Source organism: Collinsella sp. LCP21S3_D3 (genome assembly GCF_052118305.1).
In the GTDB taxonomy this organism is placed as follows: Bacteria; Actinomycetota; Coriobacteriia; order Coriobacteriales; family Coriobacteriaceae; genus Collinsella.
The window spans coordinates 1-57,671 of the sequence record NZ_JBQKHK010000007.1; the positions used below are offsets into that span (position 1 = coordinate 1).

Below are 57,671 nucleotides of genomic sequence, written 5' to 3' on the forward strand. Positions count from 1 at the left end.
GTTTCCTCAGCTCCGCACCCTTGCGGGTTCGAATCCCTCTGCACTGGGCCCAAAAGGGAAAGGCCCCCATCGCTGGGAGCCTTTTCAATCAAGTGGTGGGCGATGAGGGATTCGAACCCCCAGCCTTGTGCGTGTAAAGCACCTGCGCTAACCGTTGCGCCAATCGCCCGCGGGAATTGAGTATAGCGGAAACCCTGCGGGGTTCACCGCTAATTCATAACGAAATCTAAGCGGAGACTTTGGTGCCCTTGTTCTCGTCGATAAAGAAGCGCTTGTACCAAATGAGGAACGTCAGCGTGGTATAGATCTTGCGCTGGTTGAGCGCGCGGCCCTCAAAGTGATCGTCGAGCAGCTTCATGAGCGCATCGGTGTCAAAGAAATCGGCAGCCCACGGTGCGGTGAAGTACTCCTTGACGTAGTCGTAGTATTTCTGCTCGCGCAGCCAGAACTTAACTGGTACCGGGAAGCCAACCTTCTTGCGTGTTGCCCACTCATCGGGCAGCGTGCGATTGGCGGCGTGGCGCAGGACAAGCTTGCAGCCCTCTTCGTTGACACGGTAGTTGGCGGGAATATGCTCGGCGAACTCCATGACCTTTTTGTCCAGGAACGGAACGCGGAGCTCCAGGGAGTGCGCCATGCACATCTTGTCTGCCTTGAGCAGAATGTCGCCCGGAAGCCACATGTTCATATCCAGATATTGCTTCTTAGAGAGCTCGCAGCAGTCGGGGACCTGCTTGTAGTACTCTGCGCACATTTCGGAGGCGTTCTTGCCGGTGTCGTAAGCTGGCTTGAGAACCTCGTCAACCTCGGACGGGTCGAACACCTTTGCCTGGCCCACGTACCAGCGCTCGGGGACCTCGGCGCACTTGGTCAGGAAGTTGTGACCCTTAAAGTAGGGGAGATGCTGAACGAGCGAGCCCAGGGCACGGCGCACGCCGAGCGGCACGCGCTTCTTGAAGGATCGCATCTCGGGGGTGTCCTCGTACCACTCGTAGCCGGCAAACAGCTCGTCGGCGCCCTCGCCCGAAAGGACGACGGTAACTTCCTCGGCGGCCATCTGTGCCAGATAGTACAGCGGTACGCTGGAGAGGTTCGATTGCGGCTCGTCCATGTGGTACTGGATATCGGGTAGCGCGTCGAAGAACTCGTCGGCGGTGATCATCTTGCGCACGTTCTTAATGCCAAGCTTGTCGGAAAGCTCGGCGGCGTAGTTGGTCTCGTTGAAGTTCTTGTAGTCAAAGCCGACGGAATACGTGGTGTCGGGCATGAGGCAGGCGGCAATGTAGCTGGAGTCGACGCCGCCGGAGAGGAATGAGCCAACTTTAACATCGGCGATGCGGTGCGCGGCAACGCTCTCGTGCACGACCTTGTCGCACTCGTCCACGTACTCCTCGAAGCTCTTGGAGTTGTCATCGGTAAAGTCGCAGCTCCAGTAGCGCTTGATGTCCATAGTCTTGGTCGTAAGGTCGTACGTAAAGCAATGCGCGGGGGCAAGCTTGAACACGCCCTTAAAGAACGTCTCCTCCGTGGCAGGGAACTGCAGCGTGAGGTAGGGACGCAGCGCGTCGCGGTTGACGGCCTTCTCAAACTTGGGGTGGTCCAGGAAGCTCTTGATCTCGGAGCCAAACAGCAGCGAGCCGTCGGAGGCCCGGTAGTAATAGAACGGCTTGATGCCAAAGATGTCACGGGCGCCGAAGAGCTTGTTCCTGTTCTGGTCGTGAATCACGAACGCATACATGCCGCGCAGGCGGTTGACCAGGTCCTCGCCCCACTCCTCGTAGCCGTGCACCAGGACCTCGGTGTCGGCGTTGCAGTGGAAGACGTAGCCGGCAGCCTCGAGCTCGGCGCGAAGCTCCTGGAAGTTGTAGATCTCGCCGTTGAAGACGATGGTGACCTTGCCGTCATCGCTCGACATGGGCTGAGCGCCAGCCTCGGAAAGGTCGAGAATCGAAAGACGGCGGAAGCCGAGGGCGACGTTATCGACGATGTGCTGGCCACCCATATCCGGCCCGCGATGGATGATGCGATTCATCATGGCCGTGAGAACCAGCTCACTCTGTTCATCTGTACCGGTAAAACCGACAAAACCGCACATGCAAGATCCTTTCTGCTGACGGCTTAGGTCCGCTGCCGCAAGGTTTGCAGCAGTCGATATCAATCAATCCTTACTATCATGCCAATCTTTTGCTTCGTGATGGGGCATAAGCGCCGAGGGGACCGAAAAACCACGGCCCGCGCGTTGGGTGAAGCGGCGGGCCGCGACTACGACGATTACTGTGTGCGAGAGCGCGAGAGGGGCTAGCACTTGCCGCGCTCGGCAAGGCGATGCTCTACCTTGGCGACGACGTGGATGAGCGGAATCGTCACAACCAGATAGTAGGGTGCGGTGCAAATGTAGGGTGTGATGTTGCCCGTGGTGGTCGTGAGGTTTTTGGAGAACAGCATGAGTTCCATGACGCCGACGCTCGAAAGCAGCGACGTGTCCTTGTAGAGCATGACAAACTCACTGGTCATCCCCGCATCGCGCGCATTTGTAGGGCGGGGGTTTGTTATTTCGAATTAACCGTGCGCTGGTCCTTGCAAGTTTTTAGGGTGCTGAGACACTCGCAAGGTCAGGTGGCATATTAGGATGGTTGATAATACAGGGGCGCGACCGGATTCATCTGGGACGGTTTTTGCTCTTTTAAGGTTAGGTTTAGCGAGAAAGGTCGTTATATGTCGGGCACGACGAAGGAGAAGCTGGTTTTGATGCGCTATGTGGAGCTGCTCGAGGCCGAGGCCCTTGTTGTTTCCAAGCCGGATACTCTTTGCGACCAGCGCATCGAGTTTGCGACCGACGACTCGCGCCAGGTGCGTCCGGGCACATTGTTTGTCTGCAAGGGCCGTGCGTTCAAGCCCGAGTATCTGGTCTCGGCGATTGCCGAAGGCGCCGTGGCGTACGTGTCCGAGGTCGATTACGACGTCGATATTCCCGCTGTGATCGTCAACGATATCCGCCGCACGCTCGCTGTGGTGGCGGACGCCTATTACGGTCATCCCTCGGGCAAGGTGAAGGTCTGCGCTTTTACGGGCACCAAGGGCAAGTCGACCTGCAGCTTTTATCTGCGTGGCATTCTTGCCAACGAGGCTAAGCTCACGGGCCGTCATCGACCAGCCCTCAACACGGGTATCGAGTTCGATGACGGTATCGAGGCCGGTCCTTCTAAGCTAACGACCCCCGAGTCCTTCCTTTTGCAGTCGCGTATCGCACATGCCGCCGAGGCGGGCGCTCCGTGGCTGGTCATGGAGGCGTCGAGCCAGGGCCTCAAATACGAACGTACGGGCAAGATTGACTTTGAAGTGGGCGCCTTTACCAATATCGGTGAGGACCATATCTCGCCGATCGAGCACCCCACGCTCGAGGATTACTTTGCCAGCAAGCTCAAGATTTTTTCGCAGAGCCGCTTTGCCGTGGTCAACCTCGATATGGACCACGTCGACCGCGTGCTCGAGGCGGCGTCCCGCTGCGAGCGCACGGTGACGTTCTCGCTGACCGATGGACGCGCCGACGTGCGTGCGTTGGCCATTCGCAACGGCGATTGCGGCGTGATCGCCACGGTCCGCACGCCGCGCTTTACGCGTGACATCGTGATCCCCACGCCCGTCAAGTTCAACGTGTCCAATGCGCTTGCCGCTATTGCCTGCGCCGAGGCCCTCGGCATTTCCGAAGAGGGCATCGTCCATGGCTTTGAGGGCGTCTTTGTTCCCGGTCGCATGGAGCTCTATCCGTCTGCATCGGGCAAGATTTTGGGCGTCGTTGACTATGCGCACAACGGCATGAGCCTCGAGACGCTTTTGCGCGACCTGCGCGAGAACTATCCCGAGCGCGAGCTGGCGGTTGTCTTTGGTGCAACGGGAGGCAAGGGTGTCGATCGCCGTACTACGATGGGTATCGCTGCCGGCAAGTACGCCGATCGCATCGTGATTACCGAGGATGACCCGGGCCCCGAGGACGTCGAGGACATCTGCGCCGAGATCGCGCGCAATGTCCAGGCGCAGGGAAACGATAACTGGCAGATCGTGTGCGACCGCGCCACCGCTATCGAGACGGCCGTGCGCGAGACCGACCGCCCCGCTGTGGTTATCGTGACCGGCAAGGGCGAGGAGGAGTGCATGCTGCGCAAGAACGGACCCGAGCCCTGCGAGCGTGATGGCTCGGTTCTCAAGCGCATCCTTGCGGCGTACGACGCCTAAGCGCCGCTGCCTTTAGGATGGCGTTTGCGAATCATCGACGCCCGATGATGCGGTGCCTCTCAAGCGTGTTCACCTTAGGGAAAACGCGGTACCAAGATTAAGTCTTTTCTACGTAATAAATGGAGTGACCATGTCCCACAACATCCTGCCGACCGTTGCCGAGCTTTCGGGCGAGATGCGCGAGCGCCTTGCCAAGGTCAAGTACGTCTTTACCGATCTGGACGCCACGATGCTCGCGCCCGGCTCGTGCGTGCTGCGCGACAACGACGGCAATCCCTCGACCAAGCTCGTCGAGGCCGTCGTGGCGCTTGCCCGCGCTGGCATCCAGGTAATTCCCACCTCGGGTCGCAACCGCACCATGATCCACGAAGATGCCCGCGTGCTCGGCCTCAACTCCTACATTGGCGAGATGGGTGGCCTGGTCATGTACGACCTCAAGGCCAACGACTGGGAGTATCTGACCGGCGACATGCCTTACGACCCCGCCTGCGGCCTTACGCCGCACCAGGTGATTGAGCAGACCGGCGTGTGCGAGAAGATTCTCGCTCGCTGGCCGCACAAGATCGAGTACCACAACGACATGTCGACTGGCTATAAGTACCGCGAGGTCACCGTCGGCATGCGCGGCGATATTCCCGATGACGAGGCGCAGGCCATCCTCGACGAGGCCGGCTGCGGTCTGGTCTGGGCCTGCAACGGCCACTTGACTCATCTGTCCAAGCCGACGACCCTCGAGCTCGATCGCGTCGAGGACGGTCGTGCCTTTAACATCAATCCGTCGGGTCTCGACAAGGGCGTGGCGGTCGCGCGTTTCTGCGAGCATCTGGGCATCGAGCGCGACGAGACGCTGGCACTCGGCGATTCCGAGTCTGATTTCTACATGGCCGACCACGTGGGCACGTTCTGCCTGGTCGAGAACGGTCTGACCAGCGCCGGCGCGTCCGAGTTTCTTGCGTCCTGCGATAACGCCTTTGTCACGCGCGGCAGGATCGTTGACGGCTGGGCGGCGACGGCGGAGCTGCTCGTCGCGGCCCGTTCATAGCGCAGTGCCGTTACGCTTGGCCATATCTTTTCGAGAGAGAATCTGGTGAGGTAATGTCCGATATCGAGAATCTGGCCGGTGATACGCGCCCCATCGGCGTGTTCGACTCGGGCCTGGGCGGCTTGACGGTTGCGCGCGCGATTGCGACGGCGCTTCCGCACGAGTCCGTCTACTACTTTGGCGATACCAAGCGCTGCCCTTACGGCACCCGCACCGAGGACGAGGTGCGCTCGTTTGCGCTACAGGCGGGGCGCTGGCTTTCGAGACACGACGTCAAGATCATGGTCATCGCCTGCAATACGGCGACGGCAGCGGCGCTTCGCCTGGCTCAGCAGGTGCTCGATGTCCCCGTGATTGGCGTAATCGCGCCGGGCGCGCGTGCCGCCATCAACAGCACCCGCACGCGCCGTGTGGGCGTGCTCGCCACCAACCTCACCATCCGCTCGGGCGCCTACACGCGCGCCATCCAGGACTTGGATGCCGGCGTGGACGTGTATGGCTGCCCTGCCTCGAGCTTTGTCGAGGTTGTCGAGCACGAGCTCGCCTCGGGCGCGCATCTGCAGGAGCAGTGGCTCGAGAACGAGGATATTTTTGATACGCCAGCCGTTCGCGCGCTGGTCAACGCCACAGTCGAGCCACTGCACGATCGTGGCATCGATACCGTGGTGCTCGGCTGTACGCACTTTCCGCTGCTGGTGGGCCCCATCCGTCATGCGTTGGGGCCCGGGGTGCGCGTGGTGAGCTCCGCCGAGGAGACCACCCGCGAGCTGACCGATATCCTCACGCGCCGTGAGCAGCTGGCGGGCAACACCGCCGAGCCGCAGCATCGCTTTGCCACCACGTCCGACAACATTGCCGAGTTTGCGGTGGCGGGCAGCTTTATCTTTGGCCAGCCACTCAAAAGCATCGAGCATGTCGATATCGACGAACTCGGTTAGGCACGCAATGTCGCCGGAGTCTTCGCCACTCTTTTGCCGAAAGGATAGTTCCATGGAATATATGCAGGTCAACCGCGCCAACGGCCGCGCCGCAAACGAGCTGCGTCCCGTTAAGCTCACCCGCGGCGTCATGAAGCACGCCCACGGCTCGTGCCTGGCAGAGTTTGGCGACACGCGCGTGCTGTGCGCCGCCACCATCGAGGAGGGCGTTCCGGGCTGGCGCAAGGGCGCCAAGGCCGGTTGGGTAACGGCGGAATATGCGATGCTGCCGGCGTCGACCGGCAAGCGCTGCAAGCGCGAACATGCCAACCGCAAGGGCCGTTCCATGGAGATCGAGCGCTTGATCGGCCGCAGCCTGCGCACCGTCGTCAACATGAAGGCGCTCGGCGAGTACACCGTTACCGTTGACTGCGATGTGATCCAGGCCGATGGCGGCACGCGTACGGCGAGCATCACCGGCGCCTGGGTGGCGCTGCACGACGCCCTTGCCATGTGGGTCGAGGCGGGCAAGCTCGAGCGCATTCCGCTTACCGGTCAGGTTGCCGCTATTTCCATGGGCGTCGTCGACGGCAACACCCTGCTCGACTTGGATTATTCCGAGGACAGCCACGCCGAGGTCGACATGAACCTCGTCGCCACCGACTCCGGCGAGATGATCGAGCTCCAGGGTACCGGCGAGCAGGCGCCCTTCGACCGCAAGCGTCTCAACGCCCTGCTCGATCTGGGCGACAAGGGCATCGCCGAGCTCATCGAGCTTCAGCGTCAAGCCCTCGCCTAACCTGCCAAAAGGGGATGTTGATTTTGGCAGGTTTAATCTGCGAAAACGCCGAAGTATAAGGCTGCCGTTGATTGAGAGGGGAGAGGCCGAGGCCCTCGTCGTCCTCTACACGGCATTGCTATAAGAGACAAGGAGGCCAGCTATGGCACTTGAGAAGATTGACATCGACACCCTCGACCCGGCGGCGACCATTGTTGTGGCCACGGGTAACGCCCATAAGCTCACCGAGATCGAGGCCATTTTGGGCAAGGTCATGCCCGAGGTGCGCTTTGTGGCGCTCGGCCAGCTGGGCGATTTTGAGGACCCCGAGGAAAACGGCACGACGTTTTTGGAGAACGCCATCATCAAGGCGCAGGCTGCGGTCGAGGAGACGGGCCTTATGGCCATCGCCGACGATTCCGGCTTGGTCGTCGACGCGCTGGACGGCGAGCCGGGTGTGTATAGCGCGCGTTATGCGGGCGTACACGGCGATGATGCCGCCAACAATGCCAAACTTCTCGTTAATCTTGAAGGCGTGGCAGACGAGGATCGCACCGCACGCTTTATGAGCGTCGTTGCGCTCATCGACCAAGACGGCCTGGTCACCTATGGCGAGGGTGCCTGCGAGGGCGTTATCGCACACGAGGGCCGCGGCGACCACGGCTTTGGCTACGACCCGCTGTTCCTGCCGGTCGATACGCCGGGCAAGACTATGGCCGAGCTCACAGCGGACGAGAAGAACGCCATCAGCCATCGTTTCCATGCACTCGAGCACCTGTCCGCCAAACTCACGGGCGAGGAGTAGGCCGTGCGTGCGGTGGTGCAGCGCGTGCTCAACGCCGGTGTGACGGTCGACGGCGAGTGCGTGGGCCGCATTGGGCGCGGCTATCTGGTATTGCTGGGTGTGGGCCATGGCGATACGCGTGCCGAGGCCGATAAACTATGGGGCAAGCTCCGCGGGCTGCGTATCAACGAGGACGAGAACGGCAAGACTAACTTGGCGCTTGCCGATGTCGACGGCGAGGTGCTCGTGGTGTCGCAGTTTACGCTGTTTGCCGATTGCCGCCACGGCCGTCGTCCGTCGTTTACGGATGCTGGCGCGCCCGATGTCGCCAACGAGCTTTACGAGTACTTTCTGACGCTCGTCGCCCAGGACGTCGACCACGTGGCGCACGGCATCTTTGGCGCCGACATGAAAGTCGACCTGGTCAACGACGGCCCGTTCACCATTGTCCTCGATACCGACAATCTGTAAGTAGCCTAATTAGCTACTTGCGTGGGGTTGTAACAGGGTGCTATAGTATTAGAGTTTTGTCTATCTTAGGGGTATTATCCCCTTTTTGAATTGCACCTTCTGGAGGCCCTGTTCATGGAAGAGATGGAAGTCAATTACGTCGACGACATCCACGAGAAGCTGACCGATATGGTGGGCGATCGCGTCAAGGTGAAGGCCAACATGGGCCGTACCCGCGTTGTCGAGCGCATGGGTACCATCAAGAGCGTCCACCCGGCTGTCTTTATCGTCGAGGTTGACGAGCGCCGCGGCCGCAAGTCGCGTCAGTCCTACCAGTACATCGACGTCCTTACCGGTCAGGTTGAACTGTTCGACCCCGAGAGCGGCGAGCACATCTTTACTCCGCTCGGCAACCAGCTCGAGGAGCATTAACGGTGACCGATCGGTCCCTCATCCTTACTGCGCCGGCAAAGATTAACCTCTACCTGGGGGTTCATACCGAGCGCGATACCCGCGGCTACCACAAAGTCGATTCCCTGATGGCAGCTGTCGGCCTAGCCGATACCGTGACGGTCACGCCGGCGCAGGCGTTGACCGTCCAGACGGTTCCGGCATCAGATTTTCCCATGCAAAAGAATACTGCCTACCGCGCCGCCGTCGCCATGGCTGATCATTTCGGGCGCGAGGCAAACGTGTGCGTGACGATTGAGAAGCGCGTCCCGCTGTGCGCCGGCCTGGGCGGCCCCTCGACGGATGCCGCGGCGGTTATCGTTGCCCTGGCTGAGCTGTGGGGCATCGACCGCACTGATCCTGCGCTGGACGAGATTGCGCGTGGCATCGGCGCCGACGTGCCGTTCTTTTTGCATACGAGCCCCGCATTCTACGTGGGTGGGGGAGACGTTCTGGCAACTGAGTACCCCGCGCTTCCTGTGACGCCCGTTGTGCTGGTCAAGCCGCGGGAGGCGAGCGTTTCGACAATTGAGGCCTATCGACGTTTTGACGAGGCCCCGGTGTCCGCGACTGCGCCCGGCGCCATTGCATCGGCTCTTCGCGTGAGTGATGCGAAGATGGCGTATTCGCTCATCCATAACAACTTGGGCGTCATTTCTGCTTTGATGGAACCGCAGATCCAGGCGGTTCTCGACTGGCTGAGTGAACAGGAGGGAACCGTTGCCGTGGACGTGTGCGGGTCGGGTGCCTGCTCGTTTGCCATTTGCAACACCGCCGCCACGGCCGAAAGGCTTGCCGGGGCTGCCCAGCAAAATGGCTGGTGGTCCTGCGCGACTGAGCTTATTCCCAACACGGTACAAATCGACGCGTCAAAGAAATAAAAATTTCTCTAGCACGCGGCGAAAAACTTTGTTACTATAGTCGAGCTAACGGGTTGTGGCTCAGTTTGGTAGAGCACTGCGTTCGGGACGCAGGGGTCGCTGGTTCAAATCCAGTCAACCCGACCAGAGCATGAGAAGGGACCGCTTCTTGCGGTCCCTTTTTTTAGCTATTGTTGTGATACCGCGATACCCGCGGTATACTCATTCGAGCTTGTCTCGCTGTTTTGTGGAGGTCTACATGTTTGGACTGAGGGCTCCTGAGCTCATCATTATTCTCGTCGTTGTCCTGATTATCTTCGGGCCCAAGAACCTGCCGAAGCTCGGCAAGTCCCTCGGCTCTACCGTCAAGAATATCCGCGAGGGTATGGAGGGCGACGATAAGGACGAGACCAAGCAGGCCGAGGACGTTGTGGTCGAGGAGTCCGAGGAGGACAAGAAGATCGCAGAGCTCGAGGCCCAGCTCGCCGCTGCCAAGAAAAAGAAGGCAGAGGACGGCGACGCGGACGCAGAGTAGTCCCATCCCTTTGGGGTGAGCACCTGACCGGCTTGCCCGCAGGCTAGCCGGTCTTTTTCGTTATGTTGACAGTTGATTGTTACATCATAGTTGGGGAGATATCCGTATGGACGCAAGCCAGATCGTACTGACCGCTGAGGGCCGCCAGAAGCTCGTCGAGGAGCTCGCTTGGCGTGAGGGCGATTACGCCAAGGAGATCGTCGAGGACATCAAGGAAGCCCGCGCGTTTGGCGACCTTTCGGAGAACTCCGAGTACGATGCCGCCAAGGACAAGCAGGCTCAGAATGCTGCTCGCATTGCCGAGATTCAGGCTATTCTCGCCAACGCTCAGGTTGCTGCCACCACGGGCGATCTGACCGTCTCCATCGGTTCCACCGTTTCGCTGATTGATCCCAACGGTGAGGTCATGGAAGTCACGCTCGTCGGTACCACCGAGACCAACTCGCTCGAGCACAAGATCTCCAACGAGTCCCCGGTCGGCCACGCCATCATCGGCCACGGCGAGGGCGACTCCGTCGAGGTCGTTACGCCTTCCGGCAAGACTCGCGTCTACACCATCGCCAAGATCGCACGCTAGACCACGGTCCCGCGTAAAGGTATGTTTTCGCTCCCTGGGACCGAATCCTGGGGAGCGTTTTAGTTTGAGGAGCTAACTTATGGCAGAGAACCAAAACGCCGCCGAACAGGCATCGACGCTCAACGACGAGCGTGCCACGCGCCTGGCCAAGCGCGCCGCCCTGTTCGAGGCGGGCCAGAACCCCTATCCCGAGCACTCCGAGATCGAGGACTACGTTGCCGACATCGAGGCTAAGTATGCCGATCTTGCCGATGGCGAAGACACCGAGGACGTCGTGAAGATCGGCGGCCGCGTGGTTGCCAAGCGTGGTCAGGGCAAGATCATGTTCATCGTCGTGCGCGACGCAACCGCCGAGATTCAGCTGTTCTGCCGCATCAACGACATGGACGAGGCAGCCTGGAATACGCTCAAGGCCCTCGACCTTGGCGATATCCTGGGTGTGACCGGTGTGGTTGTGCGTACTCAGCGCGGCCAGCTCTCCGTCGCCCCTAAGAGCGCGACCCTGCTCTCCAAGGCCGTTCGCCCGCTGCCCGAGAAGTTCCACGGTCTCTCCGACAAGGAGACCCGCTATCGTCAACGCTATGTCGACCTGATCGCCAACGACGATGTCCGCGAGACCTTCCGCAAGCGCTCGCAGATCCTCTCCACCTTCCGTCGCTTTATGGAGTCCGACGGCTACATGGAGGTCGAGACTCCCATTCTGCAGACCATTCAGGGTGGCGCTACGGCTAAGCCGTTCATCACGCACTTTAACGCTCTCGATCAGGAGTGCTACCTGCGCATTGCTACCGAGCTGCACCTCAAGCGCTGCATCGTCGGTGGCTTTGAGCGCGTCTTCGAGATCGGTCGTATCTTCCGTAACGAGGGCATGGACCTCACCCACAACCCCGAGTTCACCACGATGGAGGCCTACCGTGCCTTCTCCGATCTCGAGGGTATGAAGGCGCTCGCCCAGGGCGTCATCAAGGCTGCCAACAAGGCCATCGGCAACCCCGAGGTCATCGAGTACCAGGGCCAGACCATCGATCTTTCCGGTGAGTGGGCAAGCCGCCCCATGACTGATATTGTCTCTGACGTGCTCGGCAAGAAGGTCACCATCGACACGCCTGTCGAGGAGCTTGCTGCCGCCGCGCGCGAGAAGGGCCTGGAGATCAAGCCCGAGTGGACTGCCGGCAAGATCATCGCCGAGATTTACGATGAGCTGGGCGAGGACACCATCGTCAACCCGACCTTCGTGTGCGATTACCCCATCGAGGTCAGCCCGCTCGCCAAGCGTTTTGAGGACGACCCGCGTCTGACCCACCGCTTTGAGCTGGTCATCGCCGGCCACGAGTACGCCAACGCATTCTCCGAGCTCAACGACCCAGTCGACCAGGCTGAGCGCTTTGCCGCCCAGATGGCCGAGAAGGCCGGCGGCGACGATGAGGCCATGGAGTATGACGAGGACTACGTGCGCGCCCTCGAGTACGGTATGCCTCCTGCGGGTGGCATTGGCATCGGTATCGACCGCGTGGTCATGCTGCTCACCAACCAGGCTTCCATCCGCGATGTCCTGCTGTTCCCGCACATGAAGCCCGAGAAGGGTTTCCAGTCCGGTGCCGCTGCCGCCAAGGCTGCCGAGGCCGGCAACGCCGCGAGCCCGTTCGTTAAGTCGCTTAAGCCCACGCTCGATTACTCCAAGATCGCCGTTGAGCCGCTGTTTGAGGAGTTCGTCGACTTCGATACCTTCTCCAAGAGCGATTTCCGCGCTGTGAAGGTCAAGGCATGCGAGGCCGTCAAGAAGTCCAAGAAGCTGCTGAACTTTACGCTCGACGACGGTACCGGTGCCGACCGCACCATCCTCTCCGGCATCCACGAATACTATGAGCCCGAGGACCTGGTCGGTAAGACCCTGCTTGCCATCACCAACCTGCCTCCGCGCAAGATGATGGGCATCCCCAGCTGCGGCATGCTCATCAGCGCCATCCACGAGGAGGAGGGCGAGGAGCGCCTCAACCTGATCCAGCTCGACGCCTCCATTCCCGCCGGCGCAAAGATGTACTAATTGGTTCCGCCGTTCTACCGAACGGCGGACCAGCCGACGCTGCGCGCCGCCCAGGGCGACAATTTGTCATTCAAAAGGCAAGGCATGACCAGAAGGTCTATGCCTTGCCTTTTTCATGCCAACTTGTTCGCCCTGGACGTCGCTCGCTGTCGTTGCCAAAACATCGGCGTTGCCGGAGTAGTCGTTGGGGACGTTCTTAAACGACTACCCAATGGCTATTGCACGCATGGCTCGCATGACAGCCGTCTCTTTTATGTTTCCTTTAGCCGTCGCTGTCTAGGATGGGGGTTAGTCGATAGGAAGGGAGCACCGGGATGGACGATGCGAGCGAGCGCGCAATCGAAGAGGACATGCTCGATCAGTTCAATTACTTTGATGATGAGGACGAGGAGCTGATCGACCGTCGCGAGCCAGCGTCGCTTGATTCCTTTGATCTGGTCGATGAAGAGACTGATGAGGTTGAGGACGAATCAACGGAGTCCCCACAGTCTTCGCGCCTTAACTCGCTGCTTTCGAGAGCCCCCATGCACCACGGCGTTCGTGCCGGCGCGCTCCATATGAAAACTGACTGGCACCAGATCGTGACGGCAGGCGATGAATTTGCCGTCGATGCGCCGCTCACCGATAAATCATCCATCGTCTGCCGCACCGGTATGCTTATGCTCGCGAGTGGAACGGGTGCCTGGCGCGTACGCGATACCATGAATCGAGTCGCCGCCGTACTCGGTGTCACCATCCATGTTGACTTAAGTCTCCTGTCGTTTGAGTGTACTTGCATCGAAGATGGCCACTGCTTTAACGAGGTCGTCAGTCTGCCGACAACCGGCGTCAACACCCATCGCATTTGGATGATGGAGAGTTTCCTCAAGGAAATCGAGACCTATGGTCGTCGCTTCACGGTGCACGAGTATCACGAGATGCTCAAGACCGTTGAGAGTTCAAAACCTGATTACGCGCCCTGGCAACAGGGCCTTGCGGCAGCCTGCGCCTGTGGCGCCTTTGTCTTTTTACTTGGTGGCGGTCCCATTGAGATGGCATGCGCGTTCGTGGGCGCGGGTGTCGGCAACTTTGCCCGCTCCCATATTCTCAAGCAAGGCCTTGGTCAGTTCAGCGCTTTGACGCTCGGTGTCGCACTGGCCTGTATCTCATATTTGCTGGCATTGCTCGGCCTCGCCCAGGTTGTTCCGGGTGCAATGTCGCACCAAGAAGGCTATATCGGCGCCATGCTCTTTGTGATTCCTGGCTTTCCGCTCATTACGGCAGGTCTCGACATCGCTAAGCTCGACATGCGAAGCGGTATCGAGCGTCTTTCGTATGCTGTGTCGATTATTGTGATGGCGACCCTCGTAGGTTGGATGGTTGCCGAGTGTGTGGGACTGGCGCCGGACGACTTTGCCCCACTGGGCCTTTCGCCGCTTGCCCTTACGCTCCTGCGCGTGGTGATGAGCTTCGTTGGCGTATTCGGCTTCTCGGTGATGTTCAACAGCCCGGTAAAGATGGCCGCGGCAGCTGGGTTGATCGGCGCCGTGTCCAATACCCTGCGTCTGACCCTTGTCGATGTGCCGACGATGATTCCCTTCCTGGGCCTCAGCACGGGAATGCCTCCCGAGGCAGCAGCGTTTATCGGCGCGCTGGTATCGGGTCTGCTGGCAAGCTTGGCCGAAGTCAAGCTCGCCTACCCGCGCATCGCCCTCACGGTGCCTTCGATTGTCATTATGGTGCCCGGTCTGTATCTCTATCGCTCTATGTATTACATGTGCACCTTCGACACAGTCAATATGCTCGGCTGGTTTGTGCGCGCAGTGCTCATCGTAGCGTTTCTGCCCGTTGGGCTGGGTGTGGCGCGTACGCTCACCGACCCTCGCTGGCGCTACACCAGCTAATTGGTACAAGGGGGACAGGTTACTTTGCACCAAATGAGTTGCGGTGAAATAGGGACTGAATTGCTGCTTAAAGGGTCAAAACAGTCCGTATTCCACTGCAACTTATGGGGTCGGGGGATTATCGGTGCCCTGCATCTTCATAAACTCAACGCTTACGAAGCGTGTGCTGTTCGTGTTAGGGTAGTTCCACCACATAAGTAGTCGCAGACGCACGTACCACGGGCGGGCGAGATGAAGTCCCAGTAGCTCCATCTCGCCCGCCCGTTTTTGTTGTGCACCGCGGCGTAACACAGAAAGGATTTTGCTCTTTATGCCTATCAATAAACGAGAGAGCCTGCTGTTTACCTTTATCATGTGCTTTTGCATGGTGCTCTGGATGAGCATCTACAACGTTGTCCTGCAGCATGGGGCCATCAACGGCGAGGTCATTGCCGCCGCGTGGCTCGGCTTCCCCGTTGCCTACATTTTTGCCATGTGCTGCGACTGGTTTGTTGCCAGCCCCCTTGCCAAGGGTTTCGCTTTTAAATTCCTGGTCACGCCGGGGTTGCTCGCTTTATCTTCCGCCATGCCTTCCCCATGGGAACCGTCTTTGAAGAGCAGCATATGGAGCTCGTACGTATGCCGGGCGCTCCCGTTGCCGATGTCGTCGATGACGTTGCCGAGAGTATGGACGCCGAGCCCGCCTGCTAGGCAAGAGCCTCTAACCTAGAGCGCCCGCCGCACCCGGCGATTCCTTTTTTGTAGACGTTGTCGTATGGCTGCATGCGGAAAAGGCCACAGCGGTTAACATATACTCCATATGGGTAAAGAGACCAAAGCGCCGCCACGAGTGGCGCTTTGCGTTTGAAAAACTAGCTCGTCTAAGAGGAACTAGCATGTTGGACCGTTTTACCGATCGCGCGCGCAAGGTCATGTCCATGGCCAAGCAGGAGGCGCTCGATCTTCACTCAAATAAGGTGGGTACCGAGCATCTGCTGCTCGCGCTCGCCAAGGAGGACGAGGGCATTGCCGCCGAGGCACTGCGCTCACTCGATATCTCCTACGATGACATCATGGACACGCTCAAGGAGGTCCAGACCACCGTTCCCGAGCCCAGCGAGGAGACCGAGGCAGCTAAGCTCGCCTTTACGCCGCTCGTCATCAGCGTGATGGAGCGTTCCTTCCGCGTGGCGCGCGAGAACAACCAGACCTATGTGTCGACCGAGCACCTGCTCATCGGTATCGTCGAAGAGGGCAACGGCATGGCCATGGACATTCTCATGCGCCTGGGTGTTTCGTCCGCTTCCATTAAAAAAGCCATCGAGAAGCTTACCGCCAAGGATCAAGACAAGAAGCGCCCGCTCGCCGGTGCCGGTGCCGGGCGTCCCGGTACAGGCCTGCCGTTCTTTAGCGGCTCGGACGCCTCGCAGCAAAAGGGGAGCGGCACCGACACGCTCAAGCAGTTCGCCACCAACCTTACGCAGAAGGCGCGCGACGGCGAGCTCGACCCGGTGATCGGTCGCGAAAAGGAAGTCCAGCGCATGATGGAGATCCTTTCGCGCCGCACCAAGAACAACCCGCTTATCTTGGGTGACCCCGGCGTGGGCAAGACGGCCATCGTCGAGGGCCTGGCGCAGCAGATCGCTGCCGGCAACGTGCCCGAGAACCTTATGAACCAGAACATCTGGACGCTCGACCTGCCGGGTCTTGTCGCGGGCGCCAAGTATCGCGGTGAGTTTGAGGAGCGTCTCAAGAACGTGATCCAGGAGGCAACCGAAGCCGACGACGTCATCCTGTTTATCGACGAGATGCACACCATCATCGGTGCCGGTTCTGCCGAGGGATCCATCGATGCAAGCTCCATGCTCAAGCCCGTGCTCGCGCGCGGCGCTTTCCAGATCATCGGTGCCACCACGGCCGAGGAGTTCCGCAAGTACCTCACCAAGGACCCGGCCTTCGAGCGCCGCTTCCAGACCATCGATGTTGAGGAGCCAAGCGTCGAGGACACGGTCAAGATCCTGACCGCGCTCAAGCCGCGCTACGAGGAGCACCACCACGTGCGCTATACGCAGGGTGCCATCGAGGCTGCCGCGAACCTCTCCAACCGCTACATCCAGGATCGCTTCCTGCCCGATAAGGCCATCGACCTCATCGACGAGGCCGGCGCCCGCGCCCGCATTGCCGCCAACCGTGCGCCTGAGCCGGTGCGCGAGGCCGAGCATCGCGTGGAGGAGCTCAAGGCTGCCGCGCAGGAGGCCACCGAGGGCGACGACATGAACAAGGCCGCCGAGATTACCGAGCAGCAGAAGGCTGCCGAGATTGAGCTCGCCGAGGCCAAGGCAGCTTGGACGGCCGAGCTCGACGCCAGCCCGCTCACCATCGATGTCGCCCAGGTTGCCGACATCGTGTCCGTGACCTCGGGCGTGCCGGTGTCTTCGCTCACCGAGAGCGAAAGCCGTCGTCTGTTGCAGACCGAAAGCGTGCTCAAGACCCGCATTATCGGCCAGGATGAAGCTGTCGAGGCCGTGGCCAAGGCAGTGCGCCGCAGCCGCTCGCCGCTCAAGGACCCGCGTCGTCCCGGCGGCAGCTTTATCTTCTTGGGTCCTACCGGCACAGGCAAGACCGAGCTCGCCAAGACGCTCGCCGAGTACCTCTTTGGCAGCAAGGACGCGCTCATCAGCTTCGACATGTCGGAGTTTGGCAGCGAGTTCGAGGTCTCCAAGCTCATCGGTAGCCCCCCGGGCTACGTGGGCCACGACGAGGGCGGTCAGCTCACCAAGGCCGTTCGCCGTCACCCGTACTCGGTCGTGCTGTTCGACGAGATCGAGAAGGCGCACCCCGATATCTTCAACATCTTGCTGCAGGTGCTTGAGGAGGGTCGCCTGACCGATAGCCAGGGCAAGACGGTCGATTTCCGCAACACCGTGATCATCATGACGTCCAACGTGGGCGCCCGCGAGATTGCGCAGGATGCGAGCGTTGGCTTTGGCACCACCGGTGAGCAGGGTCTTACCTCGAGCGAGATTAAGGGCCGTGCGATGGGCGAACTCAAGCGCCTGTTCCGCCCCGAGCTGCTCAACCGTATCGATGACATCGTAGTGTTTCAGAAGCTTTCGGGCGAGAACTTGACCAAGATCGCTCACCTGCTGGTGGACGACCTGCGCCAGCGCCTGATTGCCAACGGCATGAACATCAAACTCACCGATGCGGCCTACGACAAGATCGTAGCCGAGGGTACCGACCTCACCAACGGCGCACGTCCGCTGCGCCGCGCCATCCAAAAGCTCATCGAGGATCCGCTATCCGAGGAGCTGCTGGCCGGCGAGTGGGGCAGCGGCGATACCGTCCTGTGTGACGTGGCCGACGGCAAGTTCGTCTTTAGCCACGGTACGGGCGAGATCCCAGCGCCGCGTCCGGCAGGTGCGCTTGGGGGCGATACCGCTCCGGAAGCGCCACACACCGGAAACGCCGCGCCTGTGAGCAGTGGCGTAAGCTCGGGCCCCGGCGGCATGATGCAAGCCGGTTCCGGCGCGCTGTAGGGCGTAACAAAACCTTGTGTCCACGAGGGCGTTCCAAAGGAGCGCCCTTTTTTCTGTTGGAAAGGCCCCTCGTTCAAAGTAAATCTCATTAAACATACCAACGGTGTATGCATAAGCGTTGATCAAGCGTTGAGGTTGGTTGAAGGGCCCAACATCCCTTCGGCGCGGTCCGTCTACCTGCTTTATCTTAATAAAGTGGCGTTTCTCCGCCGTTAGCCGATGATGCGAGAGCGCTCGGCGTTTTCGACTGGTTTATGCAAACGAAGTCTGGGAATATACAAGGCGCATGTCTTATTGTCTAACCAGTTGCGCCAAGGAGGCACCATGGACTACAAGATCACCGGCTATGAGCCCGCCCAGCTGTTCCATTTCTTTGAGGAGGTCAGCGCGATTCCCCGTGGGTCTGGCAACGAGAAGGGCATCAGCGATTTCCTGGTTGCGTTTGCCAAGGAGCGCGGCCTCGATGTGTATCAGGACGAGGTCTACAACGTCATCATTCGCAAGCCCGCATCTGCCGGTGCCGAGAATGCCCCGACCGTGATGCTGCAGGGCCACATCGATATGGTGTGCGACAAGTTGGGCTCCGTTGAGCACGACTTTACGACCGATGGTATCGATCTGCTCGTCAAGGACGGCGTTCTCACCGCTAACGGCACCACGCTGGGCGCCGACAACGGTATCGCCGTCGCTCTGATGCTCACTGTTCTCGATGACGATTCGATCGTTCACCCCGCCCTCGAGTGCGTATTCACCACCGACGAGGAGACTGGCCTGGTCGGCGCCGAGACGCTCGACAAGTCCCAGATTAGCGCCCGCACCATGATCAACCTTGACTCCGAGGAAGAGGGCGTTGCCACCGTCAGCTGCGCCGGCGGCGTCGTCGTTACCTACACCTGCCCGATCGCGCGCGAGCACAAGACCGGTAGCACCCTCACGTTCGACATCTCCGGCCTGCTGGGCGGTCACTCCGGCAGCGATATCCACCTGGAGCGCGGCAACGGCAACCTCATCATGGCCCGCATCATCGACCGCCTGATGGTTGCCGGCGAGCCCGCCATCGTTAGCTTTAACGGCGGCACCAAGGACAACGCCATCAACCGTGAGTGCAAGGCTGTTCTGGTCTACGCCGACCACGCTGCCGCCGAGGCCGCGGCCCAGATCGCAAAGGGCATTATCGCCGACGTCACTGCCGAGCTCGAGGTCTTCGACCCCGGCTTTACCTGCACTGTCGAGATTGCCGACGACGCCGAGGTCGAGGCCATGGACGAGAAGTCCGCGCTTGCCCTCATCCGCGCCCTGCGTCTTGCCCCCAATGGCGTGATCCGCCGCAACGTTGCTACCGACGGCTCCGTCGAGGTTTCCTCCAACATCGGTGTGGTTGCCACTTCTGACGACGAGGTCAAGATCATGCTGTCCCCGCGTTCCTCGATCACCTCGCTGCAGAACGAGTTCAAGGACCGCCTGCAGACGCTGGCCGATGTCCTGGGCTTCGACGCCAAGTTTGAGTTCGAGTATCCCGGCTGGAGCTATGCCGAGCATTCGCCGGTCCGCGACGTCTTTGTCGAGAGCTATCGCGAGCTCTTTGGCTCCGAGCTGCGCATCGAGTCCATTCACGCCGGCCTTGAGTGCGGCCTGTTTGCCGAGGCCCTGCACGGCCTGGACGCCATCGCCGTGGGCCCGACGCTCTCCGATGTCCACACCCCGGACGAGAGCATGGAGCTCGCTTCTGCCGAGCGCTTCTACGAGCTGCTCATCGACGTCCTCAAGCGCCTCGCCGCGTAAAGGTCGCCTTGGTTAAGCCGCTCTAAAACGGCTGGCTATGAAAACGGCCGCCTGGCGTAATGCCGGGCGGCCGTTATTCGTCACAGTGCGAGGATCCCAAGGTGCTCAAGTAGGATCTTAAGCCCGATGAGGACGAGTACGACGCCACCCACGATGGTGGCGGGTTTTTCGTAGCGCGCGCCAAAGGTGTGGCCGATCGCTACGCCGGCGACGGAGAAGATAAACGTTGTGACGCCGATAAGTGATACAGAGGGCACGATATCGACCGAGAGCGCGGCAAACGAGATGCCCACGGCGAGCGCGTCAATCGAGGTGGCGATGGCAAGGATTAGGTACTCGCCCAGGTCGATCTTTTCGGCATCCTTGCCGTCGCCTTCGTCCTCATCCTCGTCTTCGGTAAAGGTTTCCCACAGCATCTTGCCGCCGATAAAGGCCAAAAGGATAAAGGCGATCCAATGGTCTATGGGACCGATGATGCCCATGAACTGGCTGCCGAGTGCCCAACCGATTACGGGCATGCCGGCCTGAAAGCCGCCAAAGAACAGGCCGAGCACAACGGCGACTTTAAGGTTGATCTTTTTCATGCCGAGACCCTTGCAGATAGAAACGGCAAAGGCGTCCATCGAAAGGCCAACGGCGAGCAACACGAGCTCTGCGAGTCCCATAGTCTGGCTCCCTCTCTCCGGGCGAACCCGATTACACGACCACTCCCTCATTTATATGAGACCCGATGCTACCACATGAGCAGCCAAAAGAGCCCCGTCCCAAATGAGCTACCCAAGCGGTGTTCGCTCATTCTGTAAGCATCGGAATTTGCGGGCGTCACAGGGGCAAACCGTGAGAAACTTATTGACGTTTATGGAGCGTATACGATGGGAGCGATGCCTTGGATAAGAACGAGCTGCAAAAGCGTATGGAACAGGCCATCCGCCTGACGGCACCTGGCCAGCCGATCCGCACCGCCCTTGACATGATCATCGCCGGTCACCTGGGCGCGCTTATCTGCGTCGGCGACACCGAAAACGTGCTCGCTGCCGGTAACGACGGCTTCCCGCTCAACATTTCGTTTACCTCGAACCGCCTGTTCGAGCTTTCCAAGATGGACGGCGCCATCGTCATCGACGGCGACCTTACCCAGATCCTGCGCGCCAATTTCCACCTCAATCCCGATCCCTCGCTCGCCACGAGCGAGACGGGCATGCGTCACCGTACTGCCGCTCGCATGTCGGTGCTCACCGACGCCATCGTGATCTCGGTCTCGGCCCGTCGTGCCGTCGTCAACGTGTATGTGCACGGCAAGAGCTATGAGATTCAGCCCGTCACCACCATCATGAGCTCGGTCAACCAGCTCGTCGCTACGCTTCAGACCACCCGTCAGTCGCTCGACCGCTCCCTGCTGCGTCTGACGGCCCTCGAGCTGGACGACTACGTCACGCTCGCCGACATCACCGGCATTTTCTCGAGTTTCGAGATTATGCAGCAGGCAAAGACCGAGCTTAAGGATTGCATTGTCAAGCTGGGCAACCAGGGCAAGCTCGTGCAGATGCAGCTCGAGCAGCTCGCCGGCTCCAGCATGGATACCGAGTACGACTTGATGATTCGCGACTACGCAAGCGATTCCTCCGAGGCAAACGCCGAGAAGATCCGTGCCGAGCTTAGCCGCATGACGCCCAAGGACTTGTCTGACCCGCAGCATGTGGCGGCGGTTCTGGGTTACGACGACCTGGACGAGGACTCCGTCATGACGCCGCTGGGCCTGCGCACGCTTTCGCGCGTGTCCGTCGTGCGCGACGGCGTGGCCGAGAAGATCGTCGACGAGTATGGCTCGCTGCAGGAGCTCATGGACGACATCAGCAAGGATCCGGAGCGCCTGGGCGACTTTGGCGTTAACAACCCTGCCATTCTTGCGGACTCCCTGTACCGCATGAAGGGCACCAAACAGGGGAACGCATAATGGCGCCCGTATGCGCCGTGGTCGTTGCCGGTGGCAGCGGCCAGCGCTTTGGTAATCCCGGTGGCAAGCAGCTCGTCAATGTAGCGGGCCGTCCGCTTATGAGCTGGTCCATCCGCGCGTTTGACCGTAGCGATAAGGTCGGCCATATCGTCGTGGTTTGCCCTGCCGAGCGTCGTGCCGAGATGCGCCGCCTGGCCATCAGCCCGTATTCGTATAACACGCCCATCAGCTTCGCCGATGCCGGCGATACCCGCCAGGACTCCACTCGTGCCGGCGTGCATGCGGTGCCGGCAGGCTTTGAATACGTCGCCATTCACGACGGCGCTCGTCCGCTCATTACTACCGAGGCCATCGATCACGCTATCGACGTGCTCGTGAGTGACCGCTCGCTCGACGGTGTCGTGTGTGGCCAGCCCGCGATCGACACGCTCAAGATCGTCGATGGGGACAACATCGTCGAGACGCCGCCACGCGAACTCTATTGGGCCGCGCAGACGCCGCAGATCTTTAGTGTCGACGCCATGAAACGCGCCCATGCCGCGGCGATTGCCGAGGGCTTTATCGGTACGGACGATTCGTCACTGGTCGAGCGCATGGGTGGGCGCGTCCGCTGCGTCCAGAGCCCGCGCGACAACCTTAAGGTGACGGTGCCCGAGGACTTGCGTCCCGTAACCGCGATTTTGCTCGGGCGGATGGCCGAGAGAGAGGACCTTCCCCATGTTCAGTAACCTGCGCATTGGCCACGGCTACGACGTCCACCGTTTGGTGGAGGGGCGTCGATGTATCATCGGCGGGGTCGACATTCCCTACGAGCGCGGCCTGCTGGGCCACTCGGATGCCGATGTGCTCGCGCACGCGCTGGCCGACGCTATTCTGGGCGCCTGCCGCGGGGGAGACATTGGCAAGCTGTTCCCCGACACCGACCCCGCCTACGAGGGTGCCGACTCGATGGTGTTGCTTGCCCGCGTAATGGACTATGCGCGCGAGCTGGGCTTTGAGTTTGTCGATGCCGACTGCACCATTGCCTGCCAGCAGCCTAAGATCACCCCGCACCGCGATTCCATGCGTGCCAACTTGGCCCATGCCCTGGGCGTTGACGTTGAAAACGTGGGCGTCGCCGCCACCACGACCGAAAAGCTCGGTTGGGAAGGTCAAGGCGAGGGAATTGGCGCCTGGGCCGTCTGCCTGCTACAGAAAACCGTTAAGGAGTAACGAATGCGTATCTACAACAGCGCTACCCATAAAAAGGAAGAGTTCCAGCCCATCGAGCCCGGCAAGGTCAGCATGTACGTGTGCGGCCCCACGGTTTACGACAACATCCACATCGGCAACGCCCGCACGTTCATCAGCTTCGATGTGATTCGACGCTGGCTCATCGCGAGCGGCTACGAGGTCACGTTCGCCCAGAACCTCACCGATGTCGACGACAAGATCATCAAGCGCGCTAACGAGCAGGGCCGTACGGCCGCCGAGGTCGCGACGGAGTTCTCGGATAAGTTTATTGGCGTCATGCGCGCTGCCAACGTGCTCGATCCCGATGTGCGCCCCCGCGCCACCAAGGAGATCGGCCCCATGATTGCCATGATCAAGGCGCTCATCGAGCAGGGCCACGCTTACGCCGCCGATAACGGCGACGTGTACTTTTCCGTGCGCAGCGATCCCAACTACGGTCAGGTCTCGGGCCGCAACATCGACGACCTTATGGTGGGTGCGCGCATCGAGGAGAACGAGGACAAGAACGACCCGCTCGACTTTGCCCTGTGGAAGGCCGCCAAGCCCGGCGAGCCCAGCTGGCCGAGCCCCTGGGGCGAGGGCCGTCCCGGCTGGCACACCGAGTGCGCCGCCATGGTGCACCGCTACCTGGGTACCCCGATCGACATTCACGGCGGTGGCTCCGACCTTGCCTTCCCGCATCACGAGAACGAGTGCGCCCAGGCTGCCTGCGCCTGGCACCAGGGCTTCTCCAACACCTGGATGCACACGGGCATGCTGCTGGTCGACGGCGAGAAGATGTCCAAGTCGCTTGGTAACTTCTTTACGCTGGCCGAGGTGCTCGAGCAGCACTCCGCTGCCGCCCTGCGCCTGCTGATGCTGCAGACGAGCTATCGCTCGCCGCTCGACTTTTCCTGGGAGCGCCTGGAGGGTGCCGAGAATTCGCTCACGCGTATCGCCGGTACGGTAGAGAACCTGCGCTGGGCCGCGAACCATGCGACGGCCGATGCCGATGAGGCAGCATCTGAGGCGTTTGCCGCCAAGGCTGCCGAGACCCGTGCCACCTTTAAGGAGTGCATGGACGACGACTTTAACACCGCCGGTGCCATGGGCGCCGTCTTTGGTTTTGTCACCGAGTGCAATCAGTATCTGGAGCAGGCGGGCGACGCTGCCGACAAGGCCGCGGCTCTTGCTGCCGCCGATACGCTGGTCGAGCTGCTCGATACGTTTGGCGTTGAGCTTCCCGAGCCCAAGGTCGAGCTGCCGCTGGGTCTTTTGGGCGTTGCCGCCGGCTTGGTCGCCTACACTGGTGACGACGTGGACGAGGCCGCTGCCAAGATTCTCGAGGCTCGCGCCGAGGCCCGTGCCGCCAAGAACTGGGACTTGGCAGACGCCATCCGCGATCAACTCAAGGACTTGGGCCTGACGATTGAAGATACCGCCGCCGGCACCCGTATCAAATCCCTCTAATCCCCGCGGGTTTCCCAAGCACCCGACCGCCCGAGCCACGGCACCTTGCCTTTCAATCGTCGGGCATGGCCCCAAGGTCTATGCCCTCCTCTTTCAAGGCAATCTGCCGCACCTCGGGCGGTCGGTCTATTTGTTTCGTTTGATAGTTGTATTTAGGAGGCCGTCCTATGGCCGACAATCGCAAGCGTGCGCCTCGTGGCGGCAAGCAGGCCGCTTCTGGCTCGCGTTCGATTCGCCGAAATGACCGTGCTGCCGCTTCCAAGGGCCAGCGCGATCGCACCCAAGCTGCGCGTCCGCAGCGCGATCGCAACCGCGACGCTGTCCAGGCTCCCAAGGGCGAGTTTATCGAAGGCCGTCGTGCTGCCGTCGAGGCGCTGCGCACCGGTTTTCCCATCAAGTGCGCGCTCATTGCCGAGGGCGGGGAGCGCGATGCCGCCTTGTCTCGTCTGGTCGATGACCTCAACGCCGCGGGTGTCCGCATTAAGTATGTGCCGCGCGCGCAGCTCGATGCGCTGTCGAGCCATGGCGCTCACCAGGGTATTGCGCTCGAGGTGGGCAACTTCCCTTATGCGGATGTCGCCGATATCCTCGACCGTGCAGGCGAGGGTCCGGCACTTGTCGTGGTGCTCGACCACGTGACCGACGACGGTAACTTTGGCGCTATCGTGCGCTCCGCCGAGGTCGTGGGCGCGGCGGGCGTCATTATTGCCAACAAGCGCGCTGCCGGGGTGACCGTGGGCAGCTACAAGACCTCCGCCGGCGCCGTCATGCATCTGCCTATCGCGCAGGTCCCCAATATCGCTCGTGCGCTCGACGATCTTAAGGCCGCTGGCTTTTGGGTGGGCGGTGCCTCCGAGCACGCCGAGGGCAGTTGCTGGGATGCTCCCTTCGAGGGCCGCGTGGCGCTTGTCATGGGCTCCGAGGGCGACGGCATCTCGCGCCTGGTGCTCGAGAAATGCGACTTTTTGACCAAGCTTCCTCAGCGTGGCATGACCGAGAGCCTCAACGTTGCCCAGGCAACGACGGCACTGTGCTTTGAGTGGCTACGTCGCAACGCCGGCGAGCTCATGGGGGAGGAGTAGCGCATGTCCAAGAAGAACCGCGCCAAGTCTAAGGCCAAGCGCTTTGGCGAAGGCTCGGCCAAGCCGATTGTCTCGGCCGCGACCTACGGCGTAGGCGGCAATGCGTTTGCGCAGGCTATCGCCGACCCGGTCTCCACGGTGCACTCCAATAAGCCCGAGCTGCTGGTGGTCGACGGCTACAACGTGATCCACTGCACGCCGCGCTACGAAAAGCTCGTGTACGACCATTCCGACGATCCGTATTCCAGCGACGTTCACGATATGGCGCGCACCGCCCTTATCAACGACGTCGCCGCCTTTGCCCAGGGCCGCTACGAGGCCGTAATTGTGTTTGACGGTGCAGGCAATATCTCTAGCGAGCGTCCCAACTTGCCGGCTCGCGGCGTGCGCATCGAGTTTTCGCCGACGGGCGTATCGGCCGATACCGTGGTACAAAAGCTCTGCATCGAGGCGCGCGAGGAAGGCCGCGCGTGCTCCGTGGTGTCGAGTGACGGCACAATTCAAGCCGTCGTCATGGGCAAGGGCGTTACGCGCATCTCGAGCCGTATGCTGGTGGACGAGATCAAACAGATCGATAACGACGTTCACGAGGCAGAGGAAGCTCCGCAGATCAAGATGACTCTGGGCAGTCGCCTGAGCCCCGAGGCACTGGCAAAGCTCAAGGCCCTGCGCGGGAGGTAGGTAAACCTTCTATGGGGAGCTGCTTTCTCGATTGATCAACCAACTGGTTTGTAATCAATGGGTTGCGGCTTGGCATCGCCAAAACGAATAGTTTTTGGTTCTGGCGAACAGATAAAACTATTCGTTCTGACGAATAGTTTTGAGATGTGGTCGGTCAAAGGGCCTGTTGCGCCTTGTCCGCAATTCCTTTATTCTTAATTGGCTTCGCGCGAAAGCGCCAAGTGTGCCAGTGTGGCGCAACGGTAGCGCAACTGATTTGTAATCAGTGGGTTGCGGGTTCGATTCCTGTCACTGGCTCCATGAGAGTTTCGGACTCTGTTCCTTGTGGGACAGGGTCCGTTTCTTTTAATGGCGAGTTGTCGGGCTCGGTATTCGTCTTGTTTTCCAGTTTGTCTCGAGCTGTAACACTAAGACGGGCATTTTGCTTCTATCTGTTACAGATCGAGATGGAAGGTTGAAGGCTGCCCGTCTGTCTCAATCTGTAACAGATAGAAGCGGAATAACGGTCTAGATGTTACAGATTGAGATGAAAGTCACACGCCATTTCTCGTGCTTGCGTCGTCGCACTGACCGAATAATTGACATCCCCGCAAGGCGTTTTGCATATCTCGGTTTAGACTAATAGCTTAGGTGCCGATGAGGCTCGACAGCGATGCAAGAAGCGGCGCCGAGCATTTTGTTTCCAGACGCTGCGTCCGAAGGGCGTTTTATGAATCTGAAGAGCTTTGATAACCAAAACGAGCTGCTTAAAGATGGTCTAATTGAAGCAATCAATAACGGAGATCGAATTTCAGTCGCTGCGGCGCTGTTCTCGATTTATGGATATGGCGAGCTCAAAAAACAGCTTGAGGCATGCGATTCCTTCCGGTTTATTTATACGGAACCGACCTTCTTATCCGTCAAAGCCCAGAAGGAGCAGCGTGAGTACTATATCCCGCGTATGGGGCGCGAGAGCAGTATTGGCGGCACGGACCTCGAGATTAAGCTCAAGAATGAACTTAGGCAGAAAGCTGTCGCTCGTGAATGCGCCGAGTGGATTAGAAAGAAGGCAGAGTTCCGCTCATACCGAGATGCCAATCGCGCAGCCGGTGGCTATCTCGTCGTCGACGGTACCGAGCCTGCGGCGTTCCAGCCTATCGAGGGCCTGACGACGTCCGCTCTGGGTACAACGCCCAGCAAGCAGCTCACCATGACTATGGGCATCCCGGGGGACATGGCGCGCCAGTACCTGTGTCAGTTCAATGCCGCCTGGGATTCGGGCGAGCTTGAGGACGTTACCCAGGCGGTAATCGACTCCATCTCCACCATGTATCGCGAGAACCCGCCCGAGCTGGTCTACTACGCCGCGCTCTACCGCATCTTTAGCGAGTTCCTCGAGGACGTCTCGGTGGATGACCTCGCAAAAGAGGGGACCGGCTTCAAGGAGAGCAAAGTCTGGAACCTGCTCTACGATTTCCAGCAGGACGCGGCGCTTGCCATCATCAACAAGCTCCAGACCTACAACGGCTGCATCCTCGCAGACAGCGTCGGACTGGGCAAGACGTTCACTGCCCTCGCGGTCATTAAGTACTATGAGCTGCTCAACCGCAACGTGCTTGTGCTCTGCCCCAAGCGCCTCTCGGACAACTGGCTCACCTATAAAAAGAACTACGTCAACAACCCCATCGCCGCCGATCGCCTGCGCTACGACGTGCTCTACCACACTGACCTGTCCCGCGATAAGGGAATGACGGTGGAGGGTAACGACCTCGAGAAGTTTAACTGGGGTGCCTACGACCTCGTCGTCATCGACGAGTCCCATAACTTCCGCAACGGTGCAGACACCTCGTCCAAGGTCGAGGACGAGACGCAGGGCAACCGCTTCGAGAGGCTCCTCAACAAGGTGATCAAGGACGGAGTCGAGACGAAGGTTCTGATGCTTTCGGCAACCCCCGTCAACAACAGGTTCCGCGATCTACACAACCAGCTCAAGCTTGCCTATCAGGGCGATCCCGACGCATGGTCGAAAAAGCTCGGACTCGACAAGCCGGTCGATCAGGTATTCCGCGACGCGCAGGCGGCGTTTCGCGACTGGTCGGAGCTGCCCGCGGCCGATAGGACCACGACGGCGCTGACCGACCGGCTCGACTTCAACTTCTTCCAGATTCTCGACCGCGTTACCGTTGCGCGCTCGCGCAGACATGTGCAGCGCTACTACGATGTATCCGCGATCGGTCCGTTCCCCAAAAGGCTTAAGCCGGTATCGTTGCGGCCGAGTCTGGCCACCTCGGACGAGGCGGGCACCTACTCGCAGATAGCCGACACGCTCGCCTCGCTCACGCTCGCGGTCTACCTGCCCACGGTCTATCTCCATCCCAGCGCGGCGCCCAAGTACGCCGACGAGCACGGTCGTCCTCCCACCAGCGGTCGCGAGCAGGGAATGGTCAAGCTCATGTCCTCCATTCTGCTCAAGCGCCTGGAGAGCTCCGTCTACGCCTTCGAGATCACGCTGGGCAAGATTATCGAGGTCATTAGGCACAATCTAAAGGTTATTGAGGACTATCGCGCCGGCGCGTCCGGCGCGTCGGTCGAGGCCGTCGAGTCCTTTGAGTATGAGGAGGGGGACACCGACTTTACGGTCGGCACCAAGAGCAGGTTCTCGCTCGAGGACATGGACTGGATTAGCTGGGAGCGCGATATGCTCAAGGACCTCGAGGCACTCGAGGACATCCGACAGCTTATCGCTCCTATCGATGCCGAGCATGACGCGAAACTGGCCAAGCTCAGGCGCGTCATCGCGGACAAGATTGAGAACCCCATAAACCCGGGCAACAAGAAGCTGCTGATCTTTACGGCGTTTGCTGACACGGCGGACTACCTCTACAAGAACATCGGCGCCTACGTCGAGGAGCGCTATGGGCTCGAGGTCGCTGAGGTCGCTGGCGGCTCGCAGAGCGCCCGCTGCTCGGTCGAGGGCGTTCGCAACGACATGAACGAGGTCATTACCTGCTTCAGCCCGGTATCGAAGGACCGCGACGTTGCGTATCCGAGACTCAAGGGCAAGGACATCGACGTGCTCATCGCGACCGACTGTATTTCCGAAGGCCAGAACCTGCAGGACTGCGACTGCGTCATCAACTACGACATCCACTGGAACCCGGTGCGCATCGTGCAGCGCTTTGGCCGCGTCGACCGTATTGGCTCCAAGAACGCCTGCATCCAGCTCATCAACTTCTGGCCCGATGTTGAGCTCGACGAGTACATCAACCTCAAGGCACGCGTCGAGAACAAGATGCATGCGCTGGTGATGGCATCGACGGGTGATGACGACTATATCAACGAGGACGAGAAGGGCGACTTGGAGTATCGACGCCAGCAGCTTGAGCGCATGAAGGACGAGGTCGTCGATCTGGAGGATGCCCAGGGCGGCATTTCCATCACCGACCTTGGCCTCAACGACTTCCGTATGGACTTGGTCGAGTACCGGAAGGAGCATCCCGAGATCGAAAACGTCCCATACGGCATCGAGGCAGTCGCTGCCGGCGAAGAGCCGGGCACGATATTTGTGCTGCGCAACGCGAATGGCAACATCGACAGACTCTCCGGCAACCCCATCCATCCCTTCTACCTGGTGTACGTTGGCGAGGACGGGTCGATCCCGCATGGCTATGCCACGCCCAAGGACATCTTGGACGAGATGAGGCGAATCTGTCGAGGCGTCCAGGAGCCGGTTGAAGACCTGTGCCGCGCTTACAACGCTCAGACCGACGACGGGCGTGACATGGCTGCCCAGACGGACCTACTGGCAAGTGCGATCGGCTCCATCGTCGAGGGCAAAAGCGAGTCCGATATCGACAGCTTCTTCAGCGGCGGGACGACGGGCTTTTTGGAGAACGACATCGAGGGCATCGACGACTTTGAGCTCGTGTGCTTCTTGGTGGTGAAAAAACCATGCTAGGACTTCCGGCCACGACCGAGGTGGGAAGGCGTCTGCCCAAAGAGGCCTTCTACCGTCATATGGACGTTGATGCTGCCACCCGGCGTGACCTTACGGGTGGCGTGGCGTCAATTATCGTCGCGAACTCCATCAAGCCGGCTACGACCAATATCGCCGACGGCAAAGCGGTACACGAGATTCTCGTGCTGAGGATCGATCCCAAAGGGGAACGGGTGCCCGAGCGCGCCGTGCGCCTGGTGAGCAACGCGACGCCCAACAAGGCCGTGATTGTCGACGGCGGATCCGGCGATATCGCGATTTGCGAGGAGGGTCGCCTGCTGGAGACGCGGGATATCAAGCGTCTTGCCTTGAACGGTTTCAATCTCGACATGGTATGGGATTCCATGCTCGCCCAAGTCGCGTTGGGAGAATTCGATGGTCACGACGTCTGGGCGAGAATCGATCGCCGTGAGAAAATAGACGGGTTGCGTGCGGAGGTCTCCGCGCTCGACACCAAGGCCCGCATGGAACGACAGATTGTCCGAAAGAACGAGCTATTTTTACAGATGAAAAAGAAGCAAGCCGAGCTTAGGCGGCTTGAGGAGGAGTAGCAACGATGGAGAAGATCAGCCGGGAGACCCCCGACCTCACGCAGGAGAACATCGCCAAGATCGCCGCGCTCTTCCCTGACGTAGTGACCGAGGCGGCGGACGCCGACGGCAACGTCAGGCTCGCCATCGACTTCGATGCCCTGCGCGACGACCTCTCCGGCGAGGTCGTGGACGGCCCGCGCGAGCGCTACCAGTTCACCTGGCCCGGCAAGCGAGAGGCCAAGCTCGAGGCGCGCCGCCCCACCAAGAAGACTATGCGCCCCTGCCCCGAGAAGTCCAAGGACTGGGAGAGCACCGAGAACCTCTACATCGAGGGCGACAACCTCGAGGCCCTCAAGATCATGCGCGAGACCTACGCCGGCAAAGTTAAGCTGATCTATATCGATCCACCTTACAACACGGGTAGTGACTTCGTGTACGACGATGACTTCTCCAAGGCGCGGGCGGAATACGACGCCCAGAACGGCGACTACAACGAGGAGGGTGGCCGCCTTGTAGCCAACCCCGAGTCCAACGGCCGCTTCCACTCCGACTGGTGCTCGATGATGTATCCGAGGCTCATGCTGGCTAGGGATATGTTGAGCGACGACGGTGCAATCTTTATTAGCATTGACGATAACGAGTCCAAGAACCTTCGCGCCATCTGCGGCGAGGTGTTTGGTGCTTCTTGCTTTGTTGGAGATATTGCCTGGCAGAAGACCTATTCGCCGAGAAACGATTCGAAGGGGATTCCATCTGAGGTTGAGCATATCCTGGCGTACTCGAAGAGCCCCGAGTGGATACCGGGCAGACTGCCAAGAACTGCCGAGATGGATGGCCGCTACTCGAGTCCGGATGGCGACCCGCGCCCCTGGAAGGCGGGGGACGCGTCGGCACCCGGTGCCGCTACACACCAAGGTATGGTATATGCCATTCAGCATCCACTCACAGGCGAGCTACTGTACCCGCCGAACGGTCGATGTCGACCGTTCGGCGGGTACAGCATGCTCAGCTTGATGAGTGAATGGGCTGATTATGAATGGGTTGATATTCATGATGAAGAGCGCCGAGCGCAGATATGTAATCTGCCTGCTAACGAAGTACGTCGGGATGTTAAAGCCCTCATGCTAAAGAATCCTGATGAGACAACATACGCACGATCCAGAGCACGATATGAAGAGGGCAGCTGGCCCGTCTTGTACTTTACAAGTGGTGGTAATGGGGGCATGGCCTGTAAGCGCTATCTTGACGAGATGGATGGGAAGATGCCCACCAACCTATGGTCCTACTCCGAGGTTGGTCATACCGACGAGGCAAAGAAGCAGCTCAAATCTCTCTTCGACGGCTCCGCACCTTTCGACACCCCAAAGCCCGTTCGCCTGGTCGATCGCATCCTAACCATCGCCAGCGACAAGGACTCCATTGTCCTGGACTTCTTCTCTGGGTCTGCCACCACAGCAGAAGCCGCTATGCGCAAGAATGCCGAGGACGGTGGCAATAGGCGCTTTGTCCTCGTTCAACTGCCCGAAGAGACTCCTGGCGGCTGGGACAATCTGTGCAACGTCGGTGAGGAGCGTATTCGCCGAGCTGGCGAGAAGATTAAGACCGAAATCGACAAGGCCAACGAGCAGCTCGAACTCGGCGCCGGGCCCAAGCCCGTGCCCGATATCGGTTTCCGCGTGCTGCGTGTAGATGACTCCTGCCTCAAAGATGAGTTCGCTGCACCGGACCAGTACGACCAGACTCAGCTCGACCTCTTCGCCGACAATGCCGCCGAAGGCGCTGCGCCGCTTGGCCTGCTCTTTCAGGTCTTGCCCGCATTCCGCATCGAGTACTCCGCCAAAATCGCTGAGCGCGAAATCGGCGGCAAGGCGTGCTTCGACGTCAACGATGGCCAGCTTATCGCCTGCTTTGACGAGGATGTCGATACCGTGGCGTTGGAGGCAATCGCCAAAGAGCGTCCGCTCTACGCGGTCTTCCGCGACGCATGCTTCTCCAACGACGCCGCCGTGGCAAACCTCGAAGAGCTCTTCAAAACCTTCAGTCCCGACACCATCCGTAAGGTGATCTAAAGTGCATCGGGCCGCCGCTGGTTGAGTGACGGCCCGATTTAATGACGGGTATCAACTCGTTGAATGTAACTTTGAGCCATGGCGGCTCAAACAAGACCTAGTCGCCCGTTTCGCTTGCGGGGTCCACAACTTCGAAATCTTCCGGCGGATACAGGTAATCCTCTCCGCTGTCGTCGACAATGCGATACCAGTCCTTTTCTACGGATAGGACCGTGTAGACCTTACCGTTGGTAAGCTCGAGGAATGAAGTTTCGCCCAGGTATTTTACTTTCACGACAACCACCTCTTAATCTTGAATTTGACCTTCGGTTGGCCAGAGGCTTCGAACCAATGAACTTCGGCTTCTCTGCTCTGCCCGTTGTAATCAACGACGCCGATTCCTTTGACGTGCTTCCAATCGCGAGGGCGCCCTCCAATTTGTTGACTCAGGCCTAAAGCAACTTTTGGGTTGAGTTTGTTTCTTACACCTTTGCCGGCAAACACCTCTACATTGCGTATGGTTGTGCCCTCTAGAAATCTAAAGATCCGACCAGTGTGGGGGTCTTTAATGTCGTAGTTTAAGGCTTTAGCGCTTAGGCTGCGACCGATTTGAATGTTGACCTCGGGAAGCGTCTCGGGTTCAAATCCAGCCAGCGGCAATTTGCCTGATCCCCAGGTCGCGCCAAAGTCTAAGCCTCGTCCATATCCCCCGCCCATTATGCCGCCTCCGTCTGATGGGCTAGCGCAGTTTGCGTTGGATAGCTTTTAACGTTGACCCCTGCGTCCAATGCGGAATCAAAGATGTCGTCTGGCGCTGTTCCATAGACGATGATGTTTTTGGGGCGGAGGCGAGAGACAGACTCATCGACATATGCCTTGAAGACTGCCCTGTCATCTGCGGTGTTTAATGCGCCGATCGTACCCATGGCTATGGTTGCTTCGGTCGGAATGCCGTCAAAGGCGTATATATAGCTACGCCTGTCGGTTGGCCTTATGTTCGGTATGCATGCTCCGCCACAACGCTCATAGAGGCTTCCGAGCAGCCTTCCCCTGAAGCAATTCCAGTATTGCAGGGCAAACGGCATGTTTCTGTACATGCTGAAGTCCCAGGAAACGATTCCTGGATGTTCGAGGAGCCGATCCATGTATTTAAAGGGGTTGTTCCAGAAAGACGGAGCTTGACGTCGTACTCATATGGAACCACCCATGTGGAAGGGTCGTCGCGCTTGCGAGATTTTGAATCAGAAAAGCGAACGACTCGTTCGGGTATTTGATCGGTCCCGTTAATTACGGGCATTTCGAAATCTCCGGCGTAGGTTACGCCAGAATAGTATCTGGTATGAAAAGTGTCATAGTTACTTAAGCTGCCCATGGCAACCTCATTTCTATCGATATTCAACTTGTTTTTTTAGGCTTGCGCTGAATTCGACAGGAATATAGGCATAACGGAAACAATGAAGCCTATACTAAACGCAGCAACGCGAGTCCTTGTCGACTCCAGATCGGCTGCTTCTGTTGGCGCAGGAGCAGCCGTTTTATCTAAGCACGCCCAATAAGACCGCCTCCTCTCCATACGGCGTTACTAACAAGCCACTGCTCATGGGGTTCCCAGAATGAATTTTCCTTGCGACGGTTATTTGCTTGGTCTATGGCAAAACTGGCGCATTTGCCGCTGACGCCAAAACGTTCTGTAACGGCAGCGCCTTTTGGCAACGTTAGTATTAATGGGTGTGGGGCCAGTAGGTATCCAGCAAAATAGTCCGCCTCTGCTTCCTTAAAGGGGTTTTCTTCGCTGTGCCCTAAAAAAATATGAGCCAGCTCGTGGGCGCCCGAAAAGCGTGACCTGTTGTAGGTTGAGCCACTTACATCGTTGACAGCAAGAGTGGCCGAATTATATTCGGCGTCGGCAATGGTGAAGGCATCGCTCGATACGGCAAATGCCGCATTTCGCATATGAGGGTCGAGGGAAGAGTAGGGAACGATCTTAACCCCTAGCGCTTCCGCAGCTGCTCCTACGCTTATCGGGTATTTCGCAAGATCGTAATCTTGCAGCATCTCGATAACGGCTCGTTCGATTTCTTTCTGGTGCTGGCGTTCGAGCAATGAATTCCTCCTATTAACGCTTGGCTAAGGCGGCGATTAATTCGGCCCTTTGTTCCTCGCTGAGGCTGTGCGCATTGCGCGCTATCAGACGAATTGCATCATCGGTCTCTTTTTGATTGTTGTTTCCTGTGATTGCTTCGGGTGCAACATTGAGTGCTCTTGCGATGGCGGCAATTGTAATGGGTCGCGGCTCTCGTGCTCCGCTGACGTATCTGCTAATAGCTGCTGGGGTAAGTCCGGTTTTCGCGGCAAGCTCCTTCTGGCTCATTCCCTTTTCTGCCAAAAGTGCGCCCAGCCTCCTTCCAACTAAAGATGCCATACGTGCTCCTCTCACATAGTAGATGGTAACAGTTACCATCTACTGGTAACTGTAGCTATGCCCATATTAACCTGTCAAGCCTCTTTTTGCTGCACAGTCAATTTATAACGGCCAAAATCGGATTAAAATGCCAGGTAATGAAGTATTTTGCGCTGGAACTATTCGAGCGATAATCATTGTCACTTTGATGGAAACAGCAATGGAGTGCTCAGATGCAGTTCAAGTTCAAAATTCAGCCGTATCAGACTGAGGCTGCGCGCGCGGTGACCGATGTCTTTGCCGGCCAGCCCAATTCTGGCGCCTCGCTCTATCTGCGTGATCTCGGTCGCGCGGTGGGCGGCGACGGCACTGAAGTGCTGCCGGGTCTTGAGACACAGGTTCAGGCATCCGAGGGCTACGCGAATGCCCCGATTGCCCTTGGCTCCGCTACGCTGCTCGAGAACATTCACAAGGTGCAGCGCCGCAATCGCATCGTCGAGTCTTCGTCGCTTGCTGCTGGCCCCGCCCCGGTAAACCTTGACGTGGAGATGGAGACGGGCACGGGCAAGACTTACGTTTACACCAAGACCATGCTCGAGCTCAACCGTCTCTATGGCTGGACCAAGTTCATCATCGTGGTGCCGTCCGTCGCCATCCGCGAGGGCGTCTACAAATCGCTCAAGAATACCGAGCAGCACTTTTTTGAGCAGTACGGCAAGGCCATCCGCTACTTTGTCTACAACAGCAGCCGTCTGGGCGATATCGACCGCTTCTCGGCGAGTTCCGATATCAACGTCATGGTCATCAACATGCAGGCGTTCAACACGTCCATGAAGGAGGGCGGACGCTCCAAGGAGGCCCGCATCATGTACTCCGAGCGCGACGAGTTCGCGAGCCGTCGCCCCATCGATGTGATCGCCGCCAACAACCCCATCGTCATCCTGGACGAGCCGCAGAAGATGGGCGGCAGGGCCACCCAGGCGGGCATCGCCCGCTTCCGCCCCATCGCGTGCCTCAACTATTCGGCGACGCATCGCGACCGCCACGACGCCGTCTATGTGCTGGACGCACTCGACGCATTCAACCAGCGCCTGGTCAAGCGCATCGAGGTCAAGGGTTTCGAGCTCAAGAACATGCGCGGTACCGACGGTTACCTATACCTTCAGGATATCAAGATCTCCAAGAACAAGCCGCCTCAGGCCGTTATCGAGTTCAAGAGACTCAACGCCTCTGGCTCTATCTCCAAGCGTGCACAGGGTTTCTACGAGCAGGACGACATCTATCCCGCGTCCGGCGAGCTCGAGGCGTACCGCGACGGGTTCACCGTGTCCGAGATCGTCCCGGACAGCGATGCCCAGCTGGGCTACGTCAAGTTCCTCAACGGCATCGAGCTTTGCCGCGGCGACGTCTACGGCGACTCCTCCGATCGCGATATGCGCCGCGTTCAGATCCGCGAGACTATCAAGAGCCATCTGGAAAAGGAAGAGGCACTGTTTGCGCGCGGCATCAAGTGCCTGTCGCTCTTCTTTATCGATGAGGTCGCCAAGTACCGCGTCTATGATGACGACGGCGAGGAGGGCCTGGGGGAGTACGGCCGTATCTTTGAGGAGGAATATGCGCGCGCCATCGAGGAGTATGGCCGTGGGCAGCAGAATCTCGATGCCTCGCTCGATGCGGGCCTTGGTGAAGTACGTCGCCGCTACCTGGAATGGCTGCGCGGCATCGACGTCCATGCGACGCACAAGGGATACTTCTCCATCGACAAGAAGGGGCATTCGGTTAACTCCAAGCTCAAGCGCGGCAGCGATGAGTCCGATGACGAGAGTGCCTACGACCTCATCCTCAAGGACAAGGAGCGCCTGCTGTCGTTTGACGAGCCCACGCGCTTCATCTTTAGCCACTCTGCCCTGCGCGAGGGCTGGGATAACCCCAACGTGTTCCAGATCTGCACGCTCAAGCATTCCGATTCCGAGACCGGCAAGCGCCAGGAGGTGGGCCGCGGCCTGCGCCTGTGCGTGAACCGGGACGGCGAGCGCCAGGACCTGGAGGCACTGGGCGAGCAGGAGGTGCAGCGCGTCAACACGCTCACCGTCATCGCAAGCGAGAGCTACAGCGATTTCACGAAGGCGCTGCAGGAGGACACGAAGAGCGCACTTCGCGAGCGTCCCAAGGCGGTCACGGAGGAGTTCCTCAAGGGCTTTGCCGTTCAGGCGGACGAGGAAAAGACCTATGCGCTCACGCAGGAAGATGCACACGATGTCTATTTCGCGCTCGTGCAGTACGGCCTCATCGATCGCGAGGGCGTGCCTACGCAGAAGTTCAAGGAATCGGGCCTTACGTCCGTTACCGACGACGACTTGCCCGAGCATCTCTATGCCTATCGCAAGGATATCGAGGCACTGGTGAAGAGCGTCTACGACGAGCATGCGCTCGACGACTACATCCGTAACGGCAACGAGCCCAAGGTTCGCGAAAATCCGCTCAACGCCAACTTCGCGCGCGCCGAGTTCCAGGAACTTTGGAACAAGATCAACTCCAAGCACTCCTACACCGTCGATTTTGACGACGATGAGCTGCGGGCTAAGGCAATCGACCGCATTAACCGCGAACTGTTTGTGGCCAAGGCGTCCTACGTCATGACGACCGCCGCGCAGCGTTCGACCCAGACGCGGGAGAACCTTGAACGCGGTGAGTCGTTCGGCGATGCCACGAGGCGCGACTACGAGGTGGGCGAGGATGTCTCGGGCGTTACGTACGACCTGCTGGGCGAAGTCGCAACCGCGGCACGCATCACGCGCAGGAGCGCGGCGGCGATCCTCAAGGGCATAGCCCCCGTCAAGTTCCGCATGTTCCGCGATAACCCTGAGGAGTTTATCGCCAAGGTCTCCCGTTGCATCCTGGCCGAGAAGGCGACGATGGTGGTGGACCACATCACGTACCATAAACTCGACGAGCGATACGATTCCACCATCTTCGCCGAGCGCATGCCCGAGAACGTTGGCCGGGCGCTGGAGACGAGCCGCTGCATCCAGGACTACGTGTTTTGGGATTCCGAGGGCGAGCGCGATTTCGCACGAGACCTCGATTCTGCTGAGGGTAAGGTTGCGGTTTACGCCAAGCTGCCGAGGTCCTTTAAGATCCCGACGCCGGTGGGCAACTATGCGCCTGACTGGGCCATCGCCTTCGAGAAGGGGAGCGTGCGCCACGTGTTCTTCGTCGCGGAGACCAAGGGTAGCATGGACAGTCTCACGCTGCGCGACATCGAGCGCGGCAAGATCGCCTGCGCGCGCAAGCTTTTCAATGAGTTCTCGGACGAGGACGTGCGTTATGACGTGGTGCACAGCTACGAGGATTTGCTGACCGTGATCCAGGGAACGGAGTAGTCCCTGATTCCTGTTGCCTTCCGATTGGGGCGTTGAGATGCCGACAGTTATCGATATCGATCAATTTCCGTCGATGGGGGAACGACGTTACGCGGTGGCGTGGCTGGATTCTCCGATGCCGCATTATGGGAAGCTTGTCTTGGTGGGCAATTACGTTCTCGAGACCGAGCTCTTCCATTTTCGATTTTCTGACCCGGATGACATCTTGAAGCGTCCCTTTATCGGTCTCGGTTGGGATAAGGTTGATATTCCGCTTGATGAGCTTTTTGCCGAGGATGTTATCCCTGTTCCCGTCAAGCGGCCGAGCGGGCGACGTGACATTTCGAGCCTTTCCGGCATGCTCGAGCCTCAGGTCGAAAGTATTCTCGGTAGAGGGCGATACGAGGATGACGATGGAGAGTGGCATGAAACGTATTCTCAGATTATCCGCTCGATGACTCCGGCCCGGGCAAAAATCTGGCAGGCAGAATCTGAGATGCGGCTAAATACGCGTTTCGGTTACCGTCTCAGCAAGGAGGATTTCGAGGCCATTTTCGAGATTCGAGGGTTGGAGCCAAATGAATGGACCGGCAAGTTCGTTGAAGATCTGCTGCCGATCAAATCAAAATGGCGTCGCTGGTGAATCCCGTCTTCCAATTATTGGGAGACTTGCATTGCGGTTTGGGGCGTTGCTATGAAGTCCGAATCGAACCGCACGTACATGAATTGAAGCGTATGGTTCGATTCCAGTGCACAGCTATTTTCGATTACCCGCCGTTAGCTTAAAAGCGACGAGATACAAGATGCCGCCGATAACGTACATGCAGGCATCAAGTGGGTCTGGGGTACTAAACTTGAGCACCATGGGCGCAAGTACTTCCCAGCAGATTGAGCATCCCACCGATAATGCCAGACTGCTTGCAAGGTTGCATATCGGTGTTTTTCCACTCACCGTTTCGCAGAGGACGTTTACGTAGGCGGGAAAAATGATTCCTCCGCACAGATCTCCGAGCTGATAATGGGCGAAGTCGTAGGGGAGGAAAAAGTCGAAGCTCGCAATGTATCTGTTAACGAGATACACGATGCCGGCAAGCAGCGGCAGAAGATTTGCGCTGGAAATAAGCGCAGATCTGAATCGTTTAGCCACAGACCGCAAACATAGTCAGGCCAAGGCAAATGCCCAAAGCAATGATGATGATCTGGCTGCAGCCGTTACCCGAAGGGACCATGACACTCTCTTTCTCGATACATTAGTAAATTAAAGTATGCCACAGCCAGCAGCGTATTTGTTGAGCAACAACCTGTGGCCGCCGGCACGCTTTTGGTTTGTATCGCCTAAAACGTCAGTCGAATGACCGAGTGCTCGCCGTGATAACTCTTGACAATAGCGCTGGCGTTATCGACAGCCACGAGATTCCTGAGCCTATTGGGGAATCCGCCCGCAATGAGGGCAAATACGACGGCGATGGCAAGGGCGCAGTACGTGACCAAGCGTGCCTTCTTGCGAAATCTCCCAAGCTGATCGACCTTATCTCAGTAAAACATTCTGGCGATGATTAGTTGCTTGTGGAGTGTCGCACATGCGGAGGTAGAGGGTGGGGCGTCTCGGCGACGTTGCGTATGGGTGCACCTGCAACGGTATGTGATTCCGCCCAGTTAACCCTCCAGCCCACAATAACCAAGCACTGCTTGGTCGTTTGATATGGCCCCACAAAAGAGAATGGGATCAACAAGGTCAGCGAAACGGAATCGTTGGCATCAGGTCTACGGAAAGGAAAAAGACCATGATTTACCCTCTTTGCGACATTGCCGGCAGGGACAGGGAAACAGATAAGCCGATCGTCAGTACTTGTGTCATGGATATGCAGATGCAGCTACTACGCTACTTTCGCGATTATGGCTTGGATAACGATCCGGATTGGCGCGAGTCCCTCGATGCCATTCTCGAGTCTCAACGAGAAGACGGTTGTTTTCCTCTGAGCAGCTATTGCCATATGCCCAGTGATGCACGTGTCGATTTTCTCTATCGACCTACGTACGCTTGCTGCCAGATCATGATGCGAGCCCTATTGGGTGGAAAGCTATCGGACGAGCAGGAGCAACGCGTCAAAACTGCCCTGTCTCGCGGTCTTGCTTTTTCCTGCGGGCGTGGTCTTAATGGTCACGGTATCGAAGATCTTGAGCGCCAGTGCGAGGATGTTGCCGATTTTGGCCATGCGGGGATTACGGAAATAGCCGAGCGTTATCCCATGCTGTGCCCCGAGTTTTTCTCTCTCATTAACAAAATTGGAGACGAATACGTTGAGCGAATCGCCAACGGGGATGTGATTTACTACTTTGGATCAAATCTTGCACAGAAGATTTTGACGGCGGCAGAGTCCCTGGGCCGGACCAATCTGTCGCTCGACAAAATCCAGCGCTATCTTGAGGTGGACTCGAAGAGAAAAAATCGATAGGTTAAAGATTAGAAAGGCGGGCGCCGCCAATGCTGCTTGGACAGTTCATAAAAAGAAACATGCCAGATGCGGCCGAGCTCAACGATATGATTTCCCGTCCAGGCGAGGGTTATGCTATTAGCCAGATGGCGGTAGCGCCCGTCGATACGGGGAGCTTGCGTATGCACATCAAAGCATATGCAAATGGACCCGATGGTCCATATTTGGAGGGACGCCTTGCTCTCTACCATCAGGTGCACGAGCTTTTTGCGCTGCTTGCGGCCGAGCCGCCCAACAAAGGCATGAAGGGCTACGAGCTCAAGGATTCCTTTATTGGCGGTGAAGAGGCAGACCTGATTATGCTCACCGTTTCCCACGAAGAGCGCTCGCAGGAAGACATCGCCTATAACGTTTTGCTGTGTAGCAAGAACGCGGTGGGGGAGCGCCGTGCCAGGATTCGCGATGGCGTGCGTATCGGCGGCATGTGCGTAGCCGAGGAGTTTGGGTATCGCGGCGAATTCAGGTCCTCGGTGCACCCGCTGGCGCTGCCGCTCAATTTGAGCGAGGTCTATGTGCTTATGGATGCGCTGGCTGCCTATGAGCGCGGATGCAGCCGGTTTGATCCTCATGGTAGGACGGCTCGGCGTATTGCAGGCATGATCAAGCGCGAGCTGAGCGGTTACGCTAAGGAGAAACTTGGTTCGCGTTTGGAGGGGATGGGCTTTGCTCAACTGGAGGAGGTCGACCCCATGTTTGTTCCTGATATTCCAGGGGATAAAGTGCCTGAGGGCAGATCTTCGCAGGTTGCCAATTGGCTCTTATATGAAAAGGCTGGTCGCTGGGCGCGTGTGTGTCTCGCGGGTGGCGGGAGCGTGCAAGGGATTATCTTGCCGCGAGCTGAGCTTGGCCGCTTCTTTGCGAGTCGTCCACAAGCGGCGAGGGATGGTGCGGCCCAAGCGGATTCACGACCCAAGTGTGTTGTCTGGCGAAGCGATGATGACTACGACGTTATCGATTGGGCAGATGTCGTGGATGTAAGGCGAGAATAGATAAATGTCTCGATCTGTAACACGAAGGGGCGGAAAACCGTTCTAACTGTTACAGAATGAGGCGTAAGCTAGGGTCTCTGCGAAACATCTCGATCTGTAACAACTAGGGAAGGAAAACCGTTCTTGCTGTTACAGATTTAGATAAACGGGAGACCGCCAGGGAAACATCTCGATCTGTAACAGATAGGGGAGAAAATGTTCTCTAAATGTTACAGATCGAGACAAAGGCCGGACCGGTCCCAGTCATCCTGGTTGAGCGAGGATATTCGGACGCACGAGGATCGGTATCGAAAGTCGATACCGCAAGGGTACTCCACCATACCAAAGTGTTCCCTCGGGAAATGTCGCCAGCGCAGCCAAATCCGCCGTCCTTCATATCTAAATTGAGCAAAACCGCAGGTCAAAGGTATATAGATACGCCCGGCACCGTGTATTTAGAGGTTTTCGTTGACAGCCCCCAAGGTTGCATCGTATTATCTTTTTCGTTCGCGGGGGCGGAGGCCCAAAAGACCAAAGAACCTGCGGATACTTGAACGATTGGGAGTTTGCCCGAGTGGTTAATGGGGACGGGCTGTAAACCCGTTGGCTCTGCCTACATAGGTTCGAATCCTATAGCTCCCACCCGTCAAGTGCCTGTATAGCTCAGTCGGTAGAGCACTTCGTTGGTAACGAAGAGGTCACCAGTTCAAGTCTGGTTGCAGGCTCCATCCGGCGGTGTAGCTCAGTTGGTTAGAGCACACGGTTCATACCCGTGGCGTCACTGGTTCGAATCCAGTCACCGCTACCATAGGTAACACGGTGGCTTCTCAATAGTATGTTGAGAGGCCACTATGGTATAAAGGCATAGTCCCGTCCGGGGACGACCTGTTTAGAGGAGGGCTTTATGGCCAAAGAGAAGTTTGAGCGCACTAAGCCGCATGTTAACATCGGCACCATCGGTCACGTCGACCACGGCAAGACCACGCTGACCGCTGCCATCACCAAGGTTCTCTCCGAGACCGAGGGCTGCAAGGCTGACTTCACTGCGTTCGAGAACATCGACAAGGCTCCCGAGGAGCGCGAGCGCGGCATTACGATCTCCGTCTCCCACGTCGAGTACGAGACTGCTGCCCGTCACTACGCTCACGTTGACTGCCCGGGCCACGCTGACTACGTCAAGAACATGATCTCCGGTGCTGCTCAGATGGACGGCGCTATCCTGGTCATCGCTGCTACCGACGGCCCCATGGCTCAGACCCGCGAGCACATCCTGCTCGCCCGTCAGGTCGGCGTTCCCTACATCGTCGTCTTCCTGAACAAGTGCGACATGGTCGACGATGACGAGCTCATCGACCTCGTCGAGATGGAGACCCGTGAGCTCCTTTCCGAGTACGAATTCCCCGGCGACGACATCCCCGTCATCCGTGGTTCCGCTCTGGGCGCTCTCGAGGGCGACGCCAAGTGGATGGACGCCATTCGCGAGCTCATGTCTGCCGTCGACGAGTACATCCCGACGCCTGCTCGTGACAACGACCTCCCGTTCCTGATGGCCGTTGAGGACGTTATGACCATCTCCGGCCGTGGTACCGTTGCTACCGGCCGTGTCGAGCGCGGTGAGCTCAAGCTCAACGAGCCCGTCGAGATCGTCGGCATCAAGGATACCCAGAACACCGTCGTTACCGGTATCGAGATGTTCCGTAAGTCCATGGACTTCTGCGAGGCTGGCGACAACGTCGGTCTGCTGCTCCGCGGCATCAAGCGCGAGGACATCGAGCGCGGCCAGGTTCTCTGCAAGCCCGGTTCGGTTACCCCGCACACCAAGTTCACCGGTGAGATCTACGTTCTGACCAAGGAGGAGGGCGGCCGTCACACCCCGTTCTTCGATGGTTATCGTCCTCAGTTCTACTTCCGTACCACCGACGTTACCGGTACGGTCAAGCTCCCCGAGGGCACCGAGATGGCTATGCCTGGTGACCACATCACCATCGAGGGCGACCTCATTCACCCGATCGCTATGGAGGAGGGCCTGCGCTTCGCTATCCGCGAGGGTGGCCACACCGTCGGTTCGGGCATCGTCTCCACGATCATTGAGTAAATTAGCTCTCTGATACAGCTGACTTAGAGAACCCGGCACTTATATGGGTGCCGGGTTCTTTTCTACGTGGGTCTTTTTGCCTGATGATTACGCTTAGCTCGCTCTTAAGTTGAGTGTGAGGAATCGATTAGATCTCGTTGGCTTCATTGATGTGTTCCAAATATGAATGGATCTACCGAGAACCAATTGATGCGAGGTTTTCGTTGACAGCACTTACGTAGAGCTGATAAAGTACCAACTCGTGCCCGTACGGGGCGGATATGAAAGGTTCAGGATACATGCGTACTCTAGTTACTCTTGCGTGCACTGAGTGCAAGCGCCGCAACTATACGACCACTAAGAACAAGGCGAACATGCCTGATCGTATGGAGATCAAGAAGTATTGCCCCTGGTGCCGTCACCACACGCTGCACAAAGAGACTCGCTAGTCTCTAGTCACATACGCCAGTAGTTCAATTGGTAGAGCATCGGTCTCCAAAACCGAGTGTTGAGGGTTCGAGTCCTTCCTGGCGTGCCAGTCATTATTCCGTAAGCTCCCATTTGGGGGCTTACGGTTTACTCATGTATAAGCGCATTGCGCGGAGGTAACCCAAATGGCCAACAAGAAGAACAAGAAGAAGGCACAGCAGCAGGCGCCTGCCAACAAAGCTGCCGCCAACTCCAAGGTTGAGGCCAAGAAGGCCGTTGCCAAGAAGAGCGAGAAGGCTGCGAAGTCCAAGAAGAACGAGAAGCCCGGTTTCTTCGCCCGCACCAAGAAGTATTTTGCTTCGGTGAAGTCCGAGATGAAGCGTGTCACGTGGCCCGATAAGAAGGAGCTCGTGAACTACTCGGTCGTCGTTTGCGCTTCTCTGATCGTCGTCGGCGTCGTCATCGCTCTGCTCGATGCTGGCTTTGGCGAGGCTCTTGCTCTGTTCTCTGGATTGAGGGGCTAAACCATGTCTAAGCGTTGGTACGTCGTCCACACTTACTCTGGATACGAGAACCGCGTTAAGTCCGATCTCGAGCATCGCATCGAGACCATGGGCATGCAGGATCGTATCTTTGATATTGAGATTCCTATGGAGCGCGTCACCGAGATCAAAGAGGGTGGCAAGCGCGAGACCAAGGATTCTAAGATCTTCCCGGGTTATGTCCTGGTTCGCATGGAGATGGATGACGATGCATGGACGTGTGTTCGCAACACGCCCGGCGTCACCGGTTTCCTGGGCGGCAACGGCAAGCCCGCTCCGCTTTCCCGCGACGAGTACAATAAGATGACTCGTCGTCCCGGTAAGGGCGATTCGCCCAAGCGTACGTCGGTTGATATTGAGGTTGGTACGTCCGTCCGCGTCACCGATGGCCCGCTTACCGACTTTGATGGCAAGGTCTCCGAGGTTAACGCCGAGGCAGGCAAGCTCAAGGTCACGCTGATGATCTTTGGCCGCGAGACGCCGGTCGAGCTCGACTTTAACCAGGTCGCTGTCATCGCTTAAGTTTTCGTCCGTTCGCGCGAGCGTGCTTCTTCTGTGACTGCTCATCTCAGGAGTGCTTCTAACACGTGCGTGCTTACGATATAGCAAGTACTTCACACTCGTGATTCGAAAGGAATGACCATGGCTGAGAAGAAGGTTGCCAACGTCATTAAGCTCCAGATTCCTGCTGGTGCCGCTAACCCCGCTCCTCCCGTCGGCCCCGCCCTGGGCGCTGCTGGCGTGAACATCATGCAGTTCTGCCAGGCCTTTAACGCCGAGACGCAGGACAAGAAGGGCGACATTATCCCCGTTGAGATCTCTGTCTACGAGGATAAGTCCTTCTCCTTCATCACCAAGACTCCGCCGGCGGCTCACCTCATCAAGAAGGAGCTGAACCTTAAGTCTGGTTCCGCTAAGCCCCAGGCCGACAAGGTTGGCCAGCTCTCTCAGGAGCAGCTCACCAAGATCGCCGAGATCAAGATGCCGGACCTCAATGCCAACGACATTGACGCCGCCAAGAAGATCATCGCCGGTACCGCCCGTTCCATGGGCGTCACCATCGCTGAGTAGCGTTTTTCTAGGTAACGACGGGTGCTCCGACCGGGGCGCCCGTTAAATGTGTGCAATAGGGCACACGATACGATGTGGGAGGGCTCACGCCCGTTTAACCACAGGAGGTAATGCACATGGCTAAGCATGGTAAGAGCTATAACGCCGCTGCCGAGAAGGTCGACCGCGCCACGCTCTACACCCCCCTTCAGGCTGCCAAGCTCATCAAGGAGCTCGACACCGCCAAGTTCGACGAGACCGTCGAGGCCCACTTCCGTCTGGGCATCGATACTCGTAAGGCTGACCAGAACATCCGTGGTTCCATCTCCCTGCCCCACGGCACCGGCAAGACCGTTCGTGTTGCCGTCTTCGCCGAGGGCGAGAAGGCCCGTGAGGCCGAGGCTGCCGGTGCCGACATCATCGGTTCCGACGAGCTCGTCGCCCAGATCCAGAAGGGCGAGATCAACTTCGACGCCGCTATCGCTACGCCGAACATGATGGCCAAGGTTGGCCGCATCGGTAAGATCCTTGGTCCCCGTGGCCTCATGCCGAACCCCAAGCTCGGCACCGTGACCATGGACGTCGCCAAGATGGTCTCCGAGCTCAAGGCCGGCCGCGTTGAGTATCGCGCCGACCGTTATGGCATCTGCCACGTGCCCCTGGGCAAGAAGTCCTTCTCTGAGCAGCAGCTCGTTGAGAACTACGCTGCCCTGTACACCGAGATCCTGCGCGTCAAGCCCTCTTCTGCTAAGGGCAAGTACGTCAAGTCCATCTCTGTGTCTTCCACCATGGGCCCTGGCGTCAAGGTCGATCCCGCTGTCCAGCGTGACTTCCTGGCTGAGTAACTTCTAGTTACTGCCTGAGCAAAGCAAGCATTGCTAAAGGAACCCGGTTCTGTCTCGTGCAGGACCGGGTTCCTTGCTATTTCGGGCCAAAACCAACACGAAGGAGATAGGCGCCTTTGTGGTGGTTTTGGTTCAAAATCCCCGTTGCGCGTCGTTTTGCCTGTGTTACACTTTAGCCCAATGTAGTGAATACCCGAGGCTGAAAGGAGCCAGACATGTTCTATAACAAACAGCAGCTCCTAGGCCTAGCGCTACTAGATTGGATAGCGCGCTAGGGTTGTAATTTCGCTATAACGATTAGTTGTACCCGGGTGCGCTATCTTCCGCCGCTTTTGGGCGTGATGAGCGACACGGGTATTATTCTATCTTGAGGCACTCCATCTCTCCTGAAAGCCAACTGTATCTTTAGCCTGTCAGGAGGAAATCATGAGCCGCAAAATCGCAATGTTTGACACAACGCTTCGTGACGGGGAGCAGTCTCCCGGCGCCAGCATGAATACCGAGGAAAAGCTCGTTATTGCACGCCAGCTGGTACGTATGAATGTCGACGTGATCGAGGCGGGATTTCCTATTTCGAGCCCCGGTGATTATCGTTCCGTACAGGAGATTGGCAAGATCGCGGGTGACCGGTGCACGGTATGCGGTCTCACCCGTGCGGTCGACAGGGATATCGAAGTGGCCGCAGAAGCCCTCAAGACGGCTCAGAGGCCCCGTATCCATACCGGTCTGGGTGTGAGTCCCAGCCATTTGCGCGACAAGCTCCATATGACCGAAGACGAGGCTATCGAGCGCGCTATTCACGCCGTAAAGCACGCTCGTAAGTTTGTCGACGATGTCGAGTTTTATGCCGAGGATGCGGGCCGCTCCGATCAGGAGTTCCTGGTCCGCATTATCGAGGCAGCGATCAAGGCCGGCGCTACGGTCGTGAATATTCCGGACACCACGGGCTATAACATGCCTTGGGAGTTTGGCGCCCGTATTCGCGATCTGCGCGATCGCGTGGCCGGCATCGAGGGCGTTACGATTTCGGTTCACACGCATAACGATCTGGGCATGGCCACAGCCCTTGCACTCGAGGCGGTCCGCAATGGCGCGACGCAGATCGAGTGCACCGTCAACGGCTTGGGCGAGCGCGCGGGCAACACGGCGCTCGAGGAGGTCGTCATGGCCATGAGGATGCACGAGCAGGATCTGGATGCACATACCGATATCGTGACAACCGAGCTCACGCGCGCATCTAAGCTCGTCAGTTCAATTACTGGCATTAATGTGCAGCCCAACAAGTCCATTGTGGGCGCTAATGCGTTTGCACACAGCTCGGGCATTCACCAGGATGGCGTGCTCAAGGCGCGTGACACCTACGAGATTATCGATCCCAAGGACGTGGGTGCAGCGGGATCCGAGATTATCCTTTCGGCACGTTCGGGCCATGCGGCACTGCGCCATCGTCTCGCTGAGCTGGGTTATACGTTTGGCGATGAGGAATTCGAGTCGATCTATCAGCGCTTCTTGGAGATTGCAGATCAAAAGAAGGAAGTATTTGACGAGGACCTGGAGTCGATGACTCAGGAGCGCCAGCGCGAGGTCAAGGCGATCTACACCCTCGACGCGCTCCAGGTTTCCTGCGGCGATCCGCTCATTCCTACGGCCACGGCAACCATCACGGACGAGGACGGCGCGACACGGGTGGTTTGCTCGACGGGTACTGGTCCGGTTGATGCGGCCTACAAGGCGGTCGACAAGGCCATCTCTGCCCATGGCGAGCTGACGGAGTTCAACGTTAAGGCCATTACGCGTGGTATCGACGCCATCGGTGAGGTGACGGTGCGCATCACCGCCGAGGACGGCAAGATCTACACCGGCCGCGGCGCGGATACCGACATTATCGTGAGCTCGGCCAAGGCTTACATCAACGCTATTAACCGCATGATTCAGACCAACCGTTCCAAGGCGGGAAAGTAACAGGCACCAGCCGGGCATGCGCCCGTACGAGAGGGGAATCACATGGCACGTCCCATGACCGTAGCAGAGAAAATTTTGGCGGCACACGCCGGGCTCGATGAGGTAAAGCCGGGCCAGCTGGTCGAATGCGACCTGGACATTGTGCTCGCCAACGATATTACCGCACCTATCGCGATCGATGTCTTTCGCGAGCTGGGTGCCACCGAGGTGTTCGATCGCGACCGCGTTTGCCTGGTGCCCGATCACTATGCGCCCAACAAGGACATCAAGAGCGCCGAGCAGACCAAGAAGATGCGAGATTTTGCGCACGAGCAGCATGTGACGCACTATTACGAGCAAGGCTGCGCGGGCATTGAGCATGCCCTGCTGCCCGAGCGCGGCGTGGTGGTCCCGGGCGATCTGATTATCGGTGCCGACTCGCATACCTGCACGTATGGCGCCTTGGGTGCGTTTTCGACCGGTGTGGGCTCAACAGACGCCGGCGTGGGCATTGCCACGGGGCGCGCATGGTTTAAGGTTCCGCCGACGATTCGCTTTGAGATTAATGGCGAGCTTGAGGACGGTGCCACCGCCAAGGACATCATCCTGCACATTATCGGCATGATCGGCGTGGACGGTGCCCTGTACCAGGCCATGGAGTTTGCCGGCAGCACCATCGAGGGCCTGTCGATGGAAGGTCGCATGACAATTTCGAACATGGCGATCGAAGCGGGCGGCAAGGCGGGCATTATCGAGGTCGATGATGTTGCCCGCGCCTGGCTCAAGGGGCGCTGCGAGCGTGATTACGTTGAGTATCACGCCGATCCAGACGCCGAGTATGCCCAGGTTATTGCCATTGACGCGGCCGACATTAAGCCGTGTGTATCGTGGCCGCATCTGCCCAGCAACACCCATCCGGTGAGCGAGAGCCGTCACATCATGATCGACCAGGCGGTAATCGGCTCGTGCACCAACGGACGTATCGAGGATATGCGTGCAGCGGCCGAAGTCATGCGCGGCCATAAGGTTGCCGACGGGGTGCGTTGCATCGTGATTCCGGCGACCCAGGCGGTCTTCCGCCAGTGCATGAAGGAGGGATTGACCGACATTTTCCTAGATGCCAACTGTGTGTTCTCCACGCCCACGTGCGGTCCGTGCCTGGGCGGCTACATGGGCATTTTGGCGGCGGGGGAGCGTTGCGTTTCTACGACCAACCGCAACTTTGTCGGCCGTATGGGCGACCCCACGTCCGAGGTCTATCTGGCCTCGCCGGCCGTGGCGGCTGCTTCTGCCGTGGCGGGGCACATATGCTTGCCGTCTGACCTATAGGGGCTACGGGGTCCTTCGACCTTTGCTCGCTACGGCGGACAGTCCTGGCACTTTTTTGTTCGCCGAAGGCGAACGCTAACTTACCATTAGCTTTTTTGTAGCCGAAACGCGAACGAGGGATTTGATATTTGCTTGCGTCGAGTTCCGCACGAGCCGGAGAGCACTTAATGTGCTCTCCGTGCGAGCAGGACTGTCCGAGTAAGTAAGTAAATATCAAATCCCCCGCATTCCATGTTTGAACGGAGAATGATATGAACTTTGAAGGTTCGGTTTTTCGATATGGTCGTGACGTTGATACTGATGTGATTATTCCTGCTCGTTATTTGAACTCGTCGGATCATGCGCATTTGGCTTCGCACGCTATGGAGGATATTGATCCCGCGTTTGCCTCTGCCGTGAGGCCCGGTGACATCATTGTGGCTGAGGAGAACTTTGGTTGCGGTTCTTCGCGTGAGCATGCCCCGGTTGCCATTAAGGCTGCAGGAGTGTCGTGTGTTATTGCCAAGAGCTTCGCACACATCTTCTATCGCAATGCCATTAACGTGGGCCTGCCCATTATGGAGTGCCCCGAAGCCGTCGATGCGATTTGTGCCGGCGATACCGTGAAGGTCGATACCGATGCGGGTGTCATCACCAACGAGCGTACTGGCGAGACTTTTACAGCTGAGTCGTTCCCGCCATTTATTGCCGAGATTATCGAGGCCGGCGGTTTGGTTGCGCGCACGCGTGCCAAGATTGTCGCGGCAAAGGGTCAGGAGGCGTAAGCGATTATGACGGTCAAGCTGGATAATCCGTTTGCAAACGGGCCGAGTAGCGAGAGCTGGAGCTGCAACGTGAAGAAGACCCATAAGATCTGCTGTCTTCCTGGTGACGGCATTGGGCCCGAGGTTATTGCCGAAGGTAAGAAGGTGCTGGCTGCCGTGGGCAAGCGCGCTGGCGTAGAGTTTGCCTTTGAGGATCACCTGATTGGTGGCGCGGCGATCGATACGTGCGGTAATCCGCTGCCCGATGAAACCCTTGCGGCGGCAAAGGCGTCGGACGCCGTGCTGTTGGCATCCGTCGGTGGCCCAAAGTGGGATTCGACCGATCCGGCGGCCCCGCGCCCCGAGCAAGGCTTGCTGCGTATCCGCAAAGAACTCGGCCTCTATACCAACCTTCGCCCCGTAAAAATCTACGACGCACTTGCCAGCGCATCGACGCTTCGTCCCGAAGTCATCAAGGGCGTTGACATGGTTCTCGTCCGCGAACTTACCGGTGGCATTTACTTTGGCAAGCACGAGCGCTTTTATGACGAGGGCGGTGCGGGCACCGACGGTGTGGCTGGCCAGCGCGCGGTTGACGTAATGGAGTACCGCGAGTACGAAGTTGAGCGCATCGCCCGCCAGGCGTTCGAGGCAGCTCGCAAGCGCCGCGGCAAGGTGACAAGCGTGGACAAGCGCAATGTATTGGAGACGAGCCGCATGTGGCGTGAGGTCGTGCATCGCGTGCATGACGAGGAGTATCCAGATGTAGAGCTTGAGGACCTGCTCGTCGACAACGCCGCCATGCAGCTCATTAACCGACCGGCCGACTTTGACGTCGTAGTTACGGAGAACATGTTCGGCGACATTCTCTCCGACGAGGCGGCGCAGATTACCGGATCGCTCGGCATGCTTGCCTCGGCTTCGCTGGGCGATGGCGTGTCGCTGTTTGAGCCGAGCGCCGGCAGCGCGCCCGACATCGCGGGGCTCGGTATCGCTAACCCGCTCGCGCAGATCCTGTCGGCGGCAATGCTGCTCACGTACGCGCTCGACATGGGTGGGCAGGCTGCTTGGATCGAAAATGCCGTGGCGCGTGTGCTTGACGAAGGCTGGCGTACCCGCGACATCGCCGACGCCAGCACCCCTGCCGATAAGATCCTCGGCACGACCCAGATGGGCGATAAGGTCATCGCCGCGCTGTAGCGTCGAGATGTCCGGAACCACCACAAAGGTGCTTGTCCCCTTTGTGGTGGTTACCAGGGGGTTCTAGCGGTTGAGGACTCGATTGCCTCGTGGCGCTTGAGCTCGCGGCGCATGGTTTGCGAATTGAGCCAGGCTGCCTGCCATCCACGGATGGGGTAGCGTGCGTCGTCCAGCTCAAACTGCGTATAGCCGCAGGCGTTGATGATCGTCGTCCCGCATGCGTGCTGGCGTTCGCGTTGAAAGTCGCGAACATAGCATTGGTGCACATGCCCGTGCACCATGTAGTTGGGATTCCATGTCTCGAGCGCTGTGTTAAAGCATTCGAATCCTCGATGCGGCAAATCGTCCAGATCGCCCATGCCGGCGGCGGGCGCATGGGTGAGCAAGATGTCGCAGCCGCCGACCATCCTCACTTTGCGGGACAGCTTACGCATGCGCTTGGCCATCTCGCGCTCGGTGTACATGTTAGCGCCATCTCGATAGCGCATGGAGCCGCCAAGCCCCGCAATGCGGACGCCGCGATACACGTATACGGTGTCTTCGACACAGATGCAGCCGCCCGGTGCATGACGCGCGTAGCGGTCATCGTGATTGCCACGCACGTAGATGAGCGGTCTGTTGATGACCGTAACCAAAAACTCAAGATAGTCCGGGTCCAGATCGCCAGCGGACAAAATTAGGTCGACACCCTCAAAGCGTTCCTTGCGAAAGCACTCCCACAGGCATCGCTCTTCGGTATCGGCTATGGCAAGGATTTTCATAGAGCACGGACCTTCGGCTCATCGTCAGGCTGCGGAATGGTGCCCACCACGTTGTCTGCCAGCCAGTCCATCTCGACGATTTGCGTGCTCGGCAGTGGGGGAAAGCCCTCAATCTGCACCACGCCGTCTTGGCTATGGAGCTCGCCGCCAAATGGATTGATGGAGCCCTCGACGATGCCATTGCGGAGGAGCTGAACAAGCTTGCGCGTCTGATAGGGCAGGCCCGGAGCGTAGCGAATGTCGATAACGCCCGAGCTCATGCCATACCAGTAGTTGACGGCGCGGACCCGGCTGTCGTCACTGGTCTCGTCCCAGGTGCCATGCAGCAGACTTCGCACGATAAGCTCGTAGTATCGGCCCCAGTTCCATACCGGCATGGCAATGCCGGCAACCTTGCCATCGACCAGGCGGTGGAGTCCGTAGGCCGTGGGGTCTTCGAGCGACTTTGACATGTCGGCGCCGGTCATGACGCTTACACCTTCGCGGCACATGGCCTCGGCAAGGCCTCCGGCGGGCACATCGCCCCAGGTTAGGATAATTTGCGCACGGGGGTCGAGCAGCGAGGCGCCAATCGCAAAGGCATTGATCTCGCTGAGTGCACCCGAGGCGAAGACCGACGCGTGGTAACCGATGCGGTGGTTGTCCGCCATGCTGGCGGCAAGGGCGCCCAGGAGAAACTTGGCTTCGTACATCTTGCCAAAGTACGAACGGACGTTTTGGTGGGGAAGGCCGATGGAGCAGTTAAGGAACCGAACCCGGGGATATTCAACGGCAGCCCTGAGCGTGTATTCCATCAGGCGGTGCGAGGTCGAGAAGATGACGTTTGCTCCATGTTTGACAGCCGTTTCCACGGCGGCGTAGAACACGTCCGGATCGTGACAGTCCTCAAACGCCTCGGTGCGCACGATACCTCCAAAGTGCTCATCGAGATACCGACGCCCTTGGTCGTGCAGGCTGTCCCAGCTCGACGTCGCACAGGTGAATTCATGGATAAAGGCGATGCGCAGGGGGTTGGCCGCCGAATAGACGGTCTTGCCCATAAAGAAGTTGAGCATGCCGGAGGTGGACTTGGCGGGCAACTCCTCCTCATCGACGTTTGGCGCTTCGACAAGATCGACCTTGTCCTCGTCACTTTTCCCGGCAATGACCAGCTCGCGCCAAATCTTGCACAGGCGGTTTACGACGATATCTGTCGGCGTATCCAGCAGGCGGTCCTGGTTGTACACATTGAGGTACACGAGCATGGCGTCGGCGGGCGTAATGTCCAGGTGGTCGCCGCCCGCGCGAAGGTAGGCGCGCTTAAAGAGTAGGAAGGTGTGGCGCAGGTAGTCGACCTTTTTTTGGGGCCATTTTTCGATAAGGTTCTGGCCGAGCATCTTGGCGAGCGTTTCGTAGCTTCCTTCGCGCGAGAACTCGATCTCGTATAGGGGGCAGACGCGCCAAAACGCGCAGAACTCGCCGTACAGGCGGCTTTCGACGGAATCCCATTTGCCGGGATAGAGACGGGTGACCTTGGCCGAAACCGTCGGGGCGTCCAGGAATTTGAGGACGCTGACGCGCTTGTTGCCCTCCTGGACATAGAACCGATGCATAAACTCGGTGACAATGATGGGGTCGCGATAGCCCTCGGTTACCTGAATGTCGTAGAGGTTGGACCACTTGCGGGCGAACTCGGTGCTAAACGGCAGCAGGGGCATAAAGTTGCATGAAAAGGCGGACTGACGGCCCTTGGTAACCGTGCCGACAACCATTTCGAGCGGAATATCCCGCAGGCCGACATTCTCTCGCTGACCTAGGGGGAGCTGGGCAACCAAACTGTCGAGGTCCGTAAGGTATGGATGCTCGCTTTGGCTAATGGCGCGTCGACGTCCTTGCTCGCCGCGCTTGCGTGCTTGACGGTAGGCCTCTTCCATAGTTTGCTCCCTTAGTCGTTTAAACAACTGTATGAACTATGGTACCACGAATGAAAACCTCCCATTTCCCGATGTCCAAGAAATGGGAGGCAGTTCACTGTCCCCTTTGTGGTGCTTTAGGCGATGATGGGAGCGATAGCGCGGATGCAGGCGTCGGCAGCGGTGAGTGTGGTGCTGTCGTCACTGACGATAAAGATGATCTTGCCCTTGATGCCAAAGTCGCCGATTTCGCTAAAGAGCACGTAGGGCTCCTGGTCAAAGCCCGAGATGGGCGAGACGGCCGTTTTGGTGGCGCTGGTCAGCTCGTCTGCCAGCGCGTCAAGGGAAGCCCATTTAGACGTGTCCTTTACGGCAACGGGCACGGCCACACGTCCAAAGGGCATCAGATGCACGAGCGTGTCCTTGGAGATGTTGGAGTTGGGCACAATGATGGTCTGCCCGTAGGCATCCTCGATGGTCGTGTGGCGCCAGGTGATGTCCTGTACCACGCCCGACACGCCGCCGACCTCGATATTGTCGCCGGGCTTGATGATGCCCATAAAGGTCACCTGCATGCCGCCGATAAGGTTCGACAGCGTGTCCTGAAAGCCGAGCGAGATGGCAATGCCGCCGACGCCAAGAGCGGCGACGAGCGCGTTTGCGTTAATGCCAAAGCAGTTGTCGAGGATAAAGCTGCCGCCGACCATCCAGATGACGGCGCGCGCAATGTTGATGAAGATGCTCGATGCCGGAAGCGGGTTATCGTCGCGGTTGAGCAGGTGACGCAGCGTCTTGGAAACGACTTTGGCGGCAACGGCGGTACCTATCGCCAAGATGCCGGCCCAGATGATGTTGTGGACCCACCGCTGTTCAAAGAAATGAAGAATCGGCTCAAACAATTCCATGTAGGGAAAACCTCCTCAAGATCGTTCAACCATGATACCCACCAAAAAGCCCGTCCGATCACAACGGACGGGCTTTTGCGCTCGATATAAGGTTTGTACGGCAGGGCTGCAAGGCCCGGCGGTGTAGCTTAGCGGCGGCGCTTCCAGATAATGCCGAGCATGATGACGATGGCGCCGCCGATGAGGCATGCACCGACCACGGTCAGCGTACGATCTCCCGTTGCGGCAAGCTTACCGGCCGTCTTCTTGGCGGTGATCTGCGTGGTCGTCGTGCCGGGGTTGGATGAGGGCTCAGGCGTTGGGGTCGGATGGGGTGCGGGGCTCTCAGCGGAGCCAAAGCTGATGGTGCCCGCGAGCGAGGCCATCTTGTTCTCCCAGTCGTCCTGCCCGATCAGTGCCCTCAGCGCTGCCTCGCACGTACTCCACTCGGCGCACTTCTTAGCTTTTGCAAAGGTGGGAAAGTCGGTCGTGTTGGTAATGATGTAGTTGTTGGTGGCGACGGCGTAGTTCTTGGCGGGGTCGAGCGCGCTGCCATCCTTGGTGAGTGTGGCGCTCACAATGCGCTTGCCTTCGGGCTGCGTCCAATCAATCGTCACGTTAATGCCGCCAAAGGAGAGAACGCTGCCAGAGTCATCGCGCCACTTGTACTTGTCTTGCGCCTCCTGCTCGGTATGGCCGGCTGCCACGTAGGCTTGCTGAAGCTCGTAGCTGTGATTGCAATCGTCGCTGATCTGCAGTGAGTGCTCAAGCGCTGCGAGGAAGTTTGCACCGGTCATGGTCCAGGTCTCCACGGTGTTGCCATAAGGCGAGATGGCGATGACGTCGCCGGCGGTCACATCGCCCGCCGCGATGCCGCCGCGGATGCCGCCCGCGTTTTCGATGGCGAGGTCTGCCCCCGTCAGGGCAAGATAGGAGCCGCAGATCACATGCCCGATGGTCTGGGCCTTGGTGGTGTCGCTCGCTTTGCTGGGACGAAAATCGGTGGTGCGCACCATCTCCCAGCCATGCGTACCCGCGGCGTCTTCGCCGTAGAAATAGTCAGTGGCGGATGTGCCGATCACTTTGTTCGACTCGATTTTAAAGGCGTCGTCGAGTGGCTTGATTTTGTTATTGCGAACCTCATCGAGTTGACTCTGGTAGAAGGCGCCCTTGTCGGGGTCTGCCAAAAGGTCGTTGACGTTCTTGGCGGTGTAGAGCTTCTCGTCGCTGTCGTCTGCGGGGATCGTGACCGTGTCATCGTCGGTCGTCACGGTGCCATTCGTGTCGTACTTGTACGGAATGGAAAGCAGGCCGACCTCGGCAAAGGCGCTGCCCGCCTCGACGACGCGGACCGGCTTGCCGTCGGCCCCCGTCACGTTTTCGTCTAAGTTGATGTGCTCGTGGCCCGCGACCAGTGCATCGACCCCAACGAGCTTTGCAGCAAAGGCCTTGGCGTTGAGCGTGTGCGCGATGCAGACGATAACGTTGCAGCCCTCATCCTCGCGCAGCCGCTTAGCCTCGGCATTGATGGCGGCTGCCGCATCCGAGAACGACGTGTCCTGGACAAGGCCTTCGCGCAGTGAGAATCCCAGCGACTCATCCATGGCACCCACGACGCCGACCTTGATTTTGTAGTCGAATGTGGAGTGGTCTTCGCTGTCCTCCCAGGTACGGTCGAGCGTCTTGGTGATGCTCGAGCTCCATACGCCGCTCGTAGACTTCGCGTTTGCGCAGAGCATGGCGAAGGGCGTGCCGGTGGTGCTGTAGCCGGTCATGGTGCGGAGCTTGTCCGCGCCGTAGCTCCAGTCGTGGTTGCCCGGCGTGGTCGCGTCGTAGCCGTTCGCATAAAAGGTGTCCATGAGCTCGGCGATGCTTTTGCCCTCGCTCATAGTGGCGAAGGATTGCCCGTGGAAGGTATCGCCCGCATCGAGCAAAAGATCGGGGGC

General features: G+C 58.7%; 49 protein-coding genes, 7 tRNA genes and 1 pseudogene (1 of these 57 running past the window's edge). 43 read left to right on the forward strand and 14 right to left on the reverse strand.

Annotation, left to right across the window (positions count from 1 at the left end):
* Positions 1–93 precede the first annotated feature (93 nt).
* The 3 genes from ACTQ1S_RS04520 to ACTQ1S_RS04530 all read right to left on the reverse strand — a co-directional run bounded on the left by ACTQ1S_RS04520 (position 94) and on the right by ACTQ1S_RS04530 (position 2,514).
* Positions 94–169 (reverse strand) — tRNA-Val (locus tag ACTQ1S_RS04520).
* A gap of 57 nt (positions 170–226) precedes the next feature.
* Positions 227–2,095 (reverse strand): asparagine synthase (glutamine-hydrolyzing), encoded by a 1,869-nt coding sequence (asnB, locus tag ACTQ1S_RS04525; protein WP_441547175.1) that lies wholly within the window; start codon positions 2,093–2,095, stop codon positions 227–229.
* Between the two features lie 203 nt (positions 2,096–2,298).
* The gene (locus ACTQ1S_RS04530) at positions 2,299–2,514 is read right to left on the reverse strand and encodes a hypothetical protein (protein WP_441547176.1); all 216 of its coding nucleotides are present in this window, start codon (positions 2,512–2,514) and stop codon (positions 2,299–2,301) included.
* Between the two features lie 201 nt (positions 2,515–2,715).
* On the opposite strand from ACTQ1S_RS04530, the gene ACTQ1S_RS04535 reads away from it, so the two are divergent.
* The 15 genes from ACTQ1S_RS04535 to ACTQ1S_RS04605 all read left to right on the forward strand — a co-directional run bounded on the left by ACTQ1S_RS04535 (position 2,716) and on the right by ACTQ1S_RS04605 (position 19,853).
* Complete coding sequence (locus ACTQ1S_RS04535) at positions 2,716–4,233, forward strand: Mur ligase family protein (RefSeq protein WP_441547177.1); 1,518 nt, start codon at positions 2,716–2,718, stop codon at positions 4,231–4,233.
* A gap of 130 nt (positions 4,234–4,363) precedes the next feature.
* The gene (locus ACTQ1S_RS04540; RefSeq protein WP_117769299.1) at positions 4,364–5,275 is read left to right on the forward strand and encodes an HAD family hydrolase; all 912 of its coding nucleotides are present in this window, start codon (positions 4,364–4,366) and stop codon (positions 5,273–5,275) included.
* A 53-nt stretch (positions 5,276–5,328) separates the two neighbouring features.
* Entirely contained in the window at positions 5,329–6,213 is an 885-nt protein-coding gene (gene murI, locus ACTQ1S_RS04545; protein WP_117769301.1) for a glutamate racemase, read from the forward strand.
* A gap of 52 nt (positions 6,214–6,265) precedes the next feature.
* A complete protein-coding gene (rph, locus tag ACTQ1S_RS04550; RefSeq protein ID WP_117799672.1) occupies positions 6,266–6,991 on the forward strand; it encodes a ribonuclease PH in 726 nt (241 codons plus the stop codon).
* A gap of 142 nt (positions 6,992–7,133) precedes the next feature.
* Positions 7,134–7,775 (forward strand): RdgB/HAM1 family non-canonical purine NTP pyrophosphatase, encoded by a 642-nt coding sequence (gene rdgB, locus ACTQ1S_RS04555; RefSeq protein WP_118206636.1) that lies wholly within the window; start codon positions 7,134–7,136, stop codon positions 7,773–7,775.
* A 3-nt stretch (positions 7,776–7,778) separates the two neighbouring features.
* Complete coding sequence (gene dtd, locus ACTQ1S_RS04560) at positions 7,779–8,225, forward strand: D-aminoacyl-tRNA deacylase (RefSeq protein WP_117797049.1); 447 nt, start codon at positions 7,779–7,781, stop codon at positions 8,223–8,225.
* A 114-nt stretch (positions 8,226–8,339) separates the two neighbouring features.
* Positions 8,340–8,636, forward strand: coding sequence for a Veg family protein (locus tag ACTQ1S_RS04565; RefSeq protein ID WP_118206416.1), 297 nt, complete (start codon positions 8,340–8,342; stop codon positions 8,634–8,636).
* Positions 8,637–8,638: 2 nt separating this feature from the next.
* On the forward strand, positions 8,639–9,535 hold the full coding sequence (gene ispE, locus ACTQ1S_RS04570) for a 4-(cytidine 5'-diphospho)-2-C-methyl-D-erythritol kinase (protein ID WP_441547178.1): 897 nt from the start codon (positions 8,639–8,641) through the stop codon (positions 9,533–9,535).
* A gap of 49 nt (positions 9,536–9,584) precedes the next feature.
* Positions 9,585–9,661, forward strand: a tRNA-Pro gene (locus ACTQ1S_RS04575).
* Positions 9,662–9,773: 112 nt separating this feature from the next.
* The gene (gene tatA / locus ACTQ1S_RS04580; protein ID WP_195838497.1) at positions 9,774–10,049 is read left to right on the forward strand and encodes a twin-arginine translocase TatA/TatE family subunit; all 276 of its coding nucleotides are present in this window, start codon (positions 9,774–9,776) and stop codon (positions 10,047–10,049) included.
* 106 nt (positions 10,050–10,155) lie between these two features.
* Positions 10,156–10,626 carry a transcription elongation factor GreA gene (gene greA, locus ACTQ1S_RS04585; protein ID WP_006234960.1) on the forward strand — a complete coding sequence of 157 codons (471 nt, stop codon included), beginning with the start codon at positions 10,156–10,158 and terminating at the stop codon, positions 10,624–10,626.
* Positions 10,627–10,705: 79 nt separating this feature from the next.
* Positions 10,706–12,670 (forward strand): lysine--tRNA ligase, encoded by a 1,965-nt coding sequence (lysS, locus tag ACTQ1S_RS04590; RefSeq protein WP_154514782.1) that lies wholly within the window; start codon positions 10,706–10,708, stop codon positions 12,668–12,670.
* 314 nt (positions 12,671–12,984) lie between these two features.
* Positions 12,985–14,553: a threonine/serine ThrE exporter family protein gene (locus ACTQ1S_RS04595; protein WP_441547179.1), complete on the forward strand. Its 1,569-nt coding sequence runs from the start codon at positions 12,985–12,987 to the stop codon at positions 14,551–14,553.
* A gap of 875 nt (positions 14,554–15,428) precedes the next feature.
* A complete protein-coding gene (locus tag ACTQ1S_RS04600) occupies positions 15,429–18,071 on the forward strand; it encodes an ATP-dependent Clp protease ATP-binding subunit (RefSeq protein ID WP_427718343.1) in 2,643 nt (880 codons plus the stop codon).
* A 324-nt stretch (positions 18,072–18,395) separates the two neighbouring features.
* Positions 18,396–19,853 carry an aminoacyl-histidine dipeptidase gene (locus ACTQ1S_RS04605; protein ID WP_154514776.1) on the forward strand — a complete coding sequence of 486 codons (1,458 nt, stop codon included), beginning with the start codon at positions 18,396–18,398 and terminating at the stop codon, positions 19,851–19,853.
* An 80-nt stretch (positions 19,854–19,933) separates the two neighbouring features.
* Here ACTQ1S_RS04605 and ACTQ1S_RS04610 read toward each other — a convergent pair whose 3' ends face one another.
* A complete protein-coding gene (locus ACTQ1S_RS04610; RefSeq protein ID WP_427793585.1) occupies positions 19,934–20,518 on the reverse strand; it encodes a manganese efflux pump MntP family protein in 585 nt (194 codons plus the stop codon).
* A 248-nt stretch (positions 20,519–20,766) separates the two neighbouring features.
* Here ACTQ1S_RS04610 and disA point away from each other — a divergent pair, with 248 nt between their 5' ends.
* The 10 genes from disA (at position 20,767) to ACTQ1S_RS04660 (ending at position 32,830) form a co-directional block, all read left to right on the forward strand.
* Complete coding sequence (gene disA / locus ACTQ1S_RS04615) at positions 20,767–21,807, forward strand: DNA integrity scanning diadenylate cyclase DisA (protein WP_370450554.1); 1,041 nt, start codon at positions 20,767–20,769, stop codon at positions 21,805–21,807.
* Positions 21,807–22,535, forward strand: coding sequence for a 2-C-methyl-D-erythritol 4-phosphate cytidylyltransferase (gene ispD / locus ACTQ1S_RS04620; protein WP_154514770.1), 729 nt, complete (start codon positions 21,807–21,809; stop codon positions 22,533–22,535). Before disA ends, ispD begins: the two co-directional genes overlap by 1 nt.
* Positions 22,525–23,019, forward strand: a complete 495-nt coding sequence (gene ispF / locus ACTQ1S_RS04625) for a 2-C-methyl-D-erythritol 2,4-cyclodiphosphate synthase (RefSeq protein ID WP_441547180.1) — start codon at positions 22,525–22,527, stop codon at positions 23,017–23,019. Before ispD ends, ispF begins: the two co-directional genes overlap by 11 nt.
* 3 nt (positions 23,020–23,022) lie before the next feature.
* Positions 23,023–24,489 carry a cysteine--tRNA ligase gene (cysS, locus tag ACTQ1S_RS04630; RefSeq protein ID WP_441067660.1) on the forward strand — a complete coding sequence of 489 codons (1,467 nt, stop codon included), beginning with the start codon at positions 23,023–23,025 and terminating at the stop codon, positions 24,487–24,489.
* A gap of 167 nt (positions 24,490–24,656) precedes the next feature.
* The gene (gene rlmB / locus ACTQ1S_RS04635; protein ID WP_427795071.1) at positions 24,657–25,571 is read left to right on the forward strand and encodes a 23S rRNA (guanosine(2251)-2'-O)-methyltransferase RlmB; all 915 of its coding nucleotides are present in this window, start codon (positions 24,657–24,659) and stop codon (positions 25,569–25,571) included.
* Positions 25,572–25,574: 3 nt separating this feature from the next.
* A complete protein-coding gene (locus ACTQ1S_RS04640; RefSeq protein ID WP_055285223.1) occupies positions 25,575–26,252 on the forward strand; it encodes an NYN domain-containing protein in 678 nt (225 codons plus the stop codon).
* Between the two features lie 225 nt (positions 26,253–26,477).
* Positions 26,478–26,552, forward strand: a tRNA-Thr gene (locus tag ACTQ1S_RS04645).
* Between the two features lie 409 nt (positions 26,553–26,961).
* Entirely contained in the window at positions 26,962–30,189 is a 3,228-nt protein-coding gene (locus tag ACTQ1S_RS04650) for a helicase-related protein (RefSeq protein ID WP_441547181.1), read from the forward strand.
* Positions 30,183–30,779, forward strand: coding sequence for a DUF4391 domain-containing protein (locus ACTQ1S_RS04655; protein ID WP_441545463.1), 597 nt, complete (start codon positions 30,183–30,185; stop codon positions 30,777–30,779). Before ACTQ1S_RS04650 ends, ACTQ1S_RS04655 begins: the two co-directional genes overlap by 7 nt.
* A gap of 5 nt (positions 30,780–30,784) precedes the next feature.
* Positions 30,785–32,830: a site-specific DNA-methyltransferase gene (locus ACTQ1S_RS04660; protein WP_441547182.1), complete on the forward strand. Its 2,046-nt coding sequence runs from the start codon at positions 30,785–30,787 to the stop codon at positions 32,828–32,830.
* Positions 32,831–32,927: 97 nt separating this feature from the next.
* On the opposite strand, the gene ACTQ1S_RS04665 is transcribed toward ACTQ1S_RS04660, so the two are convergent.
* The 5 genes and pseudogenes from ACTQ1S_RS04665 to ACTQ1S_RS04685 all read right to left on the reverse strand — a co-directional run bounded on the left by ACTQ1S_RS04665 (position 32,928) and on the right by ACTQ1S_RS04685 (position 35,231).
* Positions 32,928–33,104, reverse strand: coding sequence for a hypothetical protein (locus ACTQ1S_RS04665; protein ID WP_441545461.1), 177 nt, complete (start codon positions 33,102–33,104; stop codon positions 32,928–32,930).
* Entirely contained in the window at positions 33,101–33,526 is a 426-nt protein-coding gene (locus ACTQ1S_RS04670) for a hypothetical protein (RefSeq protein ID WP_441032131.1), read from the reverse strand. Before ACTQ1S_RS04670 ends, ACTQ1S_RS04665 begins: the two co-directional genes overlap by 4 nt.
* A pseudogene (locus ACTQ1S_RS04675) lies at positions 33,526–33,969 on the reverse strand (DUF4417 domain-containing protein); the annotation flags it as partial. The gene ACTQ1S_RS04670 and the pseudogene ACTQ1S_RS04675, both read right to left, overlap by 1 nt.
* A 379-nt stretch (positions 33,970–34,348) precedes the next feature.
* The gene (locus tag ACTQ1S_RS04680) at positions 34,349–34,912 is read right to left on the reverse strand and encodes an ImmA/IrrE family metallo-endopeptidase (RefSeq protein ID WP_441545459.1); all 564 of its coding nucleotides are present in this window, start codon (positions 34,910–34,912) and stop codon (positions 34,349–34,351) included.
* 13 nt (positions 34,913–34,925) lie between these two features.
* The gene (locus ACTQ1S_RS04685; protein WP_441032137.1) at positions 34,926–35,231 is read right to left on the reverse strand and encodes a helix-turn-helix domain-containing protein; all 306 of its coding nucleotides are present in this window, start codon (positions 35,229–35,231) and stop codon (positions 34,926–34,928) included.
* 212 nt (positions 35,232–35,443) lie between these two features.
* Here ACTQ1S_RS04685 and ACTQ1S_RS04690 point away from each other — a divergent pair, with 212 nt between their 5' ends.
* On the forward strand, positions 35,444–38,593 hold the full coding sequence (locus ACTQ1S_RS04690; RefSeq protein WP_441547183.1) for a type III restriction-modification system endonuclease: 3,150 nt from the start codon (positions 35,444–35,446) through the stop codon (positions 38,591–38,593).
* A 37-nt stretch (positions 38,594–38,630) separates the two neighbouring features.
* Positions 38,631–39,215 carry a hypothetical protein gene (locus tag ACTQ1S_RS04695; RefSeq protein ID WP_441038929.1) on the forward strand — a complete coding sequence of 195 codons (585 nt, stop codon included), beginning with the start codon at positions 38,631–38,633 and terminating at the stop codon, positions 39,213–39,215.
* A gap of 692 nt (positions 39,216–39,907) precedes the next feature.
* Here the strand turns inward: ACTQ1S_RS04695 and ACTQ1S_RS04700 are convergent.
* Positions 39,908–40,063 (reverse strand): hypothetical protein, encoded by a 156-nt coding sequence (locus ACTQ1S_RS04700; RefSeq protein WP_441547184.1) that lies wholly within the window; start codon positions 40,061–40,063, stop codon positions 39,908–39,910.
* A gap of 293 nt (positions 40,064–40,356) precedes the next feature.
* Here ACTQ1S_RS04700 and ACTQ1S_RS04705 point away from each other — a divergent pair, with 293 nt between their 5' ends.
* From ACTQ1S_RS04705 to leuB, 16 genes are all read left to right on the forward strand, one after another.
* Positions 40,357–41,028: a hypothetical protein gene (locus ACTQ1S_RS04705; protein WP_441547185.1), complete on the forward strand. Its 672-nt coding sequence runs from the start codon at positions 40,357–40,359 to the stop codon at positions 41,026–41,028.
* A 161-nt stretch (positions 41,029–41,189) separates the two neighbouring features.
* Positions 41,190–42,056: a hypothetical protein gene (locus ACTQ1S_RS04710; protein ID WP_441547186.1), complete on the forward strand. Its 867-nt coding sequence runs from the start codon at positions 41,190–41,192 to the stop codon at positions 42,054–42,056.
* Between the two features lie 539 nt (positions 42,057–42,595).
* A tRNA-Tyr gene (locus tag ACTQ1S_RS04715) sits at positions 42,596–42,677 on the forward strand.
* Positions 42,678–42,687: 10 nt separating this feature from the next.
* Positions 42,688–42,763, forward strand: a tRNA-Thr gene (locus tag ACTQ1S_RS04720).
* Positions 42,764–42,766: 3 nt separating this feature from the next.
* Positions 42,767–42,843 (forward strand) — tRNA-Met (locus ACTQ1S_RS04725).
* A 96-nt stretch (positions 42,844–42,939) separates the two neighbouring features.
* Positions 42,940–44,130 carry an elongation factor Tu gene (gene tuf, locus ACTQ1S_RS04730; RefSeq protein ID WP_154514756.1) on the forward strand — a complete coding sequence of 397 codons (1,191 nt, stop codon included), beginning with the start codon at positions 42,940–42,942 and terminating at the stop codon, positions 44,128–44,130.
* Between the two features lie 278 nt (positions 44,131–44,408).
* Complete coding sequence (gene rpmG, locus ACTQ1S_RS04735) at positions 44,409–44,558, forward strand: 50S ribosomal protein L33 (protein WP_102372646.1); 150 nt, start codon at positions 44,409–44,411, stop codon at positions 44,556–44,558.
* A 13-nt stretch (positions 44,559–44,571) separates the two neighbouring features.
* Positions 44,572–44,647: transfer RNA gene (locus ACTQ1S_RS04740), tRNA-Trp, on the forward strand.
* 76 nt (positions 44,648–44,723) lie between these two features.
* A complete protein-coding gene (secE, locus tag ACTQ1S_RS04745; RefSeq protein ID WP_154514754.1) occupies positions 44,724–45,062 on the forward strand; it encodes a preprotein translocase subunit SecE in 339 nt (112 codons plus the stop codon).
* Between the two features lie 3 nt (positions 45,063–45,065).
* A complete protein-coding gene (nusG, locus tag ACTQ1S_RS04750) occupies positions 45,066–45,602 on the forward strand; it encodes a transcription termination/antitermination protein NusG (protein ID WP_427718370.1) in 537 nt (178 codons plus the stop codon).
* Between the two features lie 120 nt (positions 45,603–45,722).
* A complete protein-coding gene (gene rplK, locus ACTQ1S_RS04755) occupies positions 45,723–46,151 on the forward strand; it encodes a 50S ribosomal protein L11 (protein WP_022093893.1) in 429 nt (142 codons plus the stop codon).
* A gap of 116 nt (positions 46,152–46,267) precedes the next feature.
* Positions 46,268–46,975 (forward strand): 50S ribosomal protein L1, encoded by a 708-nt coding sequence (gene rplA, locus ACTQ1S_RS04760; protein WP_154514750.1) that lies wholly within the window; start codon positions 46,268–46,270, stop codon positions 46,973–46,975.
* A gap of 426 nt (positions 46,976–47,401) precedes the next feature.
* Complete coding sequence (locus ACTQ1S_RS04765; protein WP_441547187.1) at positions 47,402–48,937, forward strand: 2-isopropylmalate synthase; 1,536 nt, start codon at positions 47,402–47,404, stop codon at positions 48,935–48,937.
* A 42-nt stretch (positions 48,938–48,979) separates the two neighbouring features.
* Positions 48,980–50,245 carry a 3-isopropylmalate dehydratase large subunit gene (gene leuC / locus ACTQ1S_RS04770; protein ID WP_441056809.1) on the forward strand — a complete coding sequence of 422 codons (1,266 nt, stop codon included), beginning with the start codon at positions 48,980–48,982 and terminating at the stop codon, positions 50,243–50,245.
* A 251-nt stretch (positions 50,246–50,496) separates the two neighbouring features.
* Positions 50,497–51,009, forward strand: coding sequence for a 3-isopropylmalate dehydratase small subunit (locus ACTQ1S_RS04775; RefSeq protein ID WP_441547188.1), 513 nt, complete (start codon positions 50,497–50,499; stop codon positions 51,007–51,009).
* A 69-nt stretch (positions 51,010–51,078) separates the two neighbouring features.
* The gene (gene leuB, locus ACTQ1S_RS04780) at positions 51,079–52,188 is read left to right on the forward strand and encodes a 3-isopropylmalate dehydrogenase (RefSeq protein ID WP_441547189.1); all 1,110 of its coding nucleotides are present in this window, start codon (positions 51,079–51,081) and stop codon (positions 52,186–52,188) included.
* A 50-nt stretch (positions 52,189–52,238) separates the two neighbouring features.
* Here leuB and ACTQ1S_RS04785 read toward each other — a convergent pair whose 3' ends face one another.
* The 4 genes from ACTQ1S_RS04785 to ACTQ1S_RS04800 all read right to left on the reverse strand — a co-directional run.
* On the reverse strand, positions 52,239–52,949 hold the full coding sequence (locus ACTQ1S_RS04785; protein ID WP_441547190.1) for a metallophosphoesterase family protein: 711 nt from the start codon (positions 52,947–52,949) through the stop codon (positions 52,239–52,241).
* Positions 52,946–54,862 (reverse strand): BMP family ABC transporter substrate-binding protein, encoded by a 1,917-nt coding sequence (locus ACTQ1S_RS04790; RefSeq protein ID WP_441547191.1) that lies wholly within the window; start codon positions 54,860–54,862, stop codon positions 52,946–52,948. The genes ACTQ1S_RS04785 and ACTQ1S_RS04790 overlap by 4 nt, the downstream gene beginning before the upstream one ends.
* Positions 54,863–54,978: 116 nt before the next feature.
* Positions 54,979–55,746 (reverse strand): mechanosensitive ion channel family protein, encoded by a 768-nt coding sequence (locus tag ACTQ1S_RS04795; protein WP_441547192.1) that lies wholly within the window; start codon positions 55,744–55,746, stop codon positions 54,979–54,981.
* Positions 55,747–55,874: 128 nt separating this feature from the next.
* Positions 55,875–57,671 carry the 3' portion of a bifunctional metallophosphatase/5'-nucleotidase gene (locus ACTQ1S_RS04800; RefSeq protein ID WP_441547193.1) on the reverse strand. The gene runs 231 nt beyond the window's last position, so only the last 1,797 of its 2,028 coding nucleotides appear in the window; the start codon falls outside the window, past its right edge; the stop codon is at positions 55,875–55,877.

Coding starts and splice junctions, on each gene's coding strand:
- ACTQ1S_RS04535 (WP_441547177.1), top strand. CDS start 2,716: ATGTCGGGCACGACGAAGGAGAAGCTGGTTTTGATGCGCTATGTGGAG.
- rph (WP_117799672.1), top strand. CDS start 6,266: ATGGAATATATGCAGGTCAACCGCGCCAACGGCCGCGCCGCAAACGAG.
- leuC (WP_441056809.1), top strand. CDS start 48,980: ATGGCACGTCCCATGACCGTAGCAGAGAAAATTTTGGCGGCACACGCC.
- ACTQ1S_RS04610 (WP_427793585.1), bottom strand. CDS start 20,518: ATGGGACTCGCAGAGCTCGTGTTGCTCGCCGTTGGCCTTTCGATGGAC.
- nusG (WP_427718370.1), top strand. CDS start 45,066: ATGTCTAAGCGTTGGTACGTCGTCCACACTTACTCTGGATACGAGAAC.
- rlmB (WP_427795071.1), top strand. CDS start 24,657: ATGGCCGACAATCGCAAGCGTGCGCCTCGTGGCGGCAAGCAGGCCGCT.
- ACTQ1S_RS04600 (WP_427718343.1), top strand. CDS start 15,429: ATGTTGGACCGTTTTACCGATCGCGCGCGCAAGGTCATGTCCATGGCC.
- ACTQ1S_RS04655 (WP_441545463.1), top strand. CDS start 30,183: ATGCTAGGACTTCCGGCCACGACCGAGGTGGGAAGGCGTCTGCCCAAA.
- ACTQ1S_RS04775 (WP_441547188.1), top strand. CDS start 50,497: ATGAACTTTGAAGGTTCGGTTTTTCGATATGGTCGTGACGTTGATACT.
- disA (WP_370450554.1), top strand. CDS start 20,767: ATGGAACAGGCCATCCGCCTGACGGCACCTGGCCAGCCGATCCGCACC.
- ACTQ1S_RS04690 (WP_441547183.1), top strand. CDS start 35,444: ATGCAGTTCAAGTTCAAAATTCAGCCGTATCAGACTGAGGCTGCGCGC.
- ispD (WP_154514770.1), top strand. CDS start 21,807: ATGGCGCCCGTATGCGCCGTGGTCGTTGCCGGTGGCAGCGGCCAGCGC.
- tatA (WP_195838497.1), top strand. CDS start 9,774: ATGTTTGGACTGAGGGCTCCTGAGCTCATCATTATTCTCGTCGTTGTC.
- ACTQ1S_RS04710 (WP_441547186.1), top strand. CDS start 41,190: ATGCACATCAAAGCATATGCAAATGGACCCGATGGTCCATATTTGGAG.
- secE (WP_154514754.1), top strand. CDS start 44,724: ATGGCCAACAAGAAGAACAAGAAGAAGGCACAGCAGCAGGCGCCTGCC.
- ACTQ1S_RS04790 (WP_441547191.1), bottom strand. CDS start 54,862: ATGGAAGAGGCCTACCGTCAAGCACGCAAGCGCGGCGAGCAAGGACGT.
- ACTQ1S_RS04660 (WP_441547182.1), top strand. CDS start 30,785: ATGGAGAAGATCAGCCGGGAGACCCCCGACCTCACGCAGGAGAACATC.
- ACTQ1S_RS04765 (WP_441547187.1), top strand. CDS start 47,402: ATGAGCCGCAAAATCGCAATGTTTGACACAACGCTTCGTGACGGGGAG.
- ACTQ1S_RS04670 (WP_441032131.1), bottom strand. CDS start 33,526: ATGGGCGGGGGATATGGACGAGGCTTAGACTTTGGCGCGACCTGGGGA.
- ACTQ1S_RS04795 (WP_441547192.1), bottom strand. CDS start 55,746: ATGGAATTGTTTGAGCCGATTCTTCATTTCTTTGAACAGCGGTGGGTC.
- ACTQ1S_RS04540 (WP_117769299.1), top strand. CDS start 4,364: ATGTCCCACAACATCCTGCCGACCGTTGCCGAGCTTTCGGGCGAGATG.
- rdgB (WP_118206636.1), top strand. CDS start 7,134: ATGGCACTTGAGAAGATTGACATCGACACCCTCGACCCGGCGGCGACC.
- tuf (WP_154514756.1), top strand. CDS start 42,940: ATGGCCAAAGAGAAGTTTGAGCGCACTAAGCCGCATGTTAACATCGGC.
- ACTQ1S_RS04565 (WP_118206416.1), top strand. CDS start 8,340: ATGGAAGAGATGGAAGTCAATTACGTCGACGACATCCACGAGAAGCTG.
- ispF (WP_441547180.1), top strand. CDS start 22,525: ATGTTCAGTAACCTGCGCATTGGCCACGGCTACGACGTCCACCGTTTG.
- ACTQ1S_RS04785 (WP_441547190.1), bottom strand. CDS start 52,949: ATGAAAATCCTTGCCATAGCCGATACCGAAGAGCGATGCCTGTGGGAG.
- ACTQ1S_RS04685 (WP_441032137.1), bottom strand. CDS start 35,231: ATGGCATCTTTAGTTGGAAGGAGGCTGGGCGCACTTTTGGCAGAAAAG.
- ACTQ1S_RS04595 (WP_441547179.1), top strand. CDS start 12,985: ATGGACGATGCGAGCGAGCGCGCAATCGAAGAGGACATGCTCGATCAG.
- ACTQ1S_RS04605 (WP_154514776.1), top strand. CDS start 18,396: ATGGACTACAAGATCACCGGCTATGAGCCCGCCCAGCTGTTCCATTTC.
- rplA (WP_154514750.1), top strand. CDS start 46,268: ATGGCTAAGCATGGTAAGAGCTATAACGCCGCTGCCGAGAAGGTCGAC.
- cysS (WP_441067660.1), top strand. CDS start 23,023: ATGCGTATCTACAACAGCGCTACCCATAAAAAGGAAGAGTTCCAGCCC.
- rpmG (WP_102372646.1), top strand. CDS start 44,409: ATGCGTACTCTAGTTACTCTTGCGTGCACTGAGTGCAAGCGCCGCAAC.
- lysS (WP_154514782.1), top strand. CDS start 10,706: ATGGCAGAGAACCAAAACGCCGCCGAACAGGCATCGACGCTCAACGAC.
- murI (WP_117769301.1), top strand. CDS start 5,329: ATGTCCGATATCGAGAATCTGGCCGGTGATACGCGCCCCATCGGCGTG.
- ACTQ1S_RS04640 (WP_055285223.1), top strand. CDS start 25,575: ATGTCCAAGAAGAACCGCGCCAAGTCTAAGGCCAAGCGCTTTGGCGAA.
- rplK (WP_022093893.1), top strand. CDS start 45,723: ATGGCTGAGAAGAAGGTTGCCAACGTCATTAAGCTCCAGATTCCTGCT.
- greA (WP_006234960.1), top strand. CDS start 10,156: ATGGACGCAAGCCAGATCGTACTGACCGCTGAGGGCCGCCAGAAGCTC.
- ACTQ1S_RS04695 (WP_441038929.1), top strand. CDS start 38,631: ATGCCGACAGTTATCGATATCGATCAATTTCCGTCGATGGGGGAACGA.
- ACTQ1S_RS04705 (WP_441547185.1), top strand. CDS start 40,357: ATGATTTACCCTCTTTGCGACATTGCCGGCAGGGACAGGGAAACAGAT.
- asnB (WP_441547175.1), bottom strand. CDS start 2,095: ATGTGCGGTTTTGTCGGTTTTACCGGTACAGATGAACAGAGTGAGCTG.
- ACTQ1S_RS04650 (WP_441547181.1), top strand. CDS start 26,962: ATGAATCTGAAGAGCTTTGATAACCAAAACGAGCTGCTTAAAGATGGT.
- ACTQ1S_RS04530 (WP_441547176.1), bottom strand. CDS start 2,514: ATGACCAGTGAGTTTGTCATGCTCTACAAGGACACGTCGCTGCTTTCG.